Here is a 55,049-nt window from a genome sequence, read left to right as displayed (position 1 = left end):
CTCTCGACCCCGCTTTCATCGGACGTAGTTATCCGCCGTCGCAGCCCTACGACGTGAGCCGCGAGAAGATCCGCGAGTTCGCCGAGGCGATCGGCGCGACCAGCCCGGCCTACCGCGACGCCGAAGCCGCGAAGGCGTTGGGGCACAGGGACGTCATCGCGCCGCCGACGTTCGCGATCGTCGTGTCGATGAAGACCAACGAGACGGTCATGTTCGACCCGGAGCTGAAGCTCGACTACAGCCGCGTCGTGCACGGCGACCAGAACTTCGTCCACCACCGGCCCATCACCGCGGGCGACCAGCTCGTGTGCGTGGCGCACATCGACGCCATCACGTCCCGCATGGGCAACGACATGGTGACCGTGCGGACGGAGATCAGCACGGTCGGCGGCGAGCCCGTCACCACCGCCAAGTCGATGCTCGTCGTGAGGGGAGAAGACGCATGACGTACGAGGTTGGCACCGAACTGCCGGCGCTGTCCGTGCGCCTCAAGCGCGACGACCTGGTGCGCTACGCGGGCGCCTCGCTGGACTTCAACCCGATCCACTGGAACGAGAAGACCGCGAAGGACGTCGGCCTGCCGGACGTGATCGCGCACGGCATGCTGACCATGGCCGTGGCCTCGCGGATCGTCGCGGAGTGGATCGGCGACCCCGGCGCGATCGTCGAGTACGGCTGCCGCTTCGGCCGGCCCGTCGTGGTGCCCAACGACGACGAGGGCGCGCTCGTCGAGGTGACCGCGAAGGTCACCAAGGACTTCGAGGACGGAACTGTGAAGGTCAACATCAACGCGGCTTTTGACGGCAAGTCGGTGTTGACGGGTGCCTTCGCGCGCGTGCGGGTCAGCTGATCTTGTGAGCAAGAACACCACCGGGCGACACGGTCCGGTGGTGTTTGCGGTGTTCACGGGAGATTCGAGCCGGTGCGGCACCGCAGTTGCACGACCCTGATTCGTGTTCTCGGCTCGCATATGGGTAGGCTGTGCGACAGGCCGCTCGGCAAGTGCTTGAGCGGTCTGGTTGGAATGGACGGGGCAGGCTCCCGTACACTTCCTGCTTGGCCAGGGGATCCCGCTCGGGATCTCAAAGGGGTGTAGCTCAACTGGCAGAGCAGCGGTCTCCAAAACCGCAGGTTGCAGGTTCAAGTCCTGTCGCCCCTGCTGTCGAAGCGCGTCATGGGTGGAGTGGAGGCACGGCATGAGCGAGGGCCGCGAGCAGGACCAGCCGGAGGAGCGCGAAGGCGCTGTCCGGCCGTCCACTGCTGCGGCGCGACGTGAGCGTCGTGCCTCCTCTCGCCCGGCCGCCCGCAAGGACGGCAGCAGCGCTGAGTCGAAGAAGAGCGTCGCCAAGTCCGACTCCTCGGACGAGGACGCGAAGAAGGGTCGCCCGACCAAGACCCGTGAAGGACAGGAGAAGCGTCCCTCGCTGATCGGGCGGTTCTTCCGCTACATCCGCGAGGTCATCGGCGAACTCCGCAAGGTGATCTGGCCGACGCGCAAGCAGCTCGTCACCTACACCGGCGTCGTGCTGGTGTTCGTGGTCTTCATGGTTGCGCTGGTGTGGGCTCTCGACCTCGGCTTCGGCGCGGCTGTTTTCGAGTTGTTCGGCTGAGCCGGACAGCTGCCGCTGCAATCAGGAAGCGAGATCCACAGTGACCTCCGATAACGGCGTCGACGCCCAGGAGAAGACCGACCTCATCGACGACGAGGTGTCCGAGGACATCGCGGCCGACGAGACGGTCGAGTCGGAGGCTGTGGACTCCGAGGACGCGGACACCGCGGACGAGTCCGAAGAGGACGCCGACGTTCTCGCGATCGACGAGACGCCGATCGACGAAGAGCCGGAAGACCCCGCCGAAGAGCTGCGTCAGGCCCTGCGCCGCGCGCCCGGCGACTGGTACGTCGTGCACTCGTACGCCGGCTACGAGAACAAGGTCAAGGCGAACCTCGAGACTCGTATCCACACGCTCGACATGGAGGACTACATCTTCCAGGTCGAGGTGCCGACCGAAGAGGTCACCGAGATCAAGAACGGCCAGCGCAAGCTGGTGCAGCGCAAGGTGCTGCCCGGCTACATCCTGGTCCGCATGGAACTCACCGACGCGTCCTGGAGCGCCGTCCGCAACACGCCGGGCGTGACCGGGTTCGTCGGAGCCACCTCGAAGCCCTCGCCCCTCACGATCGACGAGGTGCTGAAGTTCCTGCTCCCGCAGCAGGAGCAGAAGCCGGCCGAGGGCAAGAAGACCGCTTCCACCACCGTGTCGAAGCCGACCATCGAGGTCGACTTCGAGGTCGGCGAGTCGGTCACGGTCATGGACGGCCCGTTCGCCACGCTGCCCGCCACGATCAGCGAGGTCAACGCGGACGGCCAGAAGCTGAAGGTCCTGGTGTCGATCTTCGGCCGGGAAACGCCGGTCGAGCTGTCGTTCAGCCAGGTCTCCAAGATCTGAGCGGTTTTCCCTGACCGGAAGACCGATCGGCCACGCTGCGGCTGGCAGAGCCGCGCGCGGACACTGCAATAACAGGAAGTACGGACAATGCCTCCCAAGAAGAAGAAGCTGTCAGCGATCATCAAGCTGCAGATCAAGGCTGGTGCCGCCAACCCGGCGCCTCCCGTTGGTCCCGCGCTGGGTCAGCACGGCGTCAACATCATGGAGTTCTGCAAGGCCTACAACGCCGCGACCGAGTCGCAGCGCGGTCAGGTCGTGCCGGTTGAGATCTCCGTGTACGAAGACCGCTCGTTCGACTTCAAGCTGAAGACCCCTCCGGCCGCGCGACTCATCCTCGCCGCCGCTGGTGTCGACAAGGGCAGCGGCGAGCCGCACCGCGTCAAGGTCGCCAAGGTGACCATGGAGCAGGTGCGCAGCATCGCGCAGGTCAAGATGGTCGACCTGAACGCGAACGACATCGACCAGGCGGCGAAGATCATCGCCGGCACCGCCCGTTCCATGGGCATCACGGTCGAAGGCTGACCACACCCTCTTTCTAGCAAGCGTGGGAGAGCCGAGCGCGGCTCAATCACCACGAACTGATCCACGGTAAGGACAGAGAATGAAGCGCAGCAAGGCCTACAAGGCCTCCGCAGAGCTGGTGGACCGGGAGCGGCTGTACTCGCCGCTGGAGGCCGCCAAGCTCGCCAAGGAAACGTCCAAGGTGAAGCTCGACGCCACTGTCGAGGTCGCGATTCGCCTCGGCGTCGACCCTCGCAAGGCCGACCAGATGGTCCGCGGCACCGTGAATCTGCCGCACGGTACGGGCAAGACCGCCCGCGTGATCGTCTTCGCAACCGGTGACAAGGCCGCTGAGGCCGAGGCCGCCGGTGCGGACGCTGTCGGCTCCGAGGACCTGATCGAGCGCATTCAGGGTGGCTGGCTCGACTTCGACGCCGCGATCGCGACCCCCGACCAGATGGCCAAGGTCGGTCGCATCGCCCGCATCCTCGGCCCGCGTGGCCTGATGCCGAACCCCAAGACCGGCACCGTCACCCCCGACGTCTCGAAGGCCGTCAACGAGATCAAGGGCGGAAAGATCAACTTCCGCGTTGACAAGCAGGCCAACCTGCACTTCGTCATCGGCAAGGTGTCGTTCGACTCCGAGAAGCTGGTCGAGAACTACGCGGCCGCGCTGGACGAGATCCTCCGCGCCAAGCCGTCCGCGGCCAAGGGCCGGTACGTCAAGAAGGTCACCGTCTCCACGACGATGGGCCCTGGCATCCCGGTCGACCCGAACCGCACCCGCAACATGCTGTCGGACGAGGCCTGAGCCTCCCCGGTTCGCAGCTAGCTCCTGAGAAGGCCCCCGGTTCGCCGGGGGCCTTTTCGCATGTCAGGACTGGTGCCGGGGGAACGCCTGCCGGTAGTCGCTCGGTGAGCGCCCCACCTGCTTCAGGAAGTGGTGGCGGAGGTTGTTCGCCGTGCCGATGCCGCTCAGGGCCGCGATCTTCTCCACGGACAGGTCGGTGGACTCCAGCAACGCCTGCGCCCGCGTGATGCGTTCGTTGAGCAGCCACTGCAGCGGTGTCGTGCCGGTGGTGGCGTGGAGCTTGCGGTAGAAGGTCCGCGGGCTCATCGCGGCGCGGCGGGCCAGGGTCTCGATGGTCAGCGGTTCGTCCAGGCGAGCGCGGGCCCAGTCGAGCACCGGGGTCAGGCCCTCTTCGTCGCTGGCCGGGACCGAGAGGTCGACGTACTGGCCCAGGTTGCCGGGGCGGTGGCCGGGGACCACCATCCGGCGGGCGAGCTGGTTGGCGACGTGGGCGCCCAGGTCGCGGCGGACCAGGTGCAGGCAGAGGTCGAGGCCGGCGCTCATGCCCGCGCTGGTCAGCACGTCACCCTCGTCGATGTAGAGCTTCGAGGCGTCGACCTGGATGTTCGGATAGCGCTCGGCCAGCAGCGCGGTGTGCATCCAGTGCGCGGTGGCCTTCTTCCCGTCGAGCAGGCCGGCTTCGGCCAGTGCGTACGCGCCGACGCACGCCGACACGATCCGCGCGCCGTTGTCGTGCGCCCGGCGCAGCGCGGAGATCAGCTCGGGTGGGACGGGCGCGTTCTCCTCGAAGACCTCGTCCGGCACCCACGACACGATGACGGTGTCCGCGTGCACGATGTCTTCCAGCCCATGAGCGCTGTTGAGGGTGAAGCCCGGCACGGTGTCGCGGCTGCGGTTTCCGGTGCCGCACAACCACAACTCGTACCAGGGGTCGGCGAGGTCGGGCTGCGGCGTGCCGAAGACGGCGGCGGGAATGCCCAGCTCGTAGAGGTCCGCGACGCCGAAGTCGCTGGGCACGACCAGGGCGACTGATCCAGCGCTCATGCGAGCCAGCCTATGGCAGGAATTTGGCGAAAGGGGTCATTCCGGTCACTGGTCGAGTTGATCACGTGCGGCGAGGCTGGAGGCATGACATCTGAAGCGATCACCGTGTTGGGCCTCGGCAACCTCGGACGCGCGCTGGCGGAGGCGTTCCTGCGGGAAGGCCACCCCGTGACGGTCTGGAACCGTTCTGCCGCAAAGGCTTCCGAAATCAAGGTGCCCGGTGCCGTCGTCGCCGGGACCGCGACGGAGGCGGTCGCGGCCAGTGGGCTCGTGATCGTGGCCGTGCTCGACCACCCAGCGGCACAACGGGTTCTCGGCGGCGTCGACGTGCGCGGACGGGCGTTGGTGAACCTCACCTCCGGCACTCCCGACGAGGCTCGTGAACTGGCCGGCTGGGCCGCGGCGAACGGAGCCGAGTACCTGCACGGCGCCGTGTACGCGGTGCCCCAGACGATCGGCACCGACGCGTCGTCGATCATCTACAGCGGCTCCTCGGCCGTGTCCGAGCGTTGGCAGAAGCAGTTGGCGCTGCTGGGAAAGGTCACGTTCCTGGGTGCCGACGCCGGCCGCGCCTCCGGGTACGACGTGGCGATCCTCGCCGGGATGTACGGCCTGATCGGCGGCTTCCTGCACGCGGCGGCACTGGCGCGGGCCAACGGGATCAAGACCACCGAGCTCACGCCGATGTTGTCGTCCTGGCTGACGGACCTCCACCCCGCGCTCTCCACGTTCGCCGCGGAGATCGACGGCGAGAGCTACGGCGACGCGGAGTCGAGCCTGGCGATGAACCAGACGGGGCTGGCCATGCTCATCCGCGCGGCCGCGGCGCAGGGCGTTCCGTTCGCGGCGCTCGACTCGCTCAAGGCGCTCGTCGACCAGCAGGTCGACGCCGGGCGCGGGGAGGAGAGCCTCGCCCGCGCCGTCGAGTCGCTGGGCGTGGGGTCACAAGGGCTTGCGGGCTGACAGCAGGAAGATCGTCACCGACGCCTGGAAGCCACCGTCGCGCAGGTCGGCCAGCCAGCGCTCACCGTCCGCGTGCTCTATGGCGCCGGCGCGGATCGCCCGTTCCGTGTTGCGGGTGAGGGCGAGGGTGTAGTCCGCCCTGGCGAAGTCGCGCAGCACCGTCGTCGCCGCGCGGACGTCCTCGACCTCGAAGCCCGCTTCCCGCGCGAGGCGCCCGAGCCGGCGGCCGATCGTGGCGTTGCGGACCATGGTCGAGCAGACGAACCGGTTGAACGCCCTGTTCATCTCCAGGTCGCCGTCGACGATCAGGGCGTCCCAGTCGGGTTCGGCGATGCGCAGCAGGCCGCCCGGCTTCAGGGCTCGGTGGAGCTCGGCGAGGACGTCGGACGGGTTCTCGACGTGCTGCAACGCGCGGTCCATGCGAGCGCGGTCGGCGGTCCCGTCGTCCACGGGGAGCGCGTGGGCGTCTCCCTGGCGGACCTCCACCTGCGGGTAGTAGTTGAGGAGGCTCCTCGCCGCCGCCACCATCGTCGGGTCCACGTCGACGCCGATGACGCGGCCGGACGTCGTGACCGCGTCGGCCATCACCGGCAGGTCCATGCCGGGCCCGCAGCCGACGTCGAGGACCGTGTCGCCGTGCCGCAGATCAAGCGAGACGAGGAGCTGGTGCTTGTAGTCACGGCCTAGTTCGGCGGCGTCCGCCATGTACTCGACCTTGTCGGTGCTGGGCACCCCCAGTGCGTTTGCCATGCACCCCAATCAACCACAGGTGCTGGGCGACCAGTCGGTGATGACCCAGCCGGCGCCGACCTTCTCCACGACGAACAAGCCCAGGCGCGGGCCGCCCTCGACGGTCAGCGCGCAGGAGTCGATGGTGACCTTGGTGGTCGTCGGGGTCTTGAGCATGTCCGGCGGGAACAGCACCTGCTGGTACCTGTCGACGCTGGTGACCTTGGTCTTCAGGTCCTTGACCGCGGCGGCGCAATCGCTTGCGCCATAAGCGTTCGCGAACTTCTGACGGGTGTCGTCGCGCAGGAAGAGCGTGCACGCGCGGGTCGTGTCGGCGAACGACACGTGCTTGTAGAACATGCCGACGGTGCCCTGCAGCCCGGCCGGTGCGGTGAGGCCCTGCGCCGCGCCGGTCACGCCGCCGCTGTCCTGCGCGATGTCGCCGGGGTCGTCCACGCCGAAGAAGTGGTTGTAGGCCCAGACCGCGGAGAAGACGACGAGGAGGAAGAAGAGCGCGCGCCAGAAGATGCCACTGCCGAGCACGGCGAGCCACCAGCGCTTGCCGCCGGGCTGCTTCGGGGCCTGCGGCGCCTGGCCCGTCGCCTCCTGGTAGCGCTGGAACTCCTGAAAGCGTTGGAACTCCTGGAACTGCCGCAGCTGCTCCGGGTCCACGGGCGGGGCAGGCGGCTGCGGGGTGGGCGGCTGGCGGGGCGCGAGGTCCTTGCCGGGCTCGTCGGTCACACGTCACATCATGCCGATTTGGAGCGGCAGGACACAGTCGAGTACTGTTTTGGATGGTTCTACCGAAGACCGCAGGTTTTCTCCGCGAGGAGAATGAAGGCCCCGTTGCAACACGGGCGGCCCGCGCAGGGAGGACGAGGCTCAGTTCTTGTGTGACGCCCCGTGCTGCTTGTGCGCGAGGGCGTTTTTGTTGTTTCGGGACCTTCTCCAGGCCGGCGGTCTAAACCCAGCCCAGAGAGGAGGCGATCATGGCGAAGCCCACGAAGGTTACGGCGGTCGCTGAGCTCGCGGACCAGTTCCGCACCAGCTCGGCAGCGGTTGTCACCGAGTACCGTGGCCTCTCCATGGCGCAGCTCACCACGCTGCGTCGCGCTCTCGGCGCGGGCACCAAGTACACCGTCGCGAAGAACACGCTGGTCAAGCTGGCCGCTGCGGACGCCGGTGTGGAGGGCCTCGAGGCCCTTCTGTCCGGTCCGACCGCCATCGCGTTCGTCGAGGGCGAGCCCGTCGACGCCGCCAAGGCGATCCGCGACTTCGCGAAGGACAACAAGGCCCTGATCATCAAGGGCGGCTACATGGATGGCCGCCCGCTCTCGGTTGAAGAGGTCACCGCTATCGCGGACCTCGAAACCCGTGAGGTGCTGCTCGCGAAGCTCGCGGGCGCGATGAAGGGCAACCTGGCCAAGGCCGCGGGTCTGTTCAACGCCCCGGCTTCCCAGGTCGCTCGCCTGGCCGCTGCCCTGCAGGAGAAGAAGGCCGCTGCGGCTCCCGCCGCCGAGGCCGACGCTCCCGCCGAAAGCTGATCACCCAAAGACACGCCCGACGCTTTCGCGCGGGAGATTAGAAAGGACCGCCGATCATGGCGAAGCTCAGCACCGAAGAGCTGCTCGACGCGTTCAAGGAGATGACCCTCCTCGAGCTGTCCGAGTTCGTGAAGCAGTTCGAGACGACCTTCGAGGTCACCGCCGCGGCGCCCGTCGCCGTTGCCGCTGTCGGTGGCCCCGCCGCCGCCGCCGAAGAGGCCGAGGAGCAGACGGACTTCAACGTCGTCCTCGAGTCCGCCGGCGACAAGAAGATCCAGGTCATCAAGGTCGTCCGCGAGGTCGTCTCGGGCCTGGGCCTGAAGGAGGCCAAGGAGCTCGTCGAGTCCGCTCCGAAGGCGATCCTCGAGGGCGTGGCCAAGGACGTCGCCGACGCCGCCAAGGAGAAGCTCGAGGCTGCCGGCGCCAAGATCACCGTCAAGTGATCTCAGCCCCTTCGGGGGCTGGCGTTCTGCCTTGTAGTGCTTGAACGGGCGTGCATCCCCTTTTGGGGGTGTGCGCCCGTTTTTGTCTTTTCTGATCTTGTCGGGGGTGCTGAGTAGGTTGAGTTGTAGGGGTTCCCGGATCGGGGGGACGCCTGCGTTAGCTTGCCGCGGCCTGGCGGGTGGTCACCTTGCGGGCGGCGACCTTAGGTTGCGTGCTTTCCCTGGGGGCTCTGCCCCCAGACCCCCGGCAATCTGATCGGGGGGTGGCGCCGTGGGTGGGTTGATGGCACGCCTGTTGGGTTGGGCGGCTGCCTGTTGCTTTGAGGGTTGCGTTGGCGGTGGGGGACCCCACCGCCCGGCCCGTAGGGAAAGACGGCTCGCCTTCGGCCTCGCGGGTCGTTGTGTGTTTGGAGTCACATGGGTCTCGTAAATCCCGGTTGCCAGGCAGTGGTCTAGGTGGTGGTGACCGTTTTGCGAGGTCACGCTCTGTGGCGTTATATGAACGCAACCGCCGTTAGGCCAACTGGTGAGTAACCTGCCGCGAACGAACTCGTTGCCCAGGTGTGACGCCGATCGCTGCGGCGTCCTCGGGCGTGTGCGGAGGTGCGGATGGGCGTCGAGGTGGTCGTCGAGGGTTTGACCAAGTCCTTCGGCAAGCAGACCATCTGGCAGGACGTCACGCTCACGTTGCCGCCGGGTGAGGTCAGCGTGATGCTCGGGCCGTCCGGTACCGGCAAGAGCGTGTTCCTGAAGTCGTTGGTGGGGCTGCTCAAGCCTGAGCAGGGCAAGATCATCATCAACGGTACGGATCTGGTGCGGTGCTCTGAGCACCGGTTGTACGAGATTCGGAAGATGTTCGGCGTGCTGTTCCAGGACGGCGCGTTGTTCGGGTCGATGAACCTGTACGACAACATCGCCTTTCCGCTGCGCGAGCACACGAGGAAGACGGAAGCCGAGGTTCGGCGGATCGTCCTCGAGAAGATGGAGATGGTCGGTCTCGTCGGGGCGGAGAAGAAGCTGCCCGGTGAGATCTCCGGCGGTATGCGCAAGCGGGCTGGTCTTGCCCGTGCGCTGGTGCTCGACCCCGAGATCATTCTGTGCGACGAACCGGACTCCGGGCTGGACCCGGTGCGCACGGCGTACCTCAGCCAGTTGCTGATCGACCTGAACGCCCAGATCGACGCGACCATCCTGATCGTCACGCACAACATCAACATTGCTCGTACCGTGCCGGACAACCTGGGGATGTTGTTCCGGCGCGAGCTCGTCATGTTCGGGCCGCGCGAAGTGCTGCTGACCAGTGACGAGCCTGTTGTCGAGCAGTTCTTGAACGGGCGGCGGCTCGGGCCCATCGGCATGTCCGAGGAGAAGGACACGGCCACGATGGCTGCCGAGCAGGCTCATGCGGACGCCGGGCACTCGGACGGCTCCACGTCCGAGGACGTCCGGGGGATCATCCCGCAGATCGAGCCGACGCCGGGGCTGCCGTTCCGGGATGCTGTCCGGCGGCGCAAGGACCGGGTCATGACGATCATCCACCAGCTGCCGCACCAGGCTCAGCAGGGGATCATCGAGAGTCTCACGGCCGAGGAGCAGCTGCGGTACGGCGTGCACGCTGGTGCTCCCGCCGCTGCGCCCACGCCCAGCCCGTGGCCTCGGCAGGGTGGTGTTCTGTGAGCACGCAGACCTCGTTCCCCGGCGCCGGTGCGCTGCGGGAGACCGGGAAGTTGTGCCAGCTCGGGATCGACGTCGTGCGCACGACGTTCCGGCGGCCGTTCCAGCTTCGCGAGTTCATCCAGCAGAGCTGGTTCATCGTCAGCGTGACGGTCCTGCCGACGGCGCTGGTGTCGATTCCGTTCGGCGCGGTCATCGCGTTGCAGCTCGGCAGCTTGACTCGGCAGATCGGCGCGCAGTCGTTCACGGGTGCGGCCAGCGTGCTCGCGATCATCCAGCAGGCCAGTCCGATCGTGACGGCGCTGCTGATCGCCGGAGCCGGTGGCTCGGCCATCTGCGCGGACCTCGGGTCGCGGAAGATCCGCGAGGAGATCGACGCGATGGAAGTGCTCGGCGTGTCGCCGATCCATCGGCTCGTGGTGCCCCGTGTGCTGGCGGCGATGCTGGTGTCCGTGCTGCTCAACGGCATGGTCAGCGTCGTCGGTGTGCTCGGTGGCTACTTCTTCAACGTGATCATGCAGGACGGCACGCCGGGCGCCTACCTCGCGAGCTTCAGCGCGCTGGCCCAGCTGCCCGACCTGTGGATCAGTGAGTTGAAGGCGCTGATCTTCGGGTTCATCGCGGGCATCGTCGCTGCTTACCGGGGCCTCAACCCGGCCGGCGGGCCCAAGGGCGTGGGTGACGCGGTGAACCAGGCCGTGGTCATCACGTTCCTGCTGCTGTTCTTCGTCAACTTCGTCCTCACCACGATCTACCTGCAGGTCGTGCCCGCGAAGGGGAGCTGATGGCGAACAAGGTGCTGTCCACCCTCGACGGGTTCGGCGACCAGCTGTCGTTCTACATCAAGGCGCTGGCCTGGACGCCCCGCGCGCTCAAGCGGTACTCCAAGGAGACGATGCGGCTGCTGGCCGAGGTCAGCTTCGGGTCGGGAGCGCTCGCGGTCATCGGCGGCACGATCGGCGTGATGGTCGGGCTCAGCGTGTTCACCGGGACCGTGGTCGGCCTTCAGGGCTTCACGGCGTTGAACCAGATCGGCACGTCGGCGTTCGCCGGGTTCGTGTCGGCCTACTTCAACACGCGGGAGATCGCGCCGCTCGTGGCCGGGCTGGCGTTGTCGGCGACGGTCGGGTCCGGGTTCACGGCGCAGCTGGGTGCCATGCGGATCTCCGAGGAGATCGACGCGCTGGAGGTCATGGGCATCCCCAGCCTGCCGTTCCTGGTCACCACGCGGATCATCGCCGGGTTCGTCGCGATCATCCCGCTGTACGTGATCGGCCTGCTGACGAGCTATCTGGCCGCCAGAACGATCACTGTGGAGTTCTACGGGCAGTCGGCGGGCACATATGACCACTACTTCAACCTGTTCCTACCGCCGATCGACGTGCTCTGGTCGTTCGGCAAGGTGCTGGTCTTCGCGGTCGTGATCATCATGACCCACTGCTACTACGGCTACCGCGCGTCCGGTGGTCCGGCCGGCGTCGGGGTGGCGGTCGGGCGCGCGGTGCGGACCGCGATCGTCACGACGGCACTGCTCGACTTCTTCCTGAGCCTCGCGATCTGGGGCGCGACGACGACGGTGAGGATCGCCGGATGAGGAAACGCGTGCTGGGCATCGCCTTTCTCCTCGCGATCGCCATGTTCCTGTCGCTCACGGTGGCGCTCTACAAGGACGCCTTCAGCGACTACGTGAAGGTCACGCTCAAGACCGACCACATCGGCAACCAGCTGCAGACCGCGAGCGACGTCAAGGTGCGGGGGCTGATCGTCGGCTCGGTGAAGGCCGTCCGCACCAGCGGTGACGGTGCCGAGCTGGAGCTCGCCCTGCTGCCGGACAAGGTCGAGCAGATCCCGGCCAACGTCAGCGCGCGCCTGCTGCCCAAGACGTTGTTCGGCGAGCGGTACGTGAACCTCGTGCTGCCGCAGCAGAAGAGCGCGGCCATCACCCAGGGCGCGGTCATCGAGCAGGACCGGACGAGCAGCGCCATCGAGCTCGAACGCGTGCTCGACAACCTGATGCCGGTGCTGCAGGCGATCCAGCCGGAGAAGCTCGCCACGACGCTCACCGCGTTGTCGCAGGCACTCGACGGACGGGGCAAGCCGCTCGGCGAGACCCTGGTGTCGCTCGACTCCTACCTCGGTGAGCTCAACCCGCAGCTGCCCGCGCTGAAGGAGAACATCTCCAAGCTCGCGGACGTCGCGAACGTCTACTCCGACGCCGCGCCGGACCTGTTGCAGGCGCTCAACGACATGACCACGACGACCAAGACCGTCGTCGACCAGCGCGAGAACCTGCTCGCGCTGTACGGCTCGCTGACCACGACGTCGCAGGACGTCACCAGCTTCGTCACGGTCAACAAGAACAACATCATCTCGCTCGCCGACACCAGCCGCCCGACGCTGGAGCTGCTCGCGAAGTACGCGCCCGAGTACCCGTGCCTGCTCAAGGGGCTCACCGAGTTCGAGCCGATCATCAGCAAGGCGTTCGGCGAGGGCACCAACGAGCCGGGCCTGCACATCACGCTGGAGATCACGCAGAACCGCGGCAAGTACAAGCCGAACCTCGACGAGCCCGAGTACCGGGACAAGCGCGGACCGCGTTGCTACGACCTGATCCCGCGGCCGAACCCGTTCCCGCAGTACCCGCCGGAGGGTCCGGTGCAGGACGGGTCGAGCTCGCCGCCGCCCGCCCGCGTCGCGAACGACGGGGTCCTGCCGCCCGCCACCGCGGGCAACGTGACCGTGCCGCAGTCCGCCGACGTGCTGCGGCTCGCCAACTCGCCGGAGGAGGCCAGGTTGATCGCGGCGCTCTTCGGACCGCGCATCGGCGTCGACCCCCAGGACATGCCCGGCTGGTCGAGCCTGCTGCTCGGGCCACTCGTCCGCGGAACGGAGGTGACCGTCAAGTGAAGGGACTGCTGGCCCCGCTGCTCAAGCTGATCGCCTTCGCGGTGGTCACGATCCTCGCCACCTCGTTGCTCGCGGTCACCATCGCCAACGTGAACCTGGCCAGTGCCACCGAGTACAAGGCCCAGTTCACCGACGTCACCGCGCTGAACGAGGGTGACGACATCCGCATCGCCGGCGTCCGCGTCGGGCAGGTCGACGGGATCAAGGTCGTCGACCGCAAGACCGCCGAGGTGGAGTTCTCGATCGACGGCGACCGCAAGCTGCCCGAGGCGGTGACCGCGACGATCAAGTACCGCAACCTGGTGGGGCAGCGGTACATCGCGCTCGAGTCCGGCACCGGTGACACCAAGGCGGTGCTGCCCGAGGGCGGCACGATCCCGCTGGAGCGCACCAAGCCCGCGCTCGACCTCACCGTGCTGTTCAACGGCTTCAAGCCGCTGTTCCAGGCCCTGTCGCCGGACGACGTGAACAAGCTGTCGTTCGAGATCATCCAGGTGCTGCAGGGAGAAGGCAGCACGATCGACAGCCTGCTGCAGCACACGGCCTCGCTGACCAGCACGCTGGCGAGCAAGGACAAGGTGATCGGCGAGGTCGTCGACAACCTCAACACCGCGCTGGAGACCGTGAACTCGCGCGACGAGGACTTCAACAACCTCGTGATCACGTTGCAGACGCTGGTCTCCGGGCTCGCGCAGGACCGCCAGCCGATCGGTGAGGCGATCACCGCGCTCGGCGACCTGACCCAGGCCACCTCCGGCCTGCTGGAGCAGGGCCGCGAGCCGCTCAAGAACGACATCGCGCAGCTCGGCATCGTCTCGAAGACGCTGGGCGACAACGAGGTGCTCGTCGACCGGATGTTGCAGCGCCTGCCCAACAAGCTGGAGACGATCACGCGGACCGCGACCTACGGTTCGTGGTTCAACTTCTACCTGTGCGAGGCCAGCGGCCAGATCGCCGTGCCGCCGGTCATCAACAACCCGATCCCGATCACGGCGTTGCCGGTGACACAGCAGAGGTGCCGCCGATGAAGACGAGCAACCCGATCAGGACCGGCGCGATCAGCCTGACACTGATCGCCTTGCTGCTGCTGGCCGCGTTCTACTCCGACGACCTGCCGATCGTCGGCGGTGGCACGAGCTACGCCGCGGACTTCAGCGAGGCCGCGGGGCTGGTGCCGGGCAACGAGGTCCGCGTCGCCGGCGTGAAGGTCGGCAAGGTCACCAAGGTCAGGCTCAACGGCGACCGGGTGCGGGTGACGTTCAAGGTCAAGGACGCCTGGGTGGGCGACCGGACGACCGCGATGATCCGCATCAAGACGTTGCTGGGGCAGAAGTTCCTGGCACTGGACCCGCAGGGCACCCAGCCGCTGTCGCCCGGCAACCCGATCCCGAAGGAACGCACGCTCGCGCCGTACGACGTGAACGAGGCGTTCAACGGGCTCGCGACGACCGTCGGCCAGATCGACACCAAGCAGCTGGCGGACAGCTTCACGGTCCTCTCGGACACCTTCAAGAACTCGCCGGAGCACGTCCGAGGCGCGCTGGACGGCCTGTCCGCGTTGTCGAAGACGATCTCCTCGCGCGACGAGCAGCTGGCGAAGTTGCTGGACAACACGCGGCAGCTGACGAAGACGCTGGCCGACCGCAACGCGGAGTTCGAGAAGCTGCTGTCGGACGGCAACCTCCTGCTCGGTGAGCTGCGCAAGCGCCGCGAGGCGATCAGCGCGCTGCTGACCGGCACGCGGAACCTGTCCCGTGAGCTCAGCGGTCTGGTGAACGACAACCAGAACCAGCTCAAGCCGGCGCTGGAACAGCTCGGCAGGGTCACCACGATCCTGGAGCGCAACCAGGAGAACCTCGACCGCAGCCTCGCGCTGATGGCGCCGTTCTACCGGGTGTTCGCGAACACCCTGGGCAACGGTCGCTGGTTCGACACCTACATCTGCGGGCTGCTGCCACCCTCGGTGAACCTCGGCGTCGTCGGGTTCAACGAGGAAGGCTGCCTGCCTCCGGGGGTGCAGCGATGACTACAGCAGCTCACAGCAAAGTCGGCCGGTTCATCGCGATCGCGTGTGTGCTCGCGCTGGTCGTGACCGCGGCGTTGTGGTGGGTCTTCGCCGGGATGAACGGGCGCAAGGTCACCGCGCACTTCGCGGCGGCCGTCGGCGTCTACCCCGGCGGTGACGTGCGGATCCTCGGCGTGAAGGTCGGCACGATCGACGAGGTCACGCCCGAGGGCAAGACCGTGAAGGTCGTGTTCACCGTCGACCGCGACGTGCGGGTGCCGGAGAACGCGCAGGCCGTCGTGGTCTCGCCGAGCGTGGTCAGCGACCGGTACGTGCAGCTCGCGCCTGCTTACACCGGCGGGCCGACGCTGGGTGAGGACGCCGTGATCCCGCGCGAGCGCACGGCGACGCCGGTCGAGCTGGACGAGCTGTACTCGTCGCTCGACAAGCTCACGACCGCGCTGGGGCCCAACGGCGCGAACGCCGACGGGGCGCTGGCGGACCTGCTGAACTCGGCCGCTCGCAACCTCGAAGGCAACGGCCAGGCGCTCAACGACACGCTGAAGAACCTCGGCCAGGCCACCCGGACCCTGTCGGGGTCCAAAGAGGACCTGTTCGCCACCGTGGACAACCTGCAGAAGTTCACCGCCATGCTGGCCGCGAACGACAGCCAGGTGCGCGACTTCAACAAGCAGCTCGCGGACGTGTCGAAGATGCTCGCCGACGAACGCGGCGACCTCGGTGCCGCGCTCTCGGAGCTCGCGACCGCGCTGGGGCTGGTGCAGGGGTTCATCAAGGACAACCGCGAGGTGCTCAAGTCCAACGTGGACAAGCTCGCCTCGATCACGCAGGTGCTGGTGAACCAGCGGGCCGCGCTGGCGGAGACGCTCGACGTCGCCCCGCTGGCCCTCGGCAACCTGCAGAACTCGTACAACGCGGCGTCCGGCACGCTCGACACCCGCGCGAACATCAACGAGCTGAACCAGCCGCCGATCGTGCTGATCTGCAAGCTGATCCAGCAGGCGACGCCGAACAACGTGCCGCCGGTGCTGTCGAACACCTGCAAGCAGCTGGAACCGATCCTGACCGGCGTGGTGCCGCTGAAGCCGCCGGCCGAGATCCTCAGCGACCTCAACGCGGGCAAGCTGCCGTTGCCCCTGCCGCTCGCGGGGGTGCCCCAGTGAGGAAGCTGGTCGTAGGACTGACGGCGCTGTTGCTGGTGTCGGGCTGCGGTTCGGGCGGGTTCGACGGCGTCTACAACCTGCCGCTGCCGGGTGGTGCCGACGTCGGTGATCACCCGTACCGGGTCAAGGCGCAGTTCAAGGACGTCCTCGACCTGGTGCCGCAGGCGGGCGTGAAGGTCAACGACGTGCCGGTCGGGCGGGTCGAGAAGATCGACCTGGGGGCCGACGGCTGGACCGCCGAGGTGACCATGCTGGTCAACGGCGACGTGCAGCTTCCGGCGAACGCGTTCGCGAAGCTGCGCCAGTCCGCGTTGCTCGGCGAGAAGTTCGTCGAGCTGGGCAAGCCCAAGGACGCGGCCGGCAAGCTCGCCGACAACGCCGTGATCCCGTTGGACAGGACCAACCGCAACCCCGAGGTCGAAGAGGTCTTCGGTGCGTTGTCGATGCTGCTCAACGGCGGTGGTGTCGCGCAGCTGCAGAACATCACCAAGGAGCTCAACGCGGCGATGGAGGGCAACGAGCAGGAGATCCGCTCGTTGCTGGGCAACCTCAACACGTTCGTCGGGGAGCTCGACAAGCACAAGGCGGAGATCGTCCGCGCGCTCGACTCGATGAACCGGCTGGCGGGGACTCTGGCGCAGCAGCGCGACAAGATCGCGGTCGCGCTGACGGACCTGGAGCCCGGCCTGAAGGTGCTGGCCGAGCAGCGCACGCAGCTCGTGACGTTGCTGCAGTCGCTGGACAAGCTCTCCGACGTCGCCACGGACACGATCAACAAGAGCCGTGACGACATCGTGGCGGACCTGAAGGCGTTGCAGCCGACGCTGACGAAGCTCGTCGAGTCGGGGCAGAACCTGCCGAAGTCGCTCGAGCTGCTGCTGACCTACCCGTTCCCGGACGAGGCGGTCGACGGCATCAAGGGCGACTACACCAACGCGTTCATCGACCTCGACCTGAACCTCGGCACGGTGCTCGACAACCTCAGCCGGTCGCGGCAGTCGCCGATCGACTCGCTGATCCCGAGCCAGGGGACGCCGCTGCCGATGCCGAACATCCCGCTGCCGAACCTCGGGCAGGGCACCGGGTCCGGGCTGGGCGACCTGCTCGGCGGGCTGCTGGGAGGTGGTCGCAAGTGATCCTGCGGTCGACGAAGCTCAAGATCGGCGCATTCGTGCTGGTCGCGCTGCTGGGCGTGTCGTACGTCAGCGCCACCTACATCGGCCTGTTCAAGTCGTCGTCGACGGTCGTGACGATGCAGCTCGCTGATTCGGGCGGCATCTTCACCAACGCCGAGGTGACCTATCGCGGCGTGACCATCGGGCGGGTCGGGCAGCTGCGGCTGACCTCCGACGGCATCGAGGTCGACCTGGAGCTGGACGCCGACGCGCCGCGCGTGCCGTCCGCGACCGAGGCCGTCGTGGCCAACCGGTCGGCCGTGGGTGAGCAGTACGTGGACCTGCGGCCGAAGAGCGACGGCGGGCCGTACCTGGAGGCCGGGTCGGTCATCCCGCGCTCGGCCACCAAGACGCCGCCGCCCGTCGACGGGCTGTTGTCCAATTTGGACGCCTTCGCTTCCTCGGTGCCGACGGACTCCTTGAAGACCGTGGTCGACGAGCTGCACACCGCGTTCAGCGGGACCGGTGGCGACTTGCAGGTGCTGATCGACAACACCGCCGCGTTCACCGCCGCGGCCCGCGAACACCTGCCGCAGACCACGCAGCTGCTCAAGGACGGGCGGATCGTGCTGGCCACGCAGGCCGCCTCCGGTGGGGCCATCCGGTCGTTCAGCGGAGACCTGCGGTTGCTCGCCGAGCAGCTCAAGGCCTCCGACGGCGACCTGCGGCGGTTGATCGTGGCCGTGCCGCCGGCGTCCGAGCAGGTGTCGGCGTTGCTCAAGGAGAGCGGGCCGAACCTCGGGGTGGTCTTCGCGAACCTGCTGACCACGTCGAACATCCTCGTGACCAGGCGTGATGGTTTGGAGCAGATCGCGGTGACGTACCCGATCGCCGTCGGTGGCGGGTTCTCCGTGGCGCCGGGCGACGGGTCGGCGCACTTCGGGCTGGCCTTGAACGTGTTCGACCCGATGCCGTGCACCGTCGGATACGAGGGCACGACGATTCGTCCCGGCGGCGACACCTCTGCCGCGCCGCTGAACACGCAGGCGTACTGCGCTCTCGCGCGCGGGTCTGCGACCTCGGTGCGAGGCTCGCAGAATGCGCCATATGGTGGAACGCCGACCACGCCGGTCGGCAACGCGACGACGCAGCCCGGCCAGGAGCCGACGGGGCAGACCGCCGGGCCGGAGGTGCCGTTGCTGACGTCGCTGGGCCAGCTGCTGGGCTTGCCGGAGGGGAAGAAGTAGTGCGGATCTTCACGGTGACCGCCGTGGTCCTGGCGGTGCTGACGTTCGGCTTCGCCGCGTACTCGGGCGTGGCCTGGTACTCGGCGGCGCACTCGTCCGAGTCGGCGTTCGCCGCGGTGCGCGACGAGGCCCTGCGGTCCGGCCAGGTCGGCGTCACGAACTTCCTGACCCTCGACTACAAGAAGGTCGACGAGGACCTGCAGCGCTGGCTCAACTCGTCCACGGGAGACCTGCGCGCCGAGATCGACAAGGACAAGGACTCGCGCAAGAAGCAGCTGGTCGACGCCAAGTCCGTGACGACGTCGAAGGTGCTGGACGCCGCGATCACCGAGCTGGACGACCGCTCCGGCAGCGCGTCGATGATCGCCGTGGTCGAGAGCACCGTGACGCCCGACGGCGGCCAGAAGGTCACCAAGATCAACCGGTACCTGACCAAGCTCACCCGCACCGAGGACGGCTGGAAGCTGAGCCAGCTGGGCCCGCTGCGGTCAGGCGTCTGATCCGGCCAGAGCTGATAGGAACGAGTGCACGTGCCCCCTTCCCGCCGCCGCCCCATCCCCACGCCGCCCGCCGGAGGCCGTCCCAAGGTCGCCGGCCTGAACCGGCGCGCGTCGTCCGCTGAGCCCGCTGCCGAGGCAGTGGCCGAGGACGCGACGCCGGAGGCCGTGCCCGGCCCGGTGGCCGAAGCGGCAGACCTCAAGGCGCCGAAGCCCGTCGAGTGGACGCCGCCGCCCGTCAAGTCGCTCGTGCTGAAGCCGGCCGCCCCGGAGAAGCCCGCCTCCGAGGAGCCTGCTTCTGCCGACGAGGAACCCGCTTCTGCCGGCGAGGCCGAGCCCGTCACGAGGAACACCGGTCTGAAGGACGGCTGGGTGCTCCCGGTGGCGCTGCTCGTGGTCGCGGTGCTGCTGGGCGGCCTCGGCACGTTCTTCCTGGTGAAGTCGCGCTCGGTGTCCTACGACGCCGCCCTGGTCGACTCGGTCACCACCTCGGAGGTCAACGGCCAGGTCCGCGAGGCCGTGGAGAAGTCGTTCTCGTACAACTTCGCCGACGTCGAGTCGACCGAGAAGGCCGCCAGGGAACTGCTCACCGGCAAGGCCCTGTGCCAGTACAACGCCGTGTTCGGCCCGGTGAAGGAGGTCGCGCCGCAGCAGAAGCTCGTCGTGACCGTCCGTGTGGTGTCATCAGCCGTGTCGTCGCTCAAGGGCGACCGCGCCACCGTGCTCGTGTTCGCCGACCAGGTCACCACCCGCACCACCGACAACCAGTCGGGCGGCGGCACCGCCATGCTCCGCGTGAGCGCGGTGGACGACGGCGACCGGTGGAAGATCGACAACATGGAGATGTTCGGGGCCACGGCGGACCAGAACCGCCAACTCCAGGGCTGCTGACGCCGAGGGCGCAACGCCCCGTCGCTCCGCGCTCCGTTCGGCCGCTACGCGCCTCTGCTTGCGCACACGTCGCTGCCCTAGCGCGCACGCCGTGGCTCGCGCGCATGGCATGGCCTCGTGCGCACGACCTAAGTCGCGCGCACGGCTTGCAGGCACCCCTCAGCCCGCCTGTGGCTGCCCGCCTGTGGCTGCCCGCCTGTGGCTGCCCGCCTTGGCTGCCCTCCCCGGTCCCGGCGCCTCCTCCGGACCACCCGCCCGCCCGCCCCTCAGGCGAGGTCGTTTGGCCCGGCCCGGTGTCGGGTACCTGATCTCCGTCCCCTAAGATCAACTCCGCTGCGAGGACGTCACAGGAGCCCCAGATGCACCGTGGACACGTCCTCCGCCAGCCCCGACACGCGTGATCTCGGTCACACAAATCTTGTGGCCCTCTGTAAGTCCGCTTGAGGCCGTCAACTTCCCACCAAATCGGCCGCACACGTGTTTGTGCAGGTCAAATGGGTGACTGCAAATAAATAGCGCTCCATCCAGAGGGTGGATCGAGGCGCAACATCTTGACTGCGCGCTCATGCAGGGTCACTCTGTCGGTGAGCAAGAGGAGGGTCCTTCCAGGTGCCTCTCGACAGTCGCCGTGCGCGTGGCTAGACTGCCCCTTTGCGCTGCCCATTTTCCGCTTGCCCTTCGCCGAGAGCGTGGATTAGTCGAGCAGCGCCGCACCCTTGACAGCCGTGCTAGTTCGCTCTAGCCAGCTATTTGTCCCTGGAAGGACGCATCTTGGCGATCTCTCGCGCGACCAAGGCCACTGCTGCGACCAACTCCACGTCGGGGATCCCTGGAGCGCCGAAGCGGGTTTCGTTCGCGAAGATTAACGAGCCGCTTTCGACGCCCAACCTGCTTGACCTGCAGATCCAGTCCTTTGAGTGGCTGACCGGCGACGAGGCGTGGTTCCAGCGCCGCGTCGACGCCGGCGACGAGACTCCGACGGGCGGCCTCGAAGAGGTCCTCAACGAGATCTCGCCGATCGAGGACTTCTCCGGCTCCATGTCACTGTCCTTCTCCGACCCGCGCTTCGACGAGGTCAAGGCCTCGACCGAAGAGTGCAAGGACAAGGACATGACGTACGCGGCACCGTTGTTCGTCACGGCGGAGTTCACCAACCACACCACTGGCGAGATCAAGAGCCAGACGGTGTTCATGGGTGACTTCCCGATGATGACGAACAAGGGCACGTTCATCATCAACGGCACCGAGCGCGTGGTGGTCTCCCAGCTCGTGCGCTCGCCCGGTGTGTACTACGACACCGCGGTCGACAAGACGACCGACAAGGACGTCTTCAGCGTCAAGATCATCCCGTCCCGGGGTGCTTGGCTGGAGTTCGACGTCGACAAGCGCGACACCGTCGGTGTCCGCATCGACCGGAAGCGTCGCCAGCCGGTGACGGTGCTGTTGAAGGCTCTGGGCTGGAGCACGGAGCAGATTCGCGAGCGGTTCGCGTTCAGCGAGACGTTGCTGACCACGCTCGAGAAGGACCACACCGCGGGTACCGACGAGGCGTTGCTCGACATCTACCGCAAGCTGCGTCCGGGCGAGCCGCCGACGAAGGAGTCGGCGCAGGCCCTGCTGGAGAACCTGTTCTTCAAGGACAAGCGCTACGACCTGGCGAAGGTTGGCCGTTACAAGGTCAACAAGAAGCTGGGCCTGGACACCGACATCAACACCGGTGTCCTCACCGAGGACGACATCGTCACGACGATCGAGTACCTCGTTCGCCTGCACGCGGGTGAGACGATGATGGACGCCGCCGCAGGTGGCGACGTGCCCGTCGAGGTCGACGACATCGACCACTTCGGCAACCGTCGTCTCCGCACCGTCGGTGAGCTGATCCAGAACCAGATCCGCGTCGGTCTGTCCCGCATGGAGCGCGTCGTCCGCGAGCGCATGACCACGCAGGACGTCGAGGCCATCACGCCGCAGACCCTGATCAACATCCGTCCCGTCGTGGCGGCGATCAAGGAGTTCTTCGGCACCTCGCAGCTGTCGCAGTTCATGGACCAGACGAACCCGCTCGCGGGTCTGACCCACAAGCGCCGCCTGTCGGCTCTGGGTCCCGGTGGTCTGTCCCGTGAGCGCGCCGGCATGGAGGTCCGCGACGTCCACCCGTCGCACTACGGCCGCATGTGCCCGATCGAGACGCCGGAAGGTCCGAACATCGGCCTGATCGGTTCGCTCTCGAGCTACGCGCGGGTCAACCCGTTCGGCTTCATCGAGACGCCGTACCGCAAGGTCGTCGACGGCCGGGTCACCGACCAGATCGACTACCTGACCGCGGACGAGGAAGACCGCTACGTCAAGGCGCAGGCGAACTCGCCGACCGACGACGAGGGCAACTTCACCGACGACCGCGTCCTGGTCCGCAAGAAGGGCGGCGAGGTCGAGTTCATCGACCCGACCGACGTCGACTACATGGACGTCTCGCCGCGCCAGATGGTGTCGGCCGCGACCGCCATGATCCCGTTCCTCGAGCACGACGACGCGAACCGCGCCCTGATGGGCGCGAACATGCAGCGTCAGGCCGTCCCGCTGCTCCGCTCCGAGTCGCCGCTCGTCGGCACCGGCATGGAGCTGCGTGCCGCGGTCGACGCCGGTGACGTCGTCGTCGCGAAGAAGACGGGTGTGGTCGAGGAGGTCTCCGCCGACTACATCACCGTCATGGCCGACGACGGTGCGCGCAACACCTACGCGCTGCACAAGTTCCGTCGCTCGAACCAGGGCACCTGCATCAACCAGAAGCCCATCGTGAACGAGGGCGACCGGATCGAGGCGGGTCAGGTCCTGGCCGACGGTCCTTGCACCGAGAACGCCGAGATGGCGCTCGGCAAGAACCTGCTCGTGGCGATCATGCCGTGGGAAGGCCACAACTACGAGGACGCGATCATCCTGTCGCAGCGCCTCGTGCAGGACGACGTTCTCACCTCGATCCACATCGAGGAGCACGAGATCGACGCCCGCGACACGAAGCTCGGCGCCGAGGAGATCACCCGGGACATCCCGAACGTCTCCGAAGAGGTCCTGGCCGACCTGGACGAGCGCGGCATCATCCGCATCGGTGCCGAGGTCCAGCCCGGCGACATCCTCGTCGGCAAGGTCACGCCCAAGGGCGAGACCGAGCTGACGCCCGAGGAGCGCCTGCTCCGCGCGATCTTCGGTGAGAAGGCGCGCGAGGTTCGCGACACGTCGCTGAAGGTGCCGCACGGTGAGTACGGCAAGGTCATCGGCATCCGCGTCTTCTCGCGTGAGGACGACGACGAGCTGCCTCCGGGCGTGAACGAGCTCGTCCGCGTCTACGTGGCCCAGAAGCGCAAGATCCAGGACGGCGACAAGCTCGCCGGCCGCCACGGCAACAAGGGCGTCATCGGCAAGATCCTCCCCGCGGAGGACATGCCGTTCCTCGAGGACGGCACGCCGGTCGACATCATCCTGAACACGCACGGTGTGCCGCGGCGTATGAACATCGGCCAGGTGCTGGAGACCCACCTCGGGTGGATCGCCAAGCAGGGCTGGAGCATCAACGGGGACCCGGACTGGGCGAAGAACCTGTCCGAGGACCTGATGGATGTCGAGCCCGGCACCAAGACCGCGACCCCCGTGTTCGACGGCGCGAAGGAAGAGGAGATCACGGGCCTGCTCGGCTCGACGATCCCGAACCGCGACGGCGAGCGCATGGTCAAGGAGAACGGGAAGGCACAGCTCTTCGACGGCCGCTCCGGCGAGCCGTACCCGTTCCCCGTGTCGGTCGGCTACATGTACATCCTGAAGCTGCTGCACCTGGTGGACGACAAGATCCACGCGCGTTCGACCGGCCCGTACTCGATGATCACGCAGCAGCCGCTGGGTGGTAAGGCGCAGTTCGGTGGTCAGCGTTTCGGTGAGATGGAGTGCTGGGCGATGCAGGCGTACGGCGCCGCATACACCCTGCAGGAACTTCTCACCATCAAGTCCGACGACGTGCTCGGCCGCGTGAAGGTCTACGAGGCCATCGTCAAGGGCGAGAACATCCCGGAACCCGGTATCCCGGAGTCCTTCAAGGTGCTGCTCAAGGAGCTGCAGTCGCTCTGCCTCAACGTCGAGGTCCTGTCTTCGGACGGTGCCGCGATCGAGATGCGCGACGGCGACGACGAAGACCTGGAGCGCGCGGCCGCGAACCTCGGCATCAACCTGTCGAGGTCCGAGTCGCCCTCCGTGGACGACGTCGTCAACTAGTCACCTCGCCGGCCGGTGAGGGGGATGCCTCCCGCGTCCCCCTCGCCGGCCCTCCGACCAGCTCCTTTGCCACCGATCTAAAAAGGGGAAGAGAGTAGACGTGCTCGACGTCAACTTCTTCGATGAGCTCCGCATCGGACTCGCGACGGCGGACGACATCCGCCAGTGGTCCTTCGGCGAGGTCAAGAAGCCCGAGACCATCAACTACCGCACGCTCAAGCCTGAGAAGGACGGCTTGTTCTGCGAGAAGATCTTCGGTCCCACCCGGGACTGGGAGTGCTACTGCGGCAAGTACAAGCGCGTGCGCTTCAAGGGCATCATCTGTGAGCGCTGCGGCGTCGAGGTGACCCGCGCGAAGGTGCGTCGTGAGCGCATGGGCCACATCGAGCTCGCCGCTCCGGTCACGCACATCTGGTACTTCAAGGGCGTCCCCAGCCGGTTGGGCTACTTGCTCGACCTGGCCCCCAAGGACCTCGAGAAGATCATCTACTTCGCCGCCTACGTCATCGTGGGCGTGAACGCCGAGCTGCGCCACAACGACCTGCCGACGCTCGAGAGCGAGATGCAGGTCGAGCGCAAGCGCGTCGAGAACCGTCGTGACGCCGACGTGGAGGCCCGCGCCCAGAAGCTCGAGGCCGACCTGGCCGAGCTCGAGGCCGAGGGTGCCAAGTCCGACGTGCGCCGCAAGGTCAAGGAGGGTGGCGAACGTGAGATGCGCCAGCTCCGCGACCGCGCCCAGCGCGAGCTGGACCGCCTCGACGAGATCTGGTCCACGTTCACCAAGCTCGAGCGTGCCCAGCTGATCGCGGACGAGCTGCTCTACCGCGAGCTCTACGACCGCTACGGCGACTACTTCACCGGTGCCATGGGCGCGGAGGCCATCCAGAAGCTCCTGGGTGACTACGACGTCGACGCCGAGTCCGAGATCCTGCGCGAGACGATCCGCAGCGGCAAGGGCCAGAAGAAGCTGCGTGCGCTCAAGCGCCTCAAGGTCGTTGCCGCCTTCCAGGCGACCCGCAACAACCCGCAGGGCATGGTCCTGGACTGCGTCCCGGTCATCCCGCCGGACCTGCGCCCGATGGTGCAGCTCGACGGTGGCCGTTTCGCGACGTCCGACCTGAACGACCTGTACCGCCGCGTCATCAACCGCAACAACCGGTTGAAGCGACTGATCGACCTCGGCGCGCCCGAGATCATCGTCAACAACGAGAAGCGGATGCTGCAGGAGGCCGTCGACGCGCTGTTCGACAACGGCCGCCGCGGCCGTCCGGTGACGGGTCCGGGCAACCGGCCCCTGAAGTCGCTGTCCGACCTGCTGAAGGGCAAGCAGGGCCGGTTCCGCCAGAACCTGCTCGGCAAGCGCGTCGACTACTCCGGCCGTTCGGTCATCGTGGTCGGCCCGCAGCTCAAGCTGCACCAGTGCGGTCTGCCCAAGCAGATGGCCCTGGAGCTCTTCAAGCCGTTCGTGATGAAGCGGCTCGTCGACCTCAACCACGCGCAGAACATCAAGTCCGCCAAGCGGATGGTCGAGCGTGCGCGCCCGGCCGTGTGGGACGTGCTGGAAGAGGTCATCACCGAGCACCCGGTGCTGCTCAACCGCGCACCCACGCTGCACCGCCTCGGCATCCAGGCCTTCGAGCCCCAGCTGGTCGAGGGCAAGGCCATCCAGCTGCACCCGCTGGTCTGTGAAGCGTTCAACGCCGACTTCGACGGTGACCAGATGGCAGTCCACCTGCCGCTGTCCGCCGAGGCGCAGGCCGAGGCCCGCGTCCTGATGCTGTCGTCGAACAACATCCTGTCCCCGGCGTCCGGCAAGCCGCTGGCCATGCCGCGTCTGGACATGGTGACGGGCCTGTACCACCTGACCCGGCACAAGGTCGGCGACATCGGCGAGGGTCACTCGTACTCGTCGCCCGCCGAGGCCCTGATGGCGTTCGACCGCAAGGTCCTGGGCCTGCAGGCGATGGTGAAGATCCGCGTCTCCGACAAGAACCCGCCCAAGGGCCAGGAGCCCGAAGGCTGGGAGCCCGGTCAGCCGTGGCTCGCGGAGACCACGCTGGGTCGCGTGCTGTTCAACGAGATCCTGCCGCAGGACTACGCCTTCATCAACGAGGTCATGCCCAAGAAGCGGCAGGCCGTGATCATCAACGACCTCGCCGAGCGGTACCCGATGGTCACCGTCGCCCGGACGCTGGACAAGCTGAAGGACGCCGGTTTCCACTGGGCCACCCGCTCCGGTGTCACGGTCGCGATCTCGGACGTCCTCGTCCCGGCGGCGAAGCAGGACATCCTCGAGGAGCACGAGCGCCTCGCGGACGCCGTCGAGAAGCGCTACCAGCGCGGTCAGCTCTCCCACGAGGAGCGCAACTCCGAGCTGGTCAAGGTGTGGACGAAGGCCACCGAGCAGGTCCACGAGATCATGGAAGACAACTTCCCCGAGGACAACTCGATCCGCGTCATCGTGCAGTCCGGCGCCGCCGGCAACATGACGCAGGTCCGTTCGCTCGCGGGTATGCGTGGTCTCGTCACCAACCCGAAGGGTGAGTACATCCCGCGCCCGATCAAGAACTCGTTCCGCGAGGGCTTGTCGGTGCTGGAGTACTTCATCGCGACGCACGGTGCCCGTAAGGGTCTGGCCGACACCGCGCTGCGCACCGCCGACTCGGGTTACCTGACCCGTCGTCTGGTGGACGTCTCGCAGGACGTCATCATCCGCGAGGTCGACTGCGGCACCACCCGTGGTGTGCAGATGACCGTCGGCGAGCAGCTGGGCGACAAGGTCGGCCTGCACGAGTTCGCGCAGACGTCGGTCTACGCCCGCACGGTCGCGGACGACATCACCGACGCCCAGGGCAACCTGGTCCTGAACCGCGGCGACGACCTCGGCGACCCGGCGCTCGCGTCGCTGGTCGAGGCCGGCATCCTCCGCGTGAAGGTGCGCTCGGTGCTGACCTGCGAGTCCGCGGTCGGCGTGTGCGCGTCCTGCTACGGCCGCTCGATGGCCACCGGCCAGCTGGTCGACGTCGGCGAGGCCGTCGGCATCGTCGCCGCCCAGTCGATCGGTGAGCCCGGCACGCAGCTGACGATGCGTACGTTCCACCAGGGTGGTGTGGCCGGTGACGACATCACGACCGGTCTGCCCCGTGTCCAGGAGCTCTTCGAGGCCCGCGTCCCGAAGGGCAAGGCGCCGATCGCCGACGTCGACGGCCGCGTCCGCATCGAGGACGGCGACCGCTTCTGGAAGATCACGCTGATCCCGGACGACGGCTCCGAGGAGATCGTGTTCGAGAAGCTGTCCAAGCGTCAGCGTCTCGCCAACACGGCCACCGGCCCGCTGCAGGACGGTGACCACGTGTCCGTCGGCCAGCAGCTGCTGGAAGGTACGCCGGACCCGCACGAGGTCCTGCGTGTCATGGGCCCGCGCGAAGCCCAGCTGCACCTCGTTCAGGAAGTGCAGAAGGTCTACCGCGCCCAGGGTGTGGCGATCCACGACAAGCACATCGAGGTCATCGTCCGGCAGATGCTCCGCCGGGTCACGATCATCGACTCCGGCGCGACCGAGTTCCTGCCGGGTTCGCTGGTCGAGCGCGCGGACTTCGAGTCGGGCAACCGCGCCGTCGTCGCCGAAGGTGGCGAGCCGGCCGCCGGCCGTCCGGTGCTGATGGGTATCACGAAGGCCTCGCTGGCGACCGACTCCTGGTTGTCCGCGGCGTCGTTCCAGGAGACCACTCGCGTGCTGACCGACGCTGCCATCAACGGGCGTTCGGACAAGCTCATCGGTCTCAAGGAGAACGTGATCATCGGTAAGTTGATCCCGGCTGGTACGGGTATCAACCGCTACCGCAACATCCAGGTTCAGCCGACCGAGGAGGCGCGGGCTGCTGCCTACGCCATTCCTTCTTACGACGACGGGTACTACACGCCTGACGTCTTCGGGACTGGGACTGGTGCTGCGGTGCCGCTGGACGACTACGACTTCGGGCGGGATTACCGCTAGTTGTTGAGCTGAACGGCCCCTGGAGCTTTTGCTTCGGGGGCCGTTTTGCTTTTGTGGGCTTGCGGGCGGCCTGGTCGCTTTGCGTGCTTCCCTGGGGGCGCTGCCCCCAGACCCCCTGCAATCTGATCGGGGGGACCCCACCGCCCGGCCCGCTTGGTAAGGACGGCTCGCCTTCGGCATCGCTGCAGTCCTGCTGCGCAGCCTTACCCGTATCCGTCCGCTCCCGGCTCGGTCTGGTCTTTCGTCCTAGCGCGGGCTCTCGCTCGGCTTCGCTGACTGTCGGACCTGCTCTGTACGTTGGGTCGCGGGGGACGCTGATTCCGAGGGACCCCTGCCTTGGCCTGCGTCAGCGGTTGGCGATGCCGTCCAGGCGGAGCGTTGTCGACTCGTCTCGGTGGCTGCTGCTGGTGCCCACGTGCGTTGCGCTGATCTCGGGGCCGTTCTTCAGCACGTGGTAGAGCGCCATGCCGTGGCCTCGGCCGAGGTCGTAGTCGGTCTTCAGCCACTCCAGGAACACGCCTGCCTTGGTCGTGCCGTCGTACCCGCGTCCCGCCGCCTCCGTCAGCAGGTCGGCCGGGGTCTTGCCGGTCTTCTTCTCCGCGCCGTCGAGGTAGGCCTGGAAGGACATCGTGGTCTCCGTTCGTCGTTGAACAGAGCCTAGGACAACTTCGGCTGTCTTGACAAGAAAAATTGTCGGTGGAATCTGGGTGCGCGCGTCTGCTTCCATGAGGGCATGGGGGAGCTGTGGTGGAGTGACGTTCGGGAGTGGTTCGCCCCTGAGGACGGGCCGCTGCACGACGGGTGTGTGGCGGGGGTCGGGCCTGGGGCTTGGTTGGCCGTTGCCGATCTGGCGGCGGTTCGGGGGTGGTGGTCCGAGCTTGACGAGGGGACGTTGCGCGTCTGGCCCGGTGAGGGGTTTCTGGTCAACTTCTTCGAGGCTGTCGAGGACGAGGTTCTCTTCGACGTCGACGTTCGGGAGTTGCAGGGGCAGGAGCGGCTCGACCTGCTCGGCGCGTTCCTGCGGGAGTTGGGGCTGGCGTTCGGGCGGCCGGTGGCGCTGGCCTTTGAAGGGTGCGACCCGAGTGAGGAGCCGTATCTGCACTACGACCCGGTGGCTGACGGGTTCGTGCTGGATCGGGAGCCTGGTTAGCGGCGGCGGGCTCTGGCCAGGGCTCTGGCTCGGATCACCAGGTCGTCCACCAGGTGCTCGTCCACCAGGGGTGGGATGCCGGACTCGTCGGTGCAGCAGCGCGGTTTGGTGCGCTTCTCCGACAGGCGTGGCCTCACGCCGGCCATCTCGTAGAGGGCTTCGTAGAGGTCCAGGCCCGGGTCGTCGTCGTGTGGGCCCACCAGGAGCACCCACACGACTTCCGGTGAGGGGAAGGCGACTACTACGCGGTCGGCGCCTCGGAGGTGTTTCACGCAGAGGCGCGGCAGGGGTTCTGGGCCCGTCACGCGGTAGCCGAGTGCGGCGCAGCCCGAGTGGGCCAGTTCGTCCAGGAAGCGTTCGTAGGCCACGCGGGCTCGGCCGCGCAGGCCGTTGGCCTGGGCGTGTGCGGTGGGGGTCTCTACTACCTCGATCAAACCGGGCGGACCACGCGTCCCTTGCCGCTGCGCATCTCGTCGAGGGACGAGGCCAGGTCGGGCCGGTCCAGCAGTGACTGGTCGCTCAGGCGGCGGTGGACTTCGTCGATGAGGCCGCGGGTCTTGCCCGCGCGGCGGAGGTCGGACACCAGGTGGAGGACCTCGTGCAGGCGCACGGTGTCGAGCAGCATGCGCGGTTCCTGGCTGTGGATGGCGAGTACGCCTTCGCGGGCCCAGGCCTTCACGGTCTTCTCGGTGAGGTCGAGCAGTTCGCCTGCCACCACGGGACGTACCGGCGGGGCTTGGCGGAGCGTCTTGGCCACCACACCGTCGAGGCGGCGGCGGCGTTCGTCGTCTTCCGACAGGGATGACGCGACGGCTTCCAGCTCTTCGATCGTGTCGAAGAGGTCGCGGATGTGGGCGGCCTCGGTCGCGACAGACATGGCTACTCCTCCCGTTGACTACCGATTATCCACTACTTTTTCGGTAGTCGTCAACGGCCCCGGAGCAGGGATCCGGGGCCGTCGCGCGATCAGGAGGAGAAGAAGAGACCACCGAGGCCACGGTGCTTGCGGTGACCGTAGCCGTAGCCGGCGTGACCGCCGTGGTGGTGATGGACCTGCTGCGGCGCGGCGCCCCAAGCGGGCTGGGCCGGCTGCGGGTAGGCGGCGGGCGGCGGGGCGACCGGCGGCGGCGGGGCCTGCATCTGGGCCTCGAGGCGGGTGATCGACTCGAGCTCGCCGTAGTCGAGGAAGACCCCGCGGCAGCCGTCGCACTGCTCGATGTGAACGCCCATGCGGTCGAACGTGCGCATGTTCGCATGACACTTGGGACACTGCATCGTGGTGAGCCTCCTGCGGTGGGACCGGACAAAAACGATATTAGCCGCGGTCACTGCTCTCGTGCGTCGCGACGATCCGACGACAGGCTTCAACCAGCGGTTCCACTGCCTGCAGCCCGGACATGAGTGCCCGTGCTGCCATCTGCACAACGTACGCCTGGGCCGGGATGTTGAGTGCTTCCCATTCGGATGTCGGCAGGGCCACACCACCCGTTTCACGATAGGTGTTGAGGAACCGCGCCCACAGGTCATCCGGCAGAACCCCGGCAGCGAACAAAGCCGCAGGTCGTGCCAGATCCCATACAGGATCGCCGACCCCGAGATCGTCCACGTCGATGAGCCGCCAGCCACCCCGGTGCACCAACTGTCCGAGATGCCAATCGCCGTGGATCAACGCACGCCCGTTCATGTCCAATGGCGGCAAGAGTTCATACGCGCGCAGCACCACATCGGCATGCGGCAAGTCCGGCGGCAACGCCTGAATAGCGCGCACAATCCGTTCCGGCGTACCGGCCACAGGCCCCCGCACGGGCAAAGCGTGCAGCTTCGCCAGCAGCGCCGCGCTCTCCTCCCACGGCGCCGCGTCCGGATCCGCCTGACTCACCGGCGTCCCGTACGGCCACACCGTCACCGGCCGGTCGTCCACGAACTGCAACGGCTTCAACGGCGGCAGCAACAACTCAGGATGCGCCGCCGCGATCTCCAGCCGCTGATCGAGCGCCTCGACGTCGGTGTCCGCGGGCAACGCCTTGGCCACCACGTCGCCGACGCGCACCACCACGACGTCGCCGCGGTCACCGCCGAGCACCTCGGGGTCGGCGGAAGAGCCGGTCAGCGAGGCCATCGCCGCGATCAGGTCGTCCACGCGCACAGTGAATCAGGCCGGCCCGGTCAGGCCGGCGCGACCTGCATGTTGTGGCCGTAGGTGTAGAAGTAACCGGTTACGAACAGCGTCGCCTCGGTCATGGAGTCGAACTCGGCGTACATCGATCGCTTGCCCTCCGACTGCCAGCACACGACGAAGATGTCCAGCTCGCGGACCAAGCACAGCGCTTCGTCGCGGTACTCCCCGAAGGAGAAGTACCGGCGGTCGATGTTCAGCGTGCTCAGCACCTTGTCCGTCCACTCGACAGCCCAGTCCCTCTCGGCCTGGTGACCGGGTTCCATCTCGGCTTCATTGCCGGTGGCGGTGGCGAGCGCCCTGGCGAGGGCCGTGGTGGGGACGTAGTCGGGCAGCACGTAGCCGGATCGCCGGATGTGCGCGAGAAGCTGCACGTCCGGGTTCACGTCGTGCACGTCCAAGTAGTAGGCCAGCGCGGCGGGCCAGACCCAGAAGCCGTCGGTGTGAAACGCCATCGGAACCCGTTGCGGCTGGCCGGGAGCGAGCAGATCGGGAGCGAGGCCGCGTGACGTGAGCACAGCAGGGGCCTGGTTCAGGAATGCGAGCAGCGCTTCCTTCTCCGCCCTGATCACAGGCTGACGGTGCAGCGCGGGCCGCTCCTGTGCGTCCACACCGTCGAACGTCCGCGTGGGCATCGCCGGGTAGAACGGCCGCTTGGGAGTGTGCTTCGGACCCGCCGCCACGGTGACCGGGACTGTCCGGAGCTCACTGACCGCGGCAGCCAGCCAGTCCGGCGTGTTCTTGGGGCTCCTGGGGAACTGCAGGAGTTCGTGCTGAAGCCCGTGGCGGGCGAAGAGGGCGCGCTGCGGGAAGTACGGCTGCCAGCCGGGCTCGCTCTGGGAGTCGAACGACACCAGCGGGCGCGAGCTGGGCTCAAGCGAGTACTCCGCGCTGAACCACGCGCCGAACGGAAACGCTGAGGTCGCGGTGCGCAGCCGGTGGAACCACTGCCCGACCATCAGCGGCGGCAGCCACGCCACCTCGTCGCCGTCCGGTGTCGTGAGCGTCGTGGTGAGCTCCTGCCACCCGGCGATCGCCTGGCAGCGCACGTGCAACTTCGCCCACGGTCCCGGCACGTGCTCCAGCAGCAGAGTGGTGATGTGGTCGACGTGGGCGTCGATCTCGGGCTTCGGCACCGTGTCCTGAGGCAGGCCCACGTACATCGGCAGTTCGGAACCCGTGTCGGCGATCAGGCACAGCTGTTCGAACCGGACCTGGGACAGGCGGTCCAGGCTCGCCACCGGCTTCACGAAGGTCCACTCCGGCTGCTCCAGCGGCATGGATCGCCGCACTTCCGGCATCTCGGCGACGAGCAGGGCGTCGCCGCGTTCTTCCTCGACCAGGAAGGCCTGCTCGCCGGCGTGCGCGACGGTGAAGTGGGTGAACCAGCTCTCCACCAGCGTCGACGGCAGCAGTTGCGCACCGCGGCCGTCTCCCATGTCGAACCGCGCGTGCTCGGAGAGCCGGTTGTCGTGAAACGCCCACTCGGCATCGGCGAGCCGGTCGTTCCACACGACCTTGCGCGTGGCGCTGTACGTCTGCCCGGTGGCGATCTTCATGCCTGTGCTCCGCTCGGGACCTCGGGGGCTGCGATGGTGCCCGCCGCGGTCGGTGTGGTCGTGGTCGGTGCCTGCCTGGCGGCGTGGCGCTCGATCAGGTCCAGATAGCCGGCGAGCAGTGCGCCGAACAGGGTGGCGTTGGCGGTGAACGTGGGGGCGCTCGCGGGATTGAACACGATCTGCAGTTCCTGGTCGTGGCCGAAGACCTCGACAAGCTGCGTGCCTGTGATCGGGACGGCCCTGACGAGGTCTGCGGGGTGACGCCGAGGCGATGAGAACACGTGCAGCGCTTTCATCCCGTTCTGCTGGTCGAAAAGCCTCAGCTCACCCGATTCATGCGCGGACACGGTGAGCGTGACGTCTTTCAGGAGCGCTGAGATCAGCGAAGCCCCTCGTGCGAAGCCCTTCGTCACCCGCCACAGATCGAGTTCGAAGGCGTTGGTCACCTCGGTGCCGGCGGTCTCCGGATGTGGGATGAAATGTGCGTTGCGCCATTCCTCGCCGGTGGGCAGGCCGTCCGGACCGAACGTGCGCGAGCCCATGATCGATTCACGGCCGAGTGGGGCGCCCGCCGGCTGGCCGGGATCGGGGAACCTGATCTCGAAGACACCCGCGGCCACCTTGCGCTGCGCTTCGGCGGCCTGTTCGGCGTCGAACTCCGGCAACGGTGAGCCGGCGAAGTAGGAGTTCAGCAGGTCGCTCATCGCCGGGCTTCCATTTCTCTCTTCCACCTGAAGTTCTCGTTGATGATCGGCGGACGGGCTTCGATCTTGATGACGTTCCCGTCGACGTCGAAGTGCGCGATGCGAGGCCACACCCGGTAGATGTGATCAGCCGGAAAGCCACCCGCGAACAGGTACTCGCTCTCCCGGTGGCCGCCCTCGTTCTTGCGGCCGCTGTTGACGTAGCTGGCGTCGCTGTCGATGCCGTACGGGTGATAGCCCTCGTGCATGTACTGGACACGGGTGATCGCGACACCGGTCAGCGCGACCTGCCGCGGGTCGTGCCTCACGATGAGTCCCTCGCCGGCTGTGGTCAGGTTGCGGTGGATCGTCGCTTCCGGACTCGCGGAGAAGGACACGAACGCGCTGCCTTCCGCCCGGATCGTGTCGCCCATGTGCGCGCCCATGCCGAGGTTCGCGGTGTTCCGCGGTTGGTGGCCCTCCCGCAGCAGCGGCGCGAACTCGCGGTCGTCCATGCGGAAGAGCGGTTCGTCGAGGAATGCGAGCCCTTCCGACTTGTCCCGGTGCACGGGCTGTCCGCCAGTCGCGTCCAGGTAGACGCCGTCGAGGTCGACCGGGGTCGCCATGTGGTCGTAGGCGCCCTTGGGGATCTCGGTGGTGAGGCCGGGCGGCAGATCACCTGGTTCGAAGTCGTGCGTGAGCTCTGACTCGTAGAGGGTTTTGCCGCCGTTGGCCTTGTCGCGCTGGAACTGCTCCTGGAGCGTGCCGTCGAGGAACTCGACGGTCAGGTCGCCGGTCCACTTGGGCCTTCTGACGACGTTCGGCCGCGGCGTGGCCTCGGGCTCGGGCTTGGTGAACGTCCTCATCGCCGCTTCGCGGTTGAGGTCCGCTTCTGACTTGCGCTTGGTCGGGAACGGTGGTTGCCGAGGTTCCTGGGCAGGGGTGGGTTCCGGAGCGCGCTCCGGGGCCGGTCCGCCGGGCAGGTCGTTCGCAACCGTCGGCACCGGCTGGTGGGGACGTACGGGTTCGTCGTGCCGTCGCGCATCCTGCGGGAGCACGACACCAGGCGGGGGAGGGCGATGTCCCGGCGGTCCGAAAGCACCCGGTGGGGCCATCGGGCCGTTCGGGCGCAGAGGCGGGTTCGGCCGCATCTGAGGCGGCATCGGCGGCCGAGGACCACCTTGTGGCATGGGCGGCCGGGGACCACCTTGCGGCGCCATCGGCGGTTGCTGACCACCTTGCGGCGGCATGGGCGGCCGGGGGCCACCTTGCGGGGCCATCGGCGGCCGCGGACCGGCTTGCGGCGGCATGGGCTGCCGGTGACCACCTTGCGGCGGCATCGGCGGCCGCGGACCACCCTGCGTGGGCATGGGTGGACGACTCATTCCCGGCGGCGGCGCGAAGCCGGGCCGAGGAGGCGGCAGCTGACGTGACCGGTCGAGCCTCGGATCGTACGGGGGCCTGGGCCCGCGGTTCTGCTGCCAGTTGCCGGGAGGTGGCTGCTCGCCGGGTGACGGCCAGTTGCGCCGCCACGCCTTCGACGCCTCCGCCGGGGGTACGTCACCCCAGGTCGGGGTGTGATCAGGAGGGGTGGGCCGGCTGTGGTTCCGCGTGCTGCCGTCCGGGCTGAAGGTGACCCAGTCACCGTTCGGCGGCCAGCCGGGCCTGTGCAGCGCGGCGTTGTGCGGGTCGAGGTGCGACGAACTCGCGAACACGTTGCCCTGCAAGTCGACCCAGACGTCCTTCCTCGGCGCCACCACGTCGGCGCCGAGCTCCCTGGACAGTTGAGCCGCGAACCCGCCACCCTCGCGACCGGTCTGGCACGAGATCAGCCGGATCGGCTGCTGCCCGTCCCAACCGGCCCCGCGGATGATGTCGGCGAGCTGTCTGGGCGTCAGCGCCGTGTCCCCGATGCTGACCCTGCTGCTGTTGCCGTGGATGTCGACGGTGAAGCGGTTCGGGTCGGGAGCCACGTTGCGCGCGGTGCTGTGGTACGGGCTCGCCTGCCCGACGTGCAGGGACAGCCCGGCATCGGTGCGTTTGGCCCACTGCTCCAGATGCCGCATGCCGTCCGGCATCTCGACCGGCGTGTTGTTGCGCTTGATCCGGGCCAGCTCGGCCTGGTGCGCGCTCTCCGGCCTCGGGGCGTTGGTGGGGGCGGGCGGGGCGGATTCGCCCAGCGGCCGGAGGTGAGGTGCGCCGTTGCCGTGCCGCGGAGCGGGCTGGGTCTGCGGGACTGCCGACGGGCGGGCAGGAGGCTGCTGCGGGTGCGTCGCGTGGGTGGACTGCTGCGGGGCCCGTTGTGGCGGTGCCTGTGGTGGCGAGCGATGCGCTTGTGGCGCGTGCCGGTGCGGGTGCTGTGGCGGTGCTGCCTGCGGAGGTGGCACATGAGCAGGCCCTGCCGACCCGTGCACGGGAGGTGCGTCGTGCGTACCGCGTTGCGGGGGTGCGGTGAAGGGCATGGAGGCGGCCGGCGTCGACGTGGCTGCCTGATGGACTCCGTCAGCGGGGTGCTGGCGTTGCGGAGCCTGGTGGGGAAGTGGTGCGGGTCCGCCAGGACCGGGGGCGTGCGAAGTGGGACCTGCCGGGGCGGGGCCTGCGAGCGGACCGTTCGGCGCGGGCGCACCGTGACCCGCTGTCGGCGGGCCGGCGGCCGCACCCGCCGGGCCTCCGTGGTGGGGAGATCCGGGAGTCGGGCCGCTGGTGCCCGTCGGCATGGGGCCGCTCGGGCTGGTGGTGTGGTGGCCGGCGGGGGCCGGGCTGCCAGGTGGGTTGTGCCCAGCGCTGCCTGCTGAGGCCGGGCTGCTCGGGTTGGGGGCTTGGTGACCGGCCTGCACCGGGCCGCCCCCGTGCGGCGCGTTGCCACTCGTGGGTGAGGGGCCGCTGTGCACGTTCGAGCCGGCGGTGTTGGGGGAGTGGCTTCCGCTTGCCTGGGACGGGGTCTGCCCGCTGCCCGTCGGGGAAGGGCTGTGGTTCTGCGGCCCGCCGCTGTTGCTGGGGGAGAAGCCTCCACCGCTCGACGGCGACGGGCCGCCCATCGGCGGGGCGGTCGGCATCGCGGTGCGAGGTGCGGCAGGGGCGTTCGACGCGGCCGGGGCCGTGGGTGGCGCGGACTGGCCGGGGGACTGGCTGAAGCCTTGCGGCTGCTGCGAAGGCTGTGGGGCGGACGACGGTGGGGTCGCGTCCGGGGTGGCGCGGTGTTGCGGTTGTTCGGTCGGTGGGGCCGCGTAGGACGTGTTCGTCGCGTCGGCGGAGCGGCGTGGCGGGGCTTCGGTGTCCGGGGCGGACGACGGCGAAGGTGCGGTGGGCGGAGGGCCGTCCATGCGCGGGGCCGCTTCTGGCCGGGGCATGGCGGACGGGCTTGGCATGTCGCCGGCGGTGGGAGCGGCGATGTCGGCGTTGACGCCCTCGATGCCGGACTTCATGCCGGAGACGCTGCCGCTCACGGCGCCGGAGGTGGCGCCGAACAGGACGTCCTCGGCCTGGATGCCCTCCTCGCTCAGAGCGCCCTCGGCGAGGGCCGAGCCTGCGCCGATGACGGCTTCCTCGGCGGCGTTGCGGCCGATCGACCTGCCGATGGAGTCGCCCACGCCGTCGCCCAGGGCCTTGCCCATGCCGGCGCCTACGCCTGCGCCCACGACGCCGGAGATCAGGCCCGACTTGGCGGCGTCGAGCGTCATGTTCGTGTCGAGCGTGTCGCGGGTGCCCTTGGCCAGCTGGATGCCCTGGACGGCCAGGTCGGTGGCGACCGAGGTGGCGACCTCGATGCCCACCTGGAGGGCCAGTTTGCCGATGAGGTTGCGGCCGACCTGCTGCATCAGTTGCTGCACGAGCTGGCGGAAGACGATCTGCACGCCCGCGCGCGTGGCCAGCTGAGCGGGGACGATGCCCGCGGTGGAGGCGCCGAAGGACGCCACGGCGGACGCGATCATCACGGCGATCTGGATGGCCAGGATGACCAGGGCGATGATGATCGAGAGCTTGGCGTACTCGATCTGCATCGCGCAGTTGCGGCAGGCCGTCGACAGCTTCTCGGAGACGTCCTTCATCTTGGGGAGGGTGGCTTCCTCGCCCTTGACGAACTTCTCCCAGTACTTCTTGAACGCCTCCGCAGCTTCACCATCCATGTTGGACGATGCCTGCCTGACCGCGTCGTCGGCCGCGCGCATGGCGTCGTCGACGTCGGTGGCGGCCTGCTTCCAGACCTCGGCGAGCCGTTGCAGCGCCGTCTCGTCGCCTTCCGGCCAGCTGTCACCCACCACGATCGGGATGAGCCAGCGGACCTCGGCGGGCATCTCGATGCCCATGTGCAGCAATCCCCCAGACTGCTAGCCGCTGATGCCGCGTGCGTTGAACTGGTCCTGCTGTTCCATCAGGTTCGCGGACTCTTCGAGGTTCTTCCCGATGTCCTGCAACGTCTTCGCGACCTCCGCCATCACCTTGCGGACGCCGTCGGCCGCGGGCGCGTAGTCGGTGCCGAACTTCTGGCCAGCCTCGTCACCGCCCCAGCAGTTGCCCTCGGCGTCGAGGCCGCGGGCCAGGGCGGCCGCACTGGTCGCCATCTCCTCGCCGGTGCTGACCATCTTCGCCGCCGCCGAGCGCACGCCGGCGGCCTCCATGTAGGTGCGGCCACCCGCGCTCACCAGCGGTTCCCCCTGCCCATGATCGAGTCGCCGCCGAAGTCCTCGTCCTCGTCGGACGCGACCGCGCGCTGCACCGGACGGGCTTCCTTGCGCAGCACCGAGGAGCCGAAGTCCTCATCGGACGGTGGGGGCGGCGGGACGGGCTCGTCGCGCTGCTCGACCTTGAAGATGTCCTTGATCGACGGCGCGCCGGGCACGACGTCCGGCAGGTCCACGGTGCCCTCTTCCGAGGTCAGCGGGGCCATGTGGGCGTTGACCTGCTCGCGCACGTTCTGCGCGGCGCGGCGGGCCACCTGCGTGATCGTCTGCGCCAGCTGTTCGGGCGTGACCCGCTCGAAGGCGCGCTGTCCCAGTTCGAGCTTGTCCAGCACACCCGTGGAGTCCACGGTCACCACGACGTTGCCGTCCGGAGAGGACGCCACCCCGGACATCGCCGCGATCGCCGCCTGGGCTTCGCGCAACCCGTCCGTGCGGTCCTTGAGCTCCCGCATCAGATTGTCGAGGGTGCCGCGCAACTCTGCGTTACGAGCCGCTAGCTGATCGTCATCGAGCACCACGGCAACTTACCCAAGGTGATCGGAACGTGTCGGCCGAACGGCTCAGTTGGTGATGCAGATCGTCTTCACCGGCTGCGAGTACGTCTTCGCGTCGTCACCGTTGCACAGCGCCCTGTCCGACTTGCCGTCGACGACCTTCGTGACCTTGCGCGTCCCGGCCCCGCACGCCACCCGTTCGAAGTACTGGTTGACCGCCTTGAGGCAGTCGCCCTCCCGCACGTTGAGGACGTAGCAGAGCCGCGTCTTGCCGTTCGTCCTCGACCGTCCGGACGACTCGGTCAGGTAGTCACCGGTCGGGCACATCGTGCGTCGCTCACGCGAAGACACGCGGTACACGGCCTCTTGTGACGAGCACTCCACTTCCGCCATCTCGACGTTCGTGTCGTTGAGGTCGACCTGCTTCGCGCACTCGCCGACGCCGGCCTGCTCGTGCCAGCCGGAGCACCCGGACAGCACCAGGGCCAGAGCGGCGAGCAGGGCGACCTTCACGGCTTCTCCAGGCAGACGGTCAGGGCGGGATCGGGATAGGTGCGGGCCTCGTGGTCACCGCACAGCGACCGGTCGGCGGAAGCAGTGACCTTCGACACCCGCTGGGATCCGCCTGTGCCGCACGCGACGCGCTCGTGGAACGCGCTGCCCTGCTTGAGGCAGTCGCCTTCCCTCACGTTGAGCACGAAGCAGTAGTGCTTCAGACCGGCTCCCTTGCCGGCCTGGCTGACCGTCTGGTCGAGGTAGTCACCCCGTGGACACGACTTCTTCCTTTCGAGCTTCACGAGCCGATATGCCGCCTCGGGCGCTGTGCAGCTGGTCTCGTCCATGTCGAACTTGCCGTCTGACGTGCCGATCGGCTCGGCGCAGTCGCCCACCTCGGGCTCCGAGAGCATGTCGCCGATGATGAAGTAGCCGGGCACGACCAGCACCAGGGCGATGAGGCCGTAGACCAGCAGGTTGAGCTTCAAAGCGGGTTCTCCGTCACACGAGTAGCGTGGGTGCCGGGCGATATGTCTACTGCAGGTGCGGGTGCGGTACCCCCGTTTTGACCCAGGTAGACGTGGGCGGGTATCTTTGCTACCTGTGCCCGACCCATGTCGGGCCGCTCCGCGTGCCCGTGAGGCAGCGGTGTCCTCCACTCGCAGTGGCAGTTGAACTGTTGCTTGCGGACCTTGGGAGCGGGCGACACGCCCGACCTCGGGTGCAGAGAGGGATCAAGAAACACGAGGGTGAACCGGAAGGCCAGCCCTCAAAGACGGAAGAAGCAGCCGGCGAATGCCAACGATCCAGCAGCTGGTCCGCAAGGGCCGCCAGGACAAGGTGGCCAAGCAGAAGACGGCGGCCCTCAAGGGCTCGCCGCAGCGGCGCGGTGTGTGCACCCGCGTTTACACCACCACCCCCAAGAAGCCGAACTCCGCACTGCGCAAGGTCGCTCGCGTGAAGCTGACCAGCGGTATCGAGGTCACGGCCTACATCCCCGGTGAGGGTCACAACCTCCAGGAGCACTCGATGGTGCTCGTGCGCGGCGGTCGTGTGAAGGACCTGCCGGGTGTTCGCTACAAGATCATCCGTGGCTCTCTCGACACGCAGGGTGTCAAGAACCGCAAGCAGGCTCGCAGCCGCTACGGCGCGAAGAAGGAGAAGAGCTAATGCCCCGCAAGGGACCGGCCCCGAAGCGGCCGCTTATCTCTGACCCGGTGTACAGCTCGCCGCTCGTGACCCAGCTCATCAACAAGGTGCTGGTCGACGGTAAGCGCTCCGTGGCCGAGAAGATCGTCTACGAAGCCCTCGAAGGTGCTCGCGAGAAGACCGGCACCGACCCGGTCGTCACGCTGAAGCGCGCCCTGGACAACGTGAAGCCGTCGCTGGAGGTCAAGAGCCGCCGCGTCGGTGGTGCGACCTACCAGGTGCCGATCGAGGTCAAGCCGGGCCGTTCGACCACGCTGGCGCTGCGCTGGCTGATCACCTTCTCCCGGCAGCGCCGTGAGAAGACCATGGTCGAGCGTCTGATGAACGAGCTGCTCGATGCGAGCAACGGTCTCGGTGCGAGCGTCAAGCGCCGTGAGGACACGCACAAGATGGCCGAGTCCAACAAGGCCTTCGCCCACTACCGCTGGTGATCTGACGCCCGGTCTCGGCGAGACCGGGCTCTCCCAGCCCTAGTGAGCGCCACAAGCTCAAGACAGGGGAAAGACCCGTGGCACAGGACGTGCTCACTGATCTTGCCAAGGTCCGCAACATCGGGATCATGGCCCACATCGACGCGGGCAAGACCACGACGACTGAGCGGATCCTCTTCTACACGGGGATCAGCTACAAGATCGGCGAGGTGCACGACGGCGCTGCCGTGATGGACTGGATGGAGCAGGAGCAGGAGCGCGGCATCACGATCACGTCGGCCGCGACGACCTGCTACTGGAAGAACCACCAGATCAACCTGATCGACACGCCCGGCCACGTCGACTTCACCGTCGAGGTCGAGCGCAACCTGCGCGTCCTCGACGGCGCTGTTGCCGTCTTCGACGGCAAGGAGGGCGTCGAGCCGCAGTCCGAGCAGGTCTGGCGGCAGGCGACCAAGTACGACGTCCCGCGCATCTGCTTCGTCAACAAGATGGACAAGCTCGGCGCGGACTTCTACTTCACGATCAAGACGATCCAGGACCGGCTCGGCGCCAAGCCGCTGCCGCTCCAGATCCCGATCGGCTCCGAGAGCGAGTTCATCGGTGTCGTCGACCTGATCGAGATGCGCGCGCTGACCTGGCGCGGCGAAGTCCAGAAGGGCGAGGACTACGCGATCGAGGAGATCCCCGCGGATCTGCTCGAGAAGGCGCAGGAGTTCCGCGAGCAGCTGCTCGAGGCCGTCGCCGAGACCGACGACGACCTGACCGAGAAGTTCTTCGACCAGGGCGACCTGTCCGTCGAGGAGATCAAGGCCGGCCTCCGCAAGATCGTCGCCGCGGGCTCCGCGTACCCGATCCTGTGTGGCTCCGCGTTCAAGAACAAGGGCGTCCAGCCCATGCTCGACGCGGTCATCGACTACCTGCCGTCGCCGCTCGACCTCCCGCCGGTCGAGGGCACGCTGCAGGACGGCGAGACCGTCGTGAAGCGCAGCCCCTCGAGCGACGAGCCGTTCTCGGCTCTGGCGTTCAAGATCGCCGTGCACCCGTTCTTCGGCAAGCTGACCTACATCCGGGTCTACTCGGGCAAGGTCGCTGCGGGCACCCAGGTCATCAACGCGACCAAGGACCGCAAGGAGCGCATCGGGAAGATCTTCCAGATGCACGCCAACAAGGAGAACCCGGTCACCGAGGCCATCGCGGGCCACATCTACGCCGTGATCGGTCTGAAGGACACCACGACCGGTGAGACCTTGTGCGACCCGGCTCACCCGATCGTCCTCGAGTCGATGACCTTCCCCGAGCCCGTCATCCAGGTGGCCATCGAGCCCAAGACGAAGGCGGACCAGGAGAAGCTCGGCACCGCGATCCAGAAGCTGGCCGAGGAGGACCCGACGTTCCGGGTCAACCTCGACCAGGAGACGGGTCAGACCATCATCGCCGGCATGGGCGAGCTCCACCTGGACATCCTGGTGGACCGCATGCGCCGCGAGTTCAAGGTCGAGGCCAACATCGGCAAGCCTCAGGTGGCGTACCGGGAGACCATCCGCCGTGCGGTGGAGAAGTACTCCTACACCCACAAGAAGCAGACCGGTGGCTCCGGCCAGTTCGCGAAGGTGCTCGTCACCGTCGAGCCGCTGGAGAAGAAGGAAGACGGCGCGCTCTACGAGTTCGTCAACGCCGTCACCGGTGGTCGCATCCCGCGTGAGTACATCCCGTCGGTCGACGCGGGTGCACAGGACGCGCTGCAGTACGGCGTGCTGGCGGGCTACCCGCTGGTCGGCGTGAAGGTGACGCTGCTCGACGGCGCCTACCACGAGGTCGACTCCTCGGAAATGGCGTTCAAGATCGCTGGTTCGATGGCCCTCAAGGAAGCCGCCCGTCAGGCGTCTCCCGCGATCCTCGAACCGCTGATGGCCGTCGAGGTCACGACGCCCGAGGAGTACATGGGCGACGTGATCGGCGACCTGAACTCCCGCCGTGGCCAGATCCAGGCCATGGAGGAGCGCAGCGGTATCCGTGTCGTCAAGGCACTGGTCCCGCTGTCGGAAATGTTCGGGTACGTGGGTGACCTGCGGTCCAAGACCCAGGGTCGCGCCAACTACTCGATGGTGTTCGACTCCTACGCAGAGGTTCCCGCGAACGTCTCGAAGGAGATCATCGCGAAGGCGACTGGGGAATAACCCCACACCGGAGCACCGCAGTTCCACCGCGGGCTCTCCGGGGGCGAATCCCTGGGGTCCGCATTTTCCGACCCTGACGTGTAGTCCGGCGGGTGGCCACCAGATACCCGTCGGACCAGCAAAAAAGAAGTCCAGGAGGACAATCCAGTGGCCAAGGCGAAGTTCGAGCGGACGAAGCCGCACGTCAACATCGGCACCATCGGTCACATCGACCATGGCAAGACCACGCTGACCGCGGCGATCTCCAAGGTTCTGCACGACGCGTACCCCGATGTGAACGCCTCTTTCGCGTTCGACCAGATCGACAAGGCGCCGGAAGAGAAGCAGCGCGGCATCACGATCTCGATCGCGCACATCGAGTACCAGACGGAGAACCGTCACTACGCGCACGTCGACTGCCCCGGGCACGCCGACTACATCAAGAACATGATCACCGGTGCGGCGCAGATGGACGGCGCCATCCTCGTGGTCGCGGCGACCGACGGTCCCATGCCGCAGACGAAGGAGCACGTCCTCCTGGCCCGCCAGGTCGGCGTCCCCTACATCGTCGTCGCGCTGAACAAGGCCGACATGGTGGACGACGAGGAGATCCTGGAGCTCGTTGAGCTCGAGGTCCGCGAGCTGCTCTCCGAGTACGAGTTCCCGGGCGACGACCTGCCGGTCGTGCGCGTCTCGGCGCTGAAGGCGCTCGAGGGCGACGCCGAGTGGGGCAAGTCCGTTCTCGACCTCATGGCCGCCGTTGACACGGCGATCCCGGAGCCGGAGCGCGACACCGAGAAGCCGTTCCTCATGCCCGTCGAGGACGTCTTCACGATCACCGGCCGCGGCACCGTGGTGACCGGTCGTATCGAGCGCGGCATCATCAACGTGAACTCCGAGATCGAGATCGTCGGTATCAAGGAGACGTCGAAGAAGACGACGGTCACCTCGATCGAGATGTTCAAGAAGTTCCTGGACGAGGGCCGCGCCGGCGACAACGCCGCGCTGCTGCTCCGTGGCATCAAGCGCGAGGAGGTGGAGCGCGGCATGGTCATCGTCAAGCCGGGCACCACGACCCCGCACACCGAGTTCACGGCGCAGGTCTACATCCTGTCCAAGGACGAGGGTGGCCGCCACACGCCGTTCTTCAACAACTACCGTCCCCAGTTCTACTTCCGGACGACGGACGTGACCGGCGTTGTGACGCTGCCCGAGGGCACCGAGATGGTCATGCCGGGTGACACCACCGGTATGGACGTCAAGCTGATCCAGCCGATCGCCATGGACGAGGGCCTCCGCTTCGCGATCCGCGAGGGTGGCCGCACCGTCGGCGCCGGCTCGGTCACCAAGATCATCAAGTGATCTAGCTTCACCAGTTCGGCGTGAAGCCGGGCCAGCGATCTTCGTTGGCCCGGCTTTCGTCGTCAAGAAAGAAATGTGCGGCAGCTCACGTCGGGCTGTCGCTGGCGCGCGGGTGAAGAGCCGTCGTCGAGATTCTGTTGCCGGGTAATGAAACCGGCACGGCCATCGCTCCACATGCGACGGACGGCAGCGGCTCACCGGCCAAGATCCGCACGTGATCTGGGTCCAACTCACCCACCCCGATTTGGAGTGCCCCACGCTCGTGTGGCATTCTTTACGGGTTGCTCGACGAAGGCCGGGTCGCATCCGTGCGTCCCCGAGTCCTTCCACCGAGCGTCCGCGCCCTGTTAGTGAACGCCTCCTTGCGGAGATGGGCATCAGGGTGCATGGGCTGTGGTAGGCCCAATCCCACCGGGGAGACCTTGCGTGGGACCGGTATGCGTACCGGGCGCGACACGCCCGACCGCGTGGACCGGGCACCATGACACTTCAACAGGGGCGGAGCGCGCCAAGAGGCTGTAACAGGCCTCATCCGAGGCACCGCACCGCAGCGGTTACGAGAAGCAGAGGAACGGCAAGCCATTATGGCGGGACAAAAGATCCGCATCCGGCTCAAGGCCTACGACCACGAAGCGATCGACGCGTCTGCGCGCAAGATCGTGGAGACCGTGACGCGCACCGGCGCTCGGGTCGTCGGGCCTGTGCCGCTGCCCACTGAGAAGAACGTGTACTGCGTCATCCGCTCGCCGCACAAGTACAAGGACTCGCGCGAGCACTTCGAGATGCGCACGCACAAGCGGTTGATCGACATCCTCGACCCGACGCCGAAGACGGTTGACGCGCTCATGCGCATCGACCTGCCGGCCAGCGTCGACGTCAACATCCAGTAAGCGTTGGGCGCGGAGAGTAACGGACCAATGTCTGACAGGCAGATGAAGGGCATCCTGGGCACCAAGCTCGGCATGACTCAGGTCTTCGACGAGAACAACCGGGTCGTCCCGGTCACCGTCGTCAGGGCTGAGCCGAATGTCGTGACCCAGGTTCGCACCGAAGAGAAGGACGGCTACACCGCCGTCCAGCTGGCGGCCGGCGCGATTGACCCGCGCAAGGTCAACAAGCCCGTCGCGGGCCACTTCGCCAAGGCCGGGGTCACGCCCCGTCGCCACCTGGTGGAGCTGCGCACGGCGGACGCCAGCGAGTACACGGTCGGCCAGGAGATCACCGCAGAGGTGTTCGAGGCCGGCGCTGTTGTCGACATCACCGGCACCAGCAAGGGCAAGGGCACCGCGGGTGTCATGAAGCGCCACAACTTCAAGGGCCTCGGCTCCAGCCACGGCACCCAGCGCAAGCACCGCTCGCCGGGTTCCATCGGTGGCTGTGCCACGCCTGGTCGCGTCTTCAAGGGTCTGCGCATGGCTGGCCGCATGGGCCACGAGCGCGTCACGACCCAGAACCTGAAGGTGCACAAGATCGACGTGGAGAACGGGCTGCTGCTCATCAAGGGCGCGGTTCCCGGTCCCAAGGGCGGTCTCGTGTTCGTCAAGACTGCTGCGAAGGGCGGTGCCTGATGTCGACTGTTGAGATCCGCACCCCGGACGGCAAGACCGCCGGCTCCGTCGAGCTGCCGGCTTCCGTCTTCGACGCGCAGGCCAACGTCGCGCTGCTCCACCAGGTCGTCGTGGCCCAGCAGGCCGCCGCGCGCCAGGGCACGCACTCGACGAAGACCCGCGGCGAGGTGTCCGGCGGTGGCAAGAAGCCTTACCGCCAGAAGGGCACCGGCCGTGCCCGCCAGGGTTCGACGCGTGCGCCGCAGTTCGCCGGCGGTGGCGTCGTCCACGGCCCGCAGCCGCGCGACTACTCGCAGCGGACGCCCAAGAAGATGAAGGCCGCCGCTCTGCGTGGTGCCCTCTCCGACCGGGCTCGCGCCAACCAGGTCCACGTCGTGTCCGGCCTGGTGGACGGGGACACTCCGTCGACCAAGACCGCGCGCAAGGTCCTGGAGTCGGTCACCCAGGCTCGTCGCGTTCTCGTGGTGCTCAACCGCACCGACGAGGTCGCGTGGGTCAGCGTGCGCAACCTGCAGCACGTGCACGTGATCGCGCCCGACCAGCTCAACACCTACGACGTGCTCGTCAACGACGACGTGGTGTTCACCAAGGACTCGCTCGACGTGTTCCTCGCCAGCAAGGCCCAGCAGGGTTCTGGCTCGGCCGAGGCCACGGCGACCGTCGTGGACGAGGAGGGTTCCAAGTGATCCCCGACCACAGGGACATCTTGCTCGCGCCGGTGATCTCCGAGAAGTCCTACGGGCTGCTCGAAGAGAACAAGTACACCTTCTTGGTGGCGCCGGGTTCGAACAAGACCCAGATCAAGATTGCCGTGGAGAAGGTCTTCGGCGTCAAGGTCGTCAGCGTCAACACCATCAACCGCCAGGGCAAGCGCAAGCGGACCAAGAGCGGTTTCGGCAAGCGCAAGGACACGAAGCGCGCGATCGTCACGTTGTCGGCTGACAGCAAGGCGATCGAGATCTTCGGCGGCCCTGCCGCCTGATGACGAGGACTGCGTAGAGATGGGCATTCGCAAGTACAAGCCGACGACGCCTGGTCGTCGCGGTGCGAGCGTCTCCGACTTCGCCGAGATCACTCGGTCGACTCCGGAGAAGTCGCTGATCCGCCCGCTGCACAAGCTGGGTGGGCGCAACGCGTCGGGCAAGATCACCACGCGTCACAAGGGCGGCGGTCACAAGCGGGCTTACCGCCTGATCGACTTCCGTCGCAACGACAAGGACGGCGTGCCGGCCAAGGTCGCTCACATCGAGTACGACCCGAACCGCACCGCGCGCATCGCGCTGCTGCACTACGCAGACGGCGAGAAGCGCTACATCATCGCCCCGGAGAAGCTCAAGCAGGGTGACACGGTTGAGAACGGCCCCAAGGCCGACATCAAGCCGGGTAACAACCTGCCGCTGCGCAACATCCCGGTCGGTTCCGTGATCCACGCGATCGAGCTCCGCCCCGGTGGCGGCGCGAAGATCGCGCGCTCCGCCGGTGCCTCGGTGCAGCTCGTGGCGAAGGACGGCCCGTACGCCCAGCTGCGGATGCCTTCGGGCGAAATCCGCAACGTGGACGTGCGCTGCCGCGCCACGCTCGGCGAGGTCGGCAACAAGGAGCACCAGAACATCAACTGGGGCAAGGCAGGCCGCATGCGGTGGAAGGGCAAGAAGCCCACCGTCCGTGGTGTCGCCATGAACCCCGTTGACCACCCGCATGGTGGTGGTGAAGGTAAGACCTCCGGTGGTCGCCACCCGGTCAACCCGGCTGGTAAGCCCGAAGGCCGTACGCGCCGCCGTAAGCCAAGCGACAAGCTCATCGTCCGGCGTCGTCGCACCGGTAAGAAGCGCTGAGCAGGGAGGGAGTGAAGGATGCCTCGCAGCCTTAAGAAGGGTCCCTTCGTCGACGACCACCTGCTCAAGAAGGTGGACGTTCAGAACGAAGCGGGCAAGAAGACCGTCATCAAGACGTGGTCCCGCCGGTCCACGATCATCCCGGACATGCTGGGTCACACCATCGCGGTGCACGACGGCCGTAAGCACGTCCCGGTGTTCGTGACCGAGGCGATGGTCGGGCACAAGCTGGGCGAGTTCGCCCCGACCCGCACCTTCAAGGGTCACATCAAGGACGACCGGAAGTCTCGTCGCCGCTAGGCGTCGAACTGAGAAGAGCAAGGGAAAAGCAGCGATGAACGCCCGTAAGGACGCTGAGGCGCAGGAGTTTCCGCGCGCCGTGGCTCGGGCTCGCTACGTCCGCGACACCCCCATGAAGGTCCGTCGCGTCGTCGAGCTCATCAAGGGTCGTAACGCAAGCGAGGCCCTGGCCGTGCTCCAGTTCGCGCCCCAGGCCGCTTCTGAGCCGGTCGCGAAGGTGCTCGCCAGCGCCATGGCCAATGCCGAGAACAACATGTCCCTGGACCCCTCGACCCTCTGGGTTGCGGTGGCCTACGTGGACGAGGGTCCGACCCTCAAGCGTTTCCGCCCGCGTGCCCAGGGCCGCGCGTACCGGATTCGCAAGCGGACGAGCCACATCACCATCGAGGTGGAGTCTCGTCCCAAGAAGACCAGCGTGAAGGGAACGCGGTAGTGGGCCAGAAGATCAACCCGCACGGCTTCCGGCTGGGGATCACCACCGACTGGAAGTCCCGCTGGTACGCAGACAAGCAGTACGCCGAGTACGTGGCGGAGGACGTCAAGATCCGCCGCCTGCTCAGCAAGGGCATGGAGCGTGCCGGCATCTCCAAGGTGGAGATCGAGCGGACCCGTGACCGGGTGCGCGTCGACATCCACACCGCCCGGCCGGGCATCGTCATCGGCCGTCGTGGTGCCGAGGCGGACCGCATCCGCGGTGAGCTGGAGAAGCTCACCAAGAAGCAGGTCCAGCTGAACATCCTCGAGGTCAAGAGCCCCGAGTCGGACGCGCAGCTCGTGGCACAGGGTGTCGCCGAGCAGCTGTCCAACCGCGTCGCCTTCCGGCGCGCGATGCGCAAGGCCATCCAGTCGGCCATGCGTTCGCCGCAGGTCAAGGGCATTCGCGTGCAGTGCGGCGGTCGCCTCGGCGGCGCCGAGATGTCCCGCTCGGAGCACTACCGCGACGGCCGCGTGCCGCTGCACACGCTCCGCGCCAACATCGACTACGGCTTCTTCGAGGCCCGCACCACGTTCGGCCGTATCGGCGTGAAGGTGTGGATCTACAAGGGCGACATCGTCGGTGGCATCTCGGCCAAGCGCGCGCTCGACGCGGCTCCGGCTCAGGCCGACCGCGCCCCGCGCCGCGACCGTGGCGAGCGTCCGAACCGGGCCCGTCGTTCCGGTGCCAGCGGCACCACCGCGACGAGCACCGAGGCCGGCCGTGCCGCCGCTGACGCTTCCGCGTCGGCCGAGGCCCCGGCTTCTGCAGAGAAGACGGAGAGCTGAGTCATGCTCATCCCTCGTAGGGTCAAGCACCGCAAGCAGCACCACCCGAAGCGTTCGGGCGCTGCCAAGGGCGGCACGAAGGTCACCTTCGGTGAGTACGGCATCCAGGCTCTGGAGCCGGCCTACGTGACGAACCGGCAGATCGAGTCCGCTCGTATCGCCATCACTCGCCACATCCGTCGTGGCGGCAAGGTCTGGATCAACATCTTCCCGGACCGTCCGCTGACGAAGAAGCCGGCCGAGACCCGCATGGGTTCCGGTAAGGGTTCGCCGGAGTGGTGGGTGGCCAACGTCAAGCCGGGTCGCGTCCTCTTCGAGATGGCCTTCCCGAACGAGCAGGTCGCTCGCGAGGCGCTCCGCCGCGCGATCCACAAGCTCCCGATGAAGTGCCGCATCGTTACGCGTGAGGGTGGTGAGTTCTGATGGCAGCGGGTACTACCGCTTCCGAGCTGCGTGAGCTCACCGAGGAAGAGCTCGTGCTGCGTCTGAAGGAATCGAAGGAAGAGCTCTTCAACCTTCGTTTCCAGATGGCCACGGGCCAGCTCGACAACAACCGGCGTCTGCGCACGGTCCGGCATGACATTGCCCGGATCTACACCGTGATGCGGGAGCGGGAGCTCGGGCTCTCCGTCACGCCGGATTCCACTGGTGAGGGTGCGGCATGACCGAAAGCAACGAAGTTCAGACCGAGAAGCGCAACGACCGCAAGGTCCGTGAGGGCCTCGTCGTGTCCGACAAGATGGACAAGACGATCGTGGTCGCGCTCGAGGACCGCAAGAAGCACCCGCGTTACTCCAAGATCATGCGCTCCACCACCAAGGTGAAGGTGCACGACGAGGAGAACGTGGCGGGCATCGGCGACCGCGTCCTGCTCATGGAGACCCGGCCCCTGTCGGCGACCAAGCGGTGGCGTCTCGTGCAGATCCTCGAGAAGGCCAAGTAGTCCTTTCTAGACAGACCGAGCCCGTCGGGTCGGAAATCCGGCGGGCCAGGAATGGTCAGGAGCAAGTAAGTGATTCAGCAGGAGTCGCGACTTCGTGTCGCCGACAACACTGGTGCAAAGGAAATCCTTTGCATCCGTGTTCTCGGTGGTTCGGGTCGCCGCTACGCGGGCATCGGCGACATCATCGTCGCGACCGTCAAGGACGCGATCCCCGGTGCCGGCGTGAAGAAGGGTGACGTCGTCAAGGCCGTCATCGTCCGCACCGTCAAGGAGCGCCGTCGTCCGGATGGCTCGTACATCCGCTTCGACGAGAACGCCGCCGTGCTCATCAAGAACGACAACGAGCCCCGCGGTACCCGCATCTTCGGCCCGGTCGGTCGCGAGCTGCGCGACAAGAAGTTCATGAAGATCATCTCGCTGGCTCCGGAGGTGCTCTGACCATGAAGGTGAAGAAGGGCGACACGGTCGTCGTCATCGCCGGCAAGGACAAGGGCGCGAAGGGCAAGGTCATCCAGGCCTACCCGGAGACCGGCAAGGTCCTGGTCGAGGGCGTCAACCGGATCAAGAAGCACACCAAGATCACGCAGACCCAGCGGGGCGCGCAGTCTGGTGGCATCGTGACCCAGGAAGCTCCGATCAACGTCTCCAACGTGATGGTGGTCGACTCGGACGGCAAGCCGACCCGTGTTGGTTACCGGACGAACGACGAGGGCAAGCGGGTCCGCATTTCCCGTCGTAACGGGAAGGACATCTGATCATGACTACCGCAGAGAAGATCATCCCGCGGCTCAAGACGCGCTACCGCGACGAGGTGAAGGCCGAGCTGCAGAAGCAGTTCGACTTCTCCAACGTGATGCAGATCCCGGGCGTCGTGAAGGTCGTCGTCAACATGGGTGTCGGCGACGCCGCCCGTGACGGCAAGCTGATCGAGGGTGCCGTCAGGGACCTGTCGATCATCACCGGCCAGCGTCCCGAGGTCCGCCGGGCCCGCAAGTCCATCGCGCAGTTCAAGCTGCGTGAAGGCATGCCGATCGGTGCGCGCGTCACGCTGCGCGGCGACCGCATGTGGGAGTTCCTCGACCGTCTGCTGACGATCGCGCTGCCCCGTATCCGCGACTTCCGCGGCCTCTCGGGCAAGCAGTTCGACGGCAACGGCAACTACACGTTCGGTCTGAACGAGCAGTCGATGTTCCACGAGATCGACCCGGACGCTATCGACCGGCCTCGCGGCATGGACATCACCGTCGTCACCACCGCCACGAACGACGAGGAGGGCCGGGCGCTGCTGAAGCACCTGGGCTTCCCGTTCAAGGAGAACTGACTCGATGGCCAAGAAGGCGTTGATCAACAAGGCCGCGAAGAAGCCGAAGTTCAAGGTCCGGGGTTACACCCGGTGCCAGCGTTGCGGCCGCCCCCACGCGGTGTTCCGCAAGTTCGGCCTCTGCCGGATCTGCCTGCGCGAGATGGCTCACCGCGGTGAGCTGCCTGGCGTGAGCAAGTCCAGCTGGTAATCCCAAGCTTCATTACTTCGCTGTAGGCCCGCACACGACCGTCCTGTCCTCTCCCCGTCGGGGGAGAGGGCGGGTCTGGACCCTGAGCCGGTGAACCGCAGCGAGAAAGGTTGACCAGGTCACCATGACGATGACCGATCCCATCGCAGACATGCTCACTCGTCTGCGGAACGCGAACTCGGCTTACCACGACAAGGTCGTGATGCCGCACTCCAAGATCAAGGCGAACATCGCCGAGATCCTCAAGCGCGAGGGCTACATCGCCTCGTACCGCGACGAGGACGGCGAGGTGGCCAAGAACCTGGTCGTCGAGCTGAAGTACGGCCCGAACCGTGAGCGCAGCATCGCCGGCCTCCGCCGCGTGTCCAAGCCCGGTCTGCGCGTGTACGCGAAGTCCACTGGCCTGCCCCGAGTTCTCGGTGGCCTCGGCGTGGCGATCATTTCGACCTCTGGCGGTCTCATGACCGACCGTCAGGCCAACAAGGCAGGCGTGGGCGGAGAAGTCCTCGCCTACGTTTGGTAAGGGGGAGTAGACATGTCGCGCATCGGTAAGCAGCCGATCATTGTCCCCTCCGGGGTCGACGTGAACATCGCCGGCCAGGACGTCAGCATCAAGGGCCCCAAGGGTCTCCTGACGCTGACGCTCGCTGAGCCGATCATCGTCGAGAAGGCCGAAGACGGCACTCTCGAGGTCAAGCGCCCGAACGACGAGCGGCGCAACCGCGCGCTCCACGGCCTGTCGCGCACTCTCGTGCACAACATGGTCGTCGGCGTGACCCAGGGTTACGAAAAGAAGATGGAAATCCACGGCGTCGGTTACCGCGTCGCGCTCAAGGGCTCTGAGCTCGAGTTCGCGCTCGGTTACTCGCACCCCGTCAAGGTGGAGGCCCCCGCGGGCATCACCTTCGCGGTCGAGACCCCGACCCGGTTCTCCGTCTCGGGTATCGACAAGCAGCTGGTCGGTGAGGTTGCCGCCAACATCCGCAAGCTGCGCAAGCCCGACCCGTACAAGGGTAAGGGTGTCCGGTACTCGGGCGAGAAGATCCGTCGCAAGGTCGGAAAGACGGGTAAGTGACATGAGCGAGTCGACTGTTACGAAGCGCAAGCCGGTGGGCAAGGACATCTCCACCAGGCGTCGTGTTGCGAAGGCCCGTCGCCACTTCCGCCTCCGCAAGAAGGTCAACGGCACCGCCGAGCGTCCGCGCCTGGCCGTGCACCGTTCGTCGAAGCACATCACCGTGCAGATCATCGACGACCTGAAGGGCCACACGATCGCGTCCGCTTCCTCCATGGAGGCCGACGTCCGTGCCCTGGACGGCGACAAGAAGGCCCGTGCGGCCAAGGTCGGCCAGCTGGCCGCGGCCCGCGCCAAGGACGCCGGCGTCACGGCGGTCGTGTTCGACCGCGGTGGCAACGCGTACCACGGCCGGATCGCTGCTCTGGCGGATGCCGCTCGCGAGGCGGGGCTGGAGTTCTGACAATGATCATTTCTGGAATTGAGAGGGACGCCTGATGCCAGGACGTACGCGTCGCGAAGGCGGCGGGGGCGAGCGCGGAGAGCGCCGCGACCGTCGTGACGGCGGCCGCGGCGGCGCGGCCCAGGAGAAGACCCCCCACCTCGAGCGCGTGGTTGCCATCAACCGCGTCTCCAAGGTGGTCAAGGGTGGTCGTCGGTTCAGCTTCACCGCGCTCGTCGTGGTGGGTGACGGCGACGGCATGGTCGGCGTCGGTTACGGCAAGGCCAAGGAAGTTCCCGCGGCCATCGCCAAGGGTGTCGAGGAAGCGAAGAAGAACTTCTTCCGCGTGCCTCGCATCGCCGGCACCATCCCCCACCCGGTTCAGGGTGAGAAGGCCGCTGGTGTGGTCCTGCTGCGTCCGGCCTCGGCCGGTACCGGTGTCATCGCGGGTGGCGCTGTCCGCGCCGTCCTCGAGTGCGCCGGCGTGCACGACGTGCTGTCGAAGTCGCTCGGCTCCGACAACGCGATCAACATCGTGCACGCGACCGTGGCGGCCCTCAAGGGTCTGCAGCGTCCGGAAGAGGTCGCGGCCCGTCGTGGCCTGCCCCTCGAGGACGTCGCCCCCGCCGGCATGATCCGCGCTCGCGCGGGCCAGGGGGTCTGATCATGGCTCAGCTCAAGATCACCCAGGTGAAGAGCACCATCGGTACCAAGCACAACCACCGCGAGTCGATGCGCACCCTCGGGCTGCGCAAGATCCGTCAGTCGGTCGTGCGTGAGGACACCCCCCAGGTTCTCGGCCTGATCAACGCCGTGCGCCACCTGGTGGTTGTCGAGGAGGTCCAGTCGTGACCATCAAGATTCACGATCTGCGTCCGGCCCCCGGAGCCAAGACCGCCAAGACCCGCGTCGGTCGTGGTGAGGGCTCGAAGGGCAAGACCGCCGGCCGCGGTACGAAGGGCACGGGCGCTCGCAAGAACGTCTCGCCGCGCTTCGAAGGTGGCCAGATGCCGCTGCACATGCGGCTCCCGAAGCTCAAGGGCTTCAAGAACCCGTTCCGCACCGAGTACCAGGTCGTGAACGTTTCTTCGATTGCCGCCGCTTTCCCCGAGGGGGGCTCGATCGACGTTCCCGCGCTGGTGCTGGCCGGGCTGGTCCGCAAGGGCTCGCTCGTCAAGGTGCTGGGTGACGGCGACGTCAGCGTGAAGCTGGATGTCACGGCTGACAAGTTCTCCAAGACCGCTGTGGAGAAGTTGGCGGCTGCTGGTGGGTCTTCCACCGTGGCTTCCTGATTGCCGCTGGTACTTGTCTGAAGGGCCCTGAGGCTTTGCCTCGGGGCCCTTTGGCGTTTGTGGGGGAGCTGGGTCGCGGGTTGTGCTGTGGTCGCCTTGCGGGCGGCCTGGTTGGGTGCGTGCTTTCCCCTGGGGGTTCTGCCCCCAGACCCCCGGCAATCTGATCGGGGGGTGGCGCCGTGGGTGGGTTGATGGCACGCCTGTTGGGTTGGGCGGCTGCCTG

At 67.3% G+C, this 55,049-nt stretch carries 63 protein-coding genes and 1 tRNA gene (1 of these 64 running past the window's edge); 49 read left to right on the top strand and 15 right to left on the bottom strand.

Annotated features, from left to right (window positions below):
• The 7 genes from SK571_RS42290 to rplA all read left to right on the top strand — a co-directional run.
• On the top strand, nucleotides 1-446 hold the 3' portion of the coding sequence (locus SK571_RS42290; RefSeq protein ID WP_319989737.1) for a MaoC family dehydratase N-terminal domain-containing protein. 4 nt of this gene lie to the left of the window's left edge; the window shows 446 of its 450 coding nt (coding positions 5-450); its start codon lies off the left edge, out of view; it ends in the stop codon at nucleotides 444-446.
• Entirely contained in the window at nucleotides 443-850 is a 408-nt protein-coding gene (locus SK571_RS42285; RefSeq protein WP_319989736.1) for a MaoC/PaaZ C-terminal domain-containing protein, read from the top strand. The genes SK571_RS42290 and SK571_RS42285 overlap by 4 nt, the downstream gene beginning before the upstream one ends.
• 236 nt (nucleotides 851-1,086) lie before the next feature.
• A tRNA-Trp gene (locus tag SK571_RS42280) sits at nucleotides 1,087-1,159 on the top strand.
• Between the two features lie 37 nt (nucleotides 1,160-1,196).
• Nucleotides 1,197-1,610 carry a preprotein translocase subunit SecE gene (gene secE, locus SK571_RS42275; RefSeq protein ID WP_266043541.1) on the top strand — a complete coding sequence of 138 codons (414 nt, stop codon included), beginning with the start codon at nucleotides 1,197-1,199 and terminating at the stop codon, nucleotides 1,608-1,610.
• 40 nt (nucleotides 1,611-1,650) lie between these two features.
• Nucleotides 1,651-2,448 carry a transcription termination/antitermination protein NusG gene (gene nusG / locus SK571_RS42270; protein WP_319989735.1) on the top strand — a complete coding sequence of 266 codons (798 nt, stop codon included), beginning with the start codon at nucleotides 1,651-1,653 and terminating at the stop codon, nucleotides 2,446-2,448.
• Nucleotides 2,449-2,535: 87 nt separating this feature from the next.
• Nucleotides 2,536-2,970 (top strand): 50S ribosomal protein L11, encoded by a 435-nt coding sequence (rplK, locus tag SK571_RS42265; protein WP_030478269.1) that lies wholly within the window; start codon nucleotides 2,536-2,538, stop codon nucleotides 2,968-2,970.
• 79 nt (nucleotides 2,971-3,049) lie between these two features.
• A complete protein-coding gene (gene rplA / locus SK571_RS42260; protein ID WP_266043538.1) occupies nucleotides 3,050-3,760 on the top strand; it encodes a 50S ribosomal protein L1 in 711 nt (236 codons plus the stop codon).
• A 63-nt stretch (nucleotides 3,761-3,823) separates the two neighbouring features.
• On the opposite strand, the gene SK571_RS42255 is transcribed toward rplA, so the two are convergent.
• Nucleotides 3,824-4,804 (bottom strand): GlxA family transcriptional regulator, encoded by a 981-nt coding sequence (locus SK571_RS42255; protein ID WP_319989734.1) that lies wholly within the window; start codon nucleotides 4,802-4,804, stop codon nucleotides 3,824-3,826.
• Between the two features lie 84 nt (nucleotides 4,805-4,888).
• Between SK571_RS42255 and SK571_RS42250 the strand changes: the two genes are divergently transcribed.
• Nucleotides 4,889-5,767, top strand: coding sequence for an NAD(P)-dependent oxidoreductase (locus SK571_RS42250; protein WP_319989733.1), 879 nt, complete (start codon nucleotides 4,889-4,891; stop codon nucleotides 5,765-5,767).
• Here the strand turns inward: SK571_RS42250 and SK571_RS42245 are convergent.
• Nucleotides 5,747-6,517, bottom strand: a complete 771-nt coding sequence (locus tag SK571_RS42245) for a methyltransferase domain-containing protein (protein WP_319989732.1) — start codon at nucleotides 6,515-6,517, stop codon at nucleotides 5,747-5,749. The two genes, SK571_RS42250 and SK571_RS42245, sit on opposite strands and share 21 nt — an antisense overlap.
• 9 nt (nucleotides 6,518-6,526) lie before the next feature.
• Nucleotides 6,527-7,237, bottom strand: coding sequence for a hypothetical protein (locus tag SK571_RS42240; protein WP_319989731.1), 711 nt, complete (start codon nucleotides 7,235-7,237; stop codon nucleotides 6,527-6,529).
• A gap of 248 nt (nucleotides 7,238-7,485) precedes the next feature.
• Here SK571_RS42240 and rplJ point away from each other — a divergent pair, with 248 nt between their 5' ends.
• The 15 genes from rplJ to SK571_RS42165 all read left to right on the top strand — a co-directional run bounded on the left by rplJ (nucleotide 7,486) and on the right by SK571_RS42165 (nucleotide 28,257).
• Nucleotides 7,486-8,040, top strand: a complete 555-nt coding sequence (rplJ, locus tag SK571_RS42235; protein WP_319989730.1) for a 50S ribosomal protein L10 — start codon at nucleotides 7,486-7,488, stop codon at nucleotides 8,038-8,040.
• A gap of 56 nt (nucleotides 8,041-8,096) precedes the next feature.
• Entirely contained in the window at nucleotides 8,097-8,483 is a 387-nt protein-coding gene (gene rplL, locus SK571_RS42230; protein ID WP_093606339.1) for a 50S ribosomal protein L7/L12, read from the top strand.
• 609 nt (nucleotides 8,484-9,092) lie between these two features.
• On the top strand, nucleotides 9,093-10,160 hold the full coding sequence (locus SK571_RS42225; protein WP_319989729.1) for an ABC transporter ATP-binding protein: 1,068 nt from the start codon (nucleotides 9,093-9,095) through the stop codon (nucleotides 10,158-10,160).
• Nucleotides 10,157-10,942, top strand: a complete 786-nt coding sequence (locus SK571_RS42220) for an MlaE family ABC transporter permease (protein ID WP_319989728.1) — start codon at nucleotides 10,157-10,159, stop codon at nucleotides 10,940-10,942. The genes SK571_RS42225 and SK571_RS42220 overlap by 4 nt, the downstream gene beginning before the upstream one ends.
• A complete protein-coding gene (locus SK571_RS42215) occupies nucleotides 10,942-11,751 on the top strand; it encodes an MlaE family ABC transporter permease (RefSeq protein ID WP_093606336.1) in 810 nt (269 codons plus the stop codon). The genes SK571_RS42220 and SK571_RS42215 overlap by 1 nt, the downstream gene beginning before the upstream one ends.
• On the top strand, nucleotides 11,748-13,064 hold the full coding sequence (locus tag SK571_RS42210) for an MCE family protein (RefSeq protein WP_319989727.1): 1,317 nt from the start codon (nucleotides 11,748-11,750) through the stop codon (nucleotides 13,062-13,064). Before SK571_RS42215 ends, SK571_RS42210 begins: the two co-directional genes overlap by 4 nt.
• The gene (locus SK571_RS42205) at nucleotides 13,061-14,092 is read left to right on the top strand and encodes an MCE family protein (RefSeq protein ID WP_319989726.1); all 1,032 of its coding nucleotides are present in this window, start codon (nucleotides 13,061-13,063) and stop codon (nucleotides 14,090-14,092) included. Before SK571_RS42210 ends, SK571_RS42205 begins: the two co-directional genes overlap by 4 nt.
• Nucleotides 14,089-15,090, top strand: a complete 1,002-nt coding sequence (locus SK571_RS42200) for an MCE family protein (RefSeq protein WP_319989725.1) — start codon at nucleotides 14,089-14,091, stop codon at nucleotides 15,088-15,090. The genes SK571_RS42205 and SK571_RS42200 overlap by 4 nt, the downstream gene beginning before the upstream one ends.
• Complete coding sequence (locus SK571_RS42195) at nucleotides 15,087-16,253, top strand: MlaD family protein (RefSeq protein WP_319989724.1); 1,167 nt, start codon at nucleotides 15,087-15,089, stop codon at nucleotides 16,251-16,253. The genes SK571_RS42200 and SK571_RS42195 overlap by 4 nt, the downstream gene beginning before the upstream one ends.
• On the top strand, nucleotides 16,250-17,389 hold the full coding sequence (locus SK571_RS42190) for an MCE family protein (protein ID WP_319989723.1): 1,140 nt from the start codon (nucleotides 16,250-16,252) through the stop codon (nucleotides 17,387-17,389). Before SK571_RS42195 ends, SK571_RS42190 begins: the two co-directional genes overlap by 4 nt.
• Complete coding sequence (locus SK571_RS42185; RefSeq protein WP_319989722.1) at nucleotides 17,386-18,615, top strand: MlaD family protein; 1,230 nt, start codon at nucleotides 17,386-17,388, stop codon at nucleotides 18,613-18,615. The genes SK571_RS42190 and SK571_RS42185 overlap by 4 nt, the downstream gene beginning before the upstream one ends.
• Nucleotides 18,615-19,115 (top strand): hypothetical protein, encoded by a 501-nt coding sequence (locus SK571_RS42180; protein WP_319989721.1) that lies wholly within the window; start codon nucleotides 18,615-18,617, stop codon nucleotides 19,113-19,115. The genes SK571_RS42185 and SK571_RS42180 overlap by 1 nt, the downstream gene beginning before the upstream one ends.
• A 30-nt stretch (nucleotides 19,116-19,145) precedes the next feature.
• Nucleotides 19,146-20,003 (top strand): hypothetical protein, encoded by an 858-nt coding sequence (locus tag SK571_RS42175; protein ID WP_319989720.1) that lies wholly within the window; start codon nucleotides 19,146-19,148, stop codon nucleotides 20,001-20,003.
• A 771-nt stretch (nucleotides 20,004-20,774) separates the two neighbouring features.
• Complete coding sequence (rpoB, locus tag SK571_RS42170) at nucleotides 20,775-24,260, top strand: DNA-directed RNA polymerase subunit beta (RefSeq protein ID WP_319989719.1); 3,486 nt, start codon at nucleotides 20,775-20,777, stop codon at nucleotides 24,258-24,260.
• 100 nt (nucleotides 24,261-24,360) lie between these two features.
• Entirely contained in the window at nucleotides 24,361-28,257 is a 3,897-nt protein-coding gene (locus tag SK571_RS42165; RefSeq protein ID WP_319989718.1) for a DNA-directed RNA polymerase subunit beta', read from the top strand.
• Nucleotides 28,258-28,603: 346 nt separating this feature from the next.
• On the opposite strand, the gene SK571_RS42160 is transcribed toward SK571_RS42165, so the two are convergent.
• Entirely contained in the window at nucleotides 28,604-28,885 is a 282-nt protein-coding gene (locus SK571_RS42160; RefSeq protein WP_319989717.1) for a DUF4287 domain-containing protein, read from the bottom strand.
• Between the two features lie 105 nt (nucleotides 28,886-28,990).
• Between SK571_RS42160 and SK571_RS42155 the strand changes: the two genes are divergently transcribed.
• Nucleotides 28,991-29,407: a hypothetical protein gene (locus SK571_RS42155; protein WP_319989716.1), complete on the top strand. Its 417-nt coding sequence runs from the start codon at nucleotides 28,991-28,993 to the stop codon at nucleotides 29,405-29,407.
• On the opposite strand, the gene SK571_RS42150 is transcribed toward SK571_RS42155, so the two are convergent.
• The 11 genes from SK571_RS42150 to SK571_RS42100 form a co-directional block, all read right to left on the bottom strand.
• On the bottom strand, nucleotides 29,404-29,841 hold the full coding sequence (locus SK571_RS42150; RefSeq protein WP_319989715.1) for a hypothetical protein: 438 nt from the start codon (nucleotides 29,839-29,841) through the stop codon (nucleotides 29,404-29,406). The genes SK571_RS42155 and SK571_RS42150 overlap by 4 nt on opposite strands.
• Entirely contained in the window at nucleotides 29,838-30,284 is a 447-nt protein-coding gene (locus tag SK571_RS42145; protein WP_319989714.1) for a hypothetical protein, read from the bottom strand. Before SK571_RS42145 ends, SK571_RS42150 begins: the two co-directional genes overlap by 4 nt.
• Before the next feature lie 89 nt (nucleotides 30,285-30,373).
• A complete protein-coding gene (locus tag SK571_RS42140; RefSeq protein ID WP_319976911.1) occupies nucleotides 30,374-30,682 on the bottom strand; it encodes a TFIIB-type zinc ribbon-containing protein in 309 nt (102 codons plus the stop codon).
• Between the two features lie 40 nt (nucleotides 30,683-30,722).
• Nucleotides 30,723-31,547 carry a phosphotransferase family protein gene (locus tag SK571_RS42135; RefSeq protein WP_319989713.1) on the bottom strand — a complete coding sequence of 275 codons (825 nt, stop codon included), beginning with the start codon at nucleotides 31,545-31,547 and terminating at the stop codon, nucleotides 30,723-30,725.
• A 26-nt stretch (nucleotides 31,548-31,573) separates the two neighbouring features.
• Complete coding sequence (locus SK571_RS42130) at nucleotides 31,574-33,142, bottom strand: hypothetical protein (RefSeq protein WP_319989712.1); 1,569 nt, start codon at nucleotides 33,140-33,142, stop codon at nucleotides 31,574-31,576.
• Nucleotides 33,139-33,846, bottom strand: coding sequence for a hypothetical protein (locus tag SK571_RS42125; RefSeq protein ID WP_319989711.1), 708 nt, complete (start codon nucleotides 33,844-33,846; stop codon nucleotides 33,139-33,141). The genes SK571_RS42130 and SK571_RS42125 overlap by 4 nt, the downstream gene beginning before the upstream one ends.
• Nucleotides 33,843-38,132 carry a WXG100-like domain-containing protein gene (locus SK571_RS42120; RefSeq protein WP_319989710.1) on the bottom strand — a complete coding sequence of 1,430 codons (4,290 nt, stop codon included), beginning with the start codon at nucleotides 38,130-38,132 and terminating at the stop codon, nucleotides 33,843-33,845. The genes SK571_RS42125 and SK571_RS42120 overlap by 4 nt, the downstream gene beginning before the upstream one ends.
• A gap of 21 nt (nucleotides 38,133-38,153) precedes the next feature.
• The gene (locus SK571_RS42115) at nucleotides 38,154-38,468 is read right to left on the bottom strand and encodes a WXG100 family type VII secretion target (RefSeq protein ID WP_319989709.1); all 315 of its coding nucleotides are present in this window, start codon (nucleotides 38,466-38,468) and stop codon (nucleotides 38,154-38,156) included.
• Nucleotides 38,465-38,959: a YbaB/EbfC family nucleoid-associated protein gene (locus SK571_RS42110; RefSeq protein ID WP_319989708.1), complete on the bottom strand. Its 495-nt coding sequence runs from the start codon at nucleotides 38,957-38,959 to the stop codon at nucleotides 38,465-38,467. The genes SK571_RS42115 and SK571_RS42110 overlap by 4 nt, the downstream gene beginning before the upstream one ends.
• Nucleotides 38,960-39,067: 108 nt before the next feature.
• On the bottom strand, nucleotides 39,068-39,514 hold the full coding sequence (locus SK571_RS42105) for an LppU/SCO3897 family protein (RefSeq protein ID WP_319989707.1): 447 nt from the start codon (nucleotides 39,512-39,514) through the stop codon (nucleotides 39,068-39,070).
• Nucleotides 39,511-39,984 carry an LppU/SCO3897 family protein gene (locus SK571_RS42100; RefSeq protein WP_319989706.1) on the bottom strand — a complete coding sequence of 158 codons (474 nt, stop codon included), beginning with the start codon at nucleotides 39,982-39,984 and terminating at the stop codon, nucleotides 39,511-39,513. Before SK571_RS42100 ends, SK571_RS42105 begins: the two co-directional genes overlap by 4 nt.
• Nucleotides 39,985-40,291: 307 nt before the next feature.
• On the opposite strand from SK571_RS42100, the gene rpsL reads away from it, so the two are divergent.
• The 25 genes from rpsL to rplO all read left to right on the top strand — a co-directional run bounded on the left by rpsL (nucleotide 40,292) and on the right by rplO (nucleotide 54,826).
• Complete coding sequence (rpsL, locus tag SK571_RS42095; RefSeq protein WP_030473471.1) at nucleotides 40,292-40,666, top strand: 30S ribosomal protein S12; 375 nt, start codon at nucleotides 40,292-40,294, stop codon at nucleotides 40,664-40,666.
• The gene (rpsG, locus tag SK571_RS42090) at nucleotides 40,666-41,136 is read left to right on the top strand and encodes a 30S ribosomal protein S7 (protein ID WP_030478293.1); all 471 of its coding nucleotides are present in this window, start codon (nucleotides 40,666-40,668) and stop codon (nucleotides 41,134-41,136) included. Before rpsL ends, rpsG begins: the two co-directional genes overlap by 1 nt.
• 77 nt (nucleotides 41,137-41,213) lie before the next feature.
• Nucleotides 41,214-43,316 carry an elongation factor G gene (fusA, locus tag SK571_RS42085; RefSeq protein WP_319989705.1) on the top strand — a complete coding sequence of 701 codons (2,103 nt, stop codon included), beginning with the start codon at nucleotides 41,214-41,216 and terminating at the stop codon, nucleotides 43,314-43,316.
• A gap of 147 nt (nucleotides 43,317-43,463) precedes the next feature.
• Nucleotides 43,464-44,657, top strand: coding sequence for an elongation factor Tu (gene tuf / locus SK571_RS42080; RefSeq protein WP_319989704.1), 1,194 nt, complete (start codon nucleotides 43,464-43,466; stop codon nucleotides 44,655-44,657).
• A gap of 584 nt (nucleotides 44,658-45,241) precedes the next feature.
• Complete coding sequence (rpsJ, locus tag SK571_RS42075) at nucleotides 45,242-45,547, top strand: 30S ribosomal protein S10 (RefSeq protein WP_003938093.1); 306 nt, start codon at nucleotides 45,242-45,244, stop codon at nucleotides 45,545-45,547.
• A 27-nt stretch (nucleotides 45,548-45,574) separates the two neighbouring features.
• Nucleotides 45,575-46,225, top strand: a complete 651-nt coding sequence (gene rplC / locus SK571_RS42070) for a 50S ribosomal protein L3 (protein WP_030478296.1) — start codon at nucleotides 45,575-45,577, stop codon at nucleotides 46,223-46,225.
• Nucleotides 46,225-46,911: a 50S ribosomal protein L4 gene (rplD, locus tag SK571_RS42065; protein ID WP_319989703.1), complete on the top strand. Its 687-nt coding sequence runs from the start codon at nucleotides 46,225-46,227 to the stop codon at nucleotides 46,909-46,911. The genes rplC and rplD overlap by 1 nt, the downstream gene beginning before the upstream one ends.
• Nucleotides 46,908-47,207: a 50S ribosomal protein L23 gene (rplW, locus tag SK571_RS42060; protein ID WP_045309807.1), complete on the top strand. Its 300-nt coding sequence runs from the start codon at nucleotides 46,908-46,910 to the stop codon at nucleotides 47,205-47,207. Before rplD ends, rplW begins: the two co-directional genes overlap by 4 nt.
• Nucleotides 47,208-47,226: 19 nt before the next feature.
• A complete protein-coding gene (rplB, locus tag SK571_RS42055) occupies nucleotides 47,227-48,060 on the top strand; it encodes a 50S ribosomal protein L2 (RefSeq protein WP_089949047.1) in 834 nt (277 codons plus the stop codon).
• 18 nt (nucleotides 48,061-48,078) lie between these two features.
• Entirely contained in the window at nucleotides 48,079-48,360 is a 282-nt protein-coding gene (rpsS, locus tag SK571_RS42050; RefSeq protein ID WP_030478300.1) for a 30S ribosomal protein S19, read from the top strand.
• A 34-nt stretch (nucleotides 48,361-48,394) separates the two neighbouring features.
• Complete coding sequence (gene rplV / locus SK571_RS42045) at nucleotides 48,395-48,793, top strand: 50S ribosomal protein L22 (RefSeq protein ID WP_030478301.1); 399 nt, start codon at nucleotides 48,395-48,397, stop codon at nucleotides 48,791-48,793.
• The gene (rpsC, locus tag SK571_RS42040; protein WP_319989702.1) at nucleotides 48,793-49,623 is read left to right on the top strand and encodes a 30S ribosomal protein S3; all 831 of its coding nucleotides are present in this window, start codon (nucleotides 48,793-48,795) and stop codon (nucleotides 49,621-49,623) included. The genes rplV and rpsC overlap by 1 nt, the downstream gene beginning before the upstream one ends.
• Nucleotides 49,624-49,626: 3 nt before the next feature.
• Entirely contained in the window at nucleotides 49,627-50,046 is a 420-nt protein-coding gene (gene rplP, locus SK571_RS42035; protein ID WP_030473461.1) for a 50S ribosomal protein L16, read from the top strand.
• The gene (rpmC, locus tag SK571_RS42030) at nucleotides 50,046-50,288 is read left to right on the top strand and encodes a 50S ribosomal protein L29 (protein ID WP_030478304.1); all 243 of its coding nucleotides are present in this window, start codon (nucleotides 50,046-50,048) and stop codon (nucleotides 50,286-50,288) included. Before rplP ends, rpmC begins: the two co-directional genes overlap by 1 nt.
• Nucleotides 50,285-50,566, top strand: coding sequence for a 30S ribosomal protein S17 (rpsQ, locus tag SK571_RS42025; RefSeq protein ID WP_319989701.1), 282 nt, complete (start codon nucleotides 50,285-50,287; stop codon nucleotides 50,564-50,566). The genes rpmC and rpsQ overlap by 4 nt, the downstream gene beginning before the upstream one ends.
• A 69-nt stretch (nucleotides 50,567-50,635) precedes the next feature.
• Nucleotides 50,636-51,004, top strand: coding sequence for a 50S ribosomal protein L14 (rplN, locus tag SK571_RS42020; protein ID WP_030478306.1), 369 nt, complete (start codon nucleotides 50,636-50,638; stop codon nucleotides 51,002-51,004).
• Between the two features lie 2 nt (nucleotides 51,005-51,006).
• On the top strand, nucleotides 51,007-51,321 hold the full coding sequence (gene rplX / locus SK571_RS42015) for a 50S ribosomal protein L24 (protein ID WP_045309812.1): 315 nt from the start codon (nucleotides 51,007-51,009) through the stop codon (nucleotides 51,319-51,321).
• Nucleotides 51,322-51,323: 2 nt separating this feature from the next.
• Nucleotides 51,324-51,887, top strand: coding sequence for a 50S ribosomal protein L5 (rplE, locus tag SK571_RS42010; RefSeq protein WP_090065865.1), 564 nt, complete (start codon nucleotides 51,324-51,326; stop codon nucleotides 51,885-51,887).
• 4 nt (nucleotides 51,888-51,891) lie between these two features.
• Nucleotides 51,892-52,077 (top strand): type Z 30S ribosomal protein S14, encoded by a 186-nt coding sequence (locus SK571_RS42005; protein ID WP_030473455.1) that lies wholly within the window; start codon nucleotides 51,892-51,894, stop codon nucleotides 52,075-52,077.
• A gap of 124 nt (nucleotides 52,078-52,201) precedes the next feature.
• Nucleotides 52,202-52,600, top strand: a complete 399-nt coding sequence (gene rpsH / locus SK571_RS42000) for a 30S ribosomal protein S8 (protein ID WP_030478309.1) — start codon at nucleotides 52,202-52,204, stop codon at nucleotides 52,598-52,600.
• A 12-nt stretch (nucleotides 52,601-52,612) separates the two neighbouring features.
• On the top strand, nucleotides 52,613-53,152 hold the full coding sequence (gene rplF / locus SK571_RS41995) for a 50S ribosomal protein L6 (RefSeq protein ID WP_045309814.1): 540 nt from the start codon (nucleotides 52,613-52,615) through the stop codon (nucleotides 53,150-53,152).
• Nucleotide 53,153: 1 nt separating this feature from the next.
• On the top strand, nucleotides 53,154-53,555 hold the full coding sequence (rplR, locus tag SK571_RS41990) for a 50S ribosomal protein L18 (RefSeq protein WP_090015388.1): 402 nt from the start codon (nucleotides 53,154-53,156) through the stop codon (nucleotides 53,553-53,555).
• 34 nt (nucleotides 53,556-53,589) lie between these two features.
• Nucleotides 53,590-54,198, top strand: a complete 609-nt coding sequence (rpsE, locus tag SK571_RS41985; RefSeq protein ID WP_030473451.1) for a 30S ribosomal protein S5 — start codon at nucleotides 53,590-53,592, stop codon at nucleotides 54,196-54,198.
• 2 nt (nucleotides 54,199-54,200) lie between these two features.
• The gene (gene rpmD, locus SK571_RS41980) at nucleotides 54,201-54,386 is read left to right on the top strand and encodes a 50S ribosomal protein L30 (protein ID WP_030478313.1); all 186 of its coding nucleotides are present in this window, start codon (nucleotides 54,201-54,203) and stop codon (nucleotides 54,384-54,386) included.
• Nucleotides 54,383-54,826: a 50S ribosomal protein L15 gene (gene rplO / locus SK571_RS41975; protein WP_319989700.1), complete on the top strand. Its 444-nt coding sequence runs from the start codon at nucleotides 54,383-54,385 to the stop codon at nucleotides 54,824-54,826. Before rpmD ends, rplO begins: the two co-directional genes overlap by 4 nt.
• Nucleotides 54,827-55,049 lie beyond the last annotated feature (223 nt).

The organism is Lentzea kristufekii (genome assembly GCF_033949925.1).
Lineage (GTDB): Bacteria > Actinomycetota > Actinomycetes > Mycobacteriales > Pseudonocardiaceae > Lentzea > Lentzea kristufekii.
The sequence above is the reverse complement of the archived record's forward strand: the minus strand, read 5'-3'. Positions and strand labels throughout refer to the sequence as shown.

Bases quoted from the DNA above. Each gene is read 5' to 3' on its own strand.
- SK571_RS42285 (WP_319989736.1), top strand. From the start codon at position 443: ATGACGTACGAGGTTGGCACCGAACTGCCGGCGCTGTCCGTGCGCCTC.
- secE (WP_266043541.1), top strand. From the start codon at position 1,197: ATGAGCGAGGGCCGCGAGCAGGACCAGCCGGAGGAGCGCGAAGGCGCT.
- rplK (WP_030478269.1), top strand. From the start codon at position 2,536: ATGCCTCCCAAGAAGAAGAAGCTGTCAGCGATCATCAAGCTGCAGATC.
- rplA (WP_266043538.1), top strand. From the start codon at position 3,050: ATGAAGCGCAGCAAGGCCTACAAGGCCTCCGCAGAGCTGGTGGACCGG.
- SK571_RS42255 (WP_319989734.1), bottom strand. From the start codon at position 4,804: ATGAGCGCTGGATCAGTCGCCCTGGTCGTGCCCAGCGACTTCGGCGTC.
- SK571_RS42250 (WP_319989733.1), top strand. From the start codon at position 4,889: ATGACATCTGAAGCGATCACCGTGTTGGGCCTCGGCAACCTCGGACGC.
- SK571_RS42245 (WP_319989732.1), bottom strand. From the start codon at position 6,517: ATGGCAAACGCACTGGGGGTGCCCAGCACCGACAAGGTCGAGTACATG.
- rplJ (WP_319989730.1), top strand. From the start codon at position 7,486: ATGGCGAAGCCCACGAAGGTTACGGCGGTCGCTGAGCTCGCGGACCAG.
- rplL (WP_093606339.1), top strand. From the start codon at position 8,097: ATGGCGAAGCTCAGCACCGAAGAGCTGCTCGACGCGTTCAAGGAGATG.
- SK571_RS42225 (WP_319989729.1), top strand. From the start codon at position 9,093: ATGGGCGTCGAGGTGGTCGTCGAGGGTTTGACCAAGTCCTTCGGCAAG.
- SK571_RS42215 (WP_093606336.1), top strand. From the start codon at position 10,942: ATGGCGAACAAGGTGCTGTCCACCCTCGACGGGTTCGGCGACCAGCTG.
- SK571_RS42210 (WP_319989727.1), top strand. From the start codon at position 11,748: ATGAGGAAACGCGTGCTGGGCATCGCCTTTCTCCTCGCGATCGCCATG.
- SK571_RS42200 (WP_319989725.1), top strand. From the start codon at position 14,089: ATGAAGACGAGCAACCCGATCAGGACCGGCGCGATCAGCCTGACACTG.
- SK571_RS42195 (WP_319989724.1), top strand. From the start codon at position 15,087: ATGACTACAGCAGCTCACAGCAAAGTCGGCCGGTTCATCGCGATCGCG.
- SK571_RS42160 (WP_319989717.1), bottom strand. From the start codon at position 28,885: ATGTCCTTCCAGGCCTACCTCGACGGCGCGGAGAAGAAGACCGGCAAG.
- SK571_RS42155 (WP_319989716.1), top strand. From the start codon at position 28,991: ATGGGGGAGCTGTGGTGGAGTGACGTTCGGGAGTGGTTCGCCCCTGAG.
- SK571_RS42145 (WP_319989714.1), bottom strand. From the start codon at position 30,284: ATGTCTGTCGCGACCGAGGCCGCCCACATCCGCGACCTCTTCGACACG.
- SK571_RS42140 (WP_319976911.1), bottom strand. From the start codon at position 30,682: ATGCAGTGTCCCAAGTGTCATGCGAACATGCGCACGTTCGACCGCATG.
- SK571_RS42130 (WP_319989712.1), bottom strand. From the start codon at position 33,142: ATGAAGATCGCCACCGGGCAGACGTACAGCGCCACGCGCAAGGTCGTG.
- SK571_RS42125 (WP_319989711.1), bottom strand. From the start codon at position 33,846: ATGAGCGACCTGCTGAACTCCTACTTCGCCGGCTCACCGTTGCCGGAG.
- SK571_RS42120 (WP_319989710.1), bottom strand. From the start codon at position 38,132: ATGGGCATCGAGATGCCCGCCGAGGTCCGCTGGCTCATCCCGATCGTG.
- SK571_RS42110 (WP_319989708.1), bottom strand. From the start codon at position 38,959: ATGCGGGAGCTCAAGGACCGCACGGACGGGTTGCGCGAAGCCCAGGCG.
- rpsL (WP_030473471.1), top strand. From the start codon at position 40,292: ATGCCAACGATCCAGCAGCTGGTCCGCAAGGGCCGCCAGGACAAGGTG.
- rpsG (WP_030478293.1), top strand. From the start codon at position 40,666: ATGCCCCGCAAGGGACCGGCCCCGAAGCGGCCGCTTATCTCTGACCCG.
- rpsJ (WP_003938093.1), top strand. From the start codon at position 45,242: ATGGCGGGACAAAAGATCCGCATCCGGCTCAAGGCCTACGACCACGAA.
- rplC (WP_030478296.1), top strand. From the start codon at position 45,575: ATGTCTGACAGGCAGATGAAGGGCATCCTGGGCACCAAGCTCGGCATG.
- rplD (WP_319989703.1), top strand. From the start codon at position 46,225: ATGTCGACTGTTGAGATCCGCACCCCGGACGGCAAGACCGCCGGCTCC.
- rplB (WP_089949047.1), top strand. From the start codon at position 47,227: ATGGGCATTCGCAAGTACAAGCCGACGACGCCTGGTCGTCGCGGTGCG.
- rpsS (WP_030478300.1), top strand. From the start codon at position 48,079: ATGCCTCGCAGCCTTAAGAAGGGTCCCTTCGTCGACGACCACCTGCTC.
- rplV (WP_030478301.1), top strand. From the start codon at position 48,395: ATGAACGCCCGTAAGGACGCTGAGGCGCAGGAGTTTCCGCGCGCCGTG.
- rplP (WP_030473461.1), top strand. From the start codon at position 49,627: ATGCTCATCCCTCGTAGGGTCAAGCACCGCAAGCAGCACCACCCGAAG.
- rpmC (WP_030478304.1), top strand. From the start codon at position 50,046: ATGGCAGCGGGTACTACCGCTTCCGAGCTGCGTGAGCTCACCGAGGAA.
- rpsQ (WP_319989701.1), top strand. From the start codon at position 50,285: ATGACCGAAAGCAACGAAGTTCAGACCGAGAAGCGCAACGACCGCAAG.
- rplX (WP_045309812.1), top strand. From the start codon at position 51,007: ATGAAGGTGAAGAAGGGCGACACGGTCGTCGTCATCGCCGGCAAGGAC.
- rplE (WP_090065865.1), top strand. From the start codon at position 51,324: ATGACTACCGCAGAGAAGATCATCCCGCGGCTCAAGACGCGCTACCGC.
- SK571_RS42005 (WP_030473455.1), top strand. From the start codon at position 51,892: ATGGCCAAGAAGGCGTTGATCAACAAGGCCGCGAAGAAGCCGAAGTTC.
- rpsH (WP_030478309.1), top strand. From the start codon at position 52,202: ATGACGATGACCGATCCCATCGCAGACATGCTCACTCGTCTGCGGAAC.
- rplF (WP_045309814.1), top strand. From the start codon at position 52,613: ATGTCGCGCATCGGTAAGCAGCCGATCATTGTCCCCTCCGGGGTCGAC.
- rplR (WP_090015388.1), top strand. From the start codon at position 53,154: ATGAGCGAGTCGACTGTTACGAAGCGCAAGCCGGTGGGCAAGGACATC.
- rpsE (WP_030473451.1), top strand. From the start codon at position 53,590: ATGCCAGGACGTACGCGTCGCGAAGGCGGCGGGGGCGAGCGCGGAGAG.
- rpmD (WP_030478313.1), top strand. From the start codon at position 54,201: ATGGCTCAGCTCAAGATCACCCAGGTGAAGAGCACCATCGGTACCAAG.